45 protein-coding genes and 1 tRNA gene (2 of these 46 running past the window's edge) are annotated in these 57,671 nt (G+C 47.8%); 28 read left to right on the forward strand and 18 right to left on the reverse strand.

From position 1 onward, the window contains the following. Positions 1-245 carry the 3' portion of a phosphoribosylpyrophosphate synthetase gene (locus CWM47_RS15980; protein ID WP_100989188.1) on the forward strand. 64 nt of this gene lie to the left of the window's left edge, so 245 of the gene's 309 nt are visible here — the last part of the coding sequence; its start codon lies beyond the left edge, outside the window; the stop codon is at positions 243-245. A gap of 54 nt (positions 246-299) precedes the next feature. Then, complete coding sequence (gene ytxJ / locus CWM47_RS15985) at positions 300-629, forward strand: bacillithiol system redox-active protein YtxJ (RefSeq protein ID WP_100993904.1); 330 nt, start codon at positions 300-302, stop codon at positions 627-629. 94 nt (positions 630-723) lie between these two features. Here the strand turns inward: ytxJ and folB are convergent, their stop codons facing one another. From folB to CWM47_RS16000, 3 genes are all read right to left on the reverse strand, one after another. Further along, entirely contained in the window at positions 724-1,074 is a 351-nt protein-coding gene (gene folB, locus CWM47_RS15990) for a dihydroneopterin aldolase (RefSeq protein ID WP_100989190.1), read from the reverse strand. A gap of 88 nt (positions 1,075-1,162) precedes the next feature. Continuing rightward, a complete protein-coding gene (locus CWM47_RS15995; protein WP_100989192.1) occupies positions 1,163-2,083 on the reverse strand; it encodes a DivIVA domain-containing protein in 921 nt (306 codons plus the stop codon). Positions 2,084-2,204: 121 nt separating this feature from the next. Further along, positions 2,205-3,104 (reverse strand): WD40 repeat domain-containing protein, encoded by a 900-nt coding sequence (locus tag CWM47_RS16000; protein ID WP_100993905.1) that lies wholly within the window; start codon positions 3,102-3,104, stop codon positions 2,205-2,207. Between the two features lie 71 nt (positions 3,105-3,175). Between CWM47_RS16000 and CWM47_RS16005 the strand changes: the two genes are divergently transcribed. Then, the gene (locus CWM47_RS16005) at positions 3,176-3,805 is read left to right on the forward strand and encodes a 4'-phosphopantetheinyl transferase family protein (protein WP_100989194.1); all 630 of its coding nucleotides are present in this window, start codon (positions 3,176-3,178) and stop codon (positions 3,803-3,805) included. A gap of 86 nt (positions 3,806-3,891) precedes the next feature. On the opposite strand, the gene CWM47_RS16010 is transcribed toward CWM47_RS16005, so the two are convergent. Continuing rightward, entirely contained in the window at positions 3,892-4,767 is an 876-nt protein-coding gene (locus CWM47_RS16010; RefSeq protein WP_100989196.1) for a transglutaminase-like domain-containing protein, read from the reverse strand. Positions 4,768-4,896: 129 nt separating this feature from the next. Between CWM47_RS16010 and galE the strand changes: the two genes are divergently transcribed. The 6 genes from galE (at position 4,897) to CWM47_RS16045 (ending at position 11,237) form a co-directional block, all read left to right on the forward strand. After that, the gene (gene galE, locus CWM47_RS16015; protein ID WP_100989197.1) at positions 4,897-5,928 is read left to right on the forward strand and encodes a UDP-glucose 4-epimerase GalE; all 1,032 of its coding nucleotides are present in this window, start codon (positions 4,897-4,899) and stop codon (positions 5,926-5,928) included. Between the two features lie 91 nt (positions 5,929-6,019). After that, a complete protein-coding gene (rfbB, locus tag CWM47_RS16020; protein WP_100989199.1) occupies positions 6,020-7,081 on the forward strand; it encodes a dTDP-glucose 4,6-dehydratase in 1,062 nt (353 codons plus the stop codon). Positions 7,082-7,200: 119 nt separating this feature from the next. Next, entirely contained in the window at positions 7,201-8,061 is an 861-nt protein-coding gene (gene rfbA, locus CWM47_RS16025; RefSeq protein ID WP_100989201.1) for a glucose-1-phosphate thymidylyltransferase RfbA, read from the forward strand. A 401-nt stretch (positions 8,062-8,462) separates the two neighbouring features. After that, positions 8,463-8,867: a hypothetical protein gene (locus CWM47_RS16030; protein WP_100989203.1), complete on the forward strand. Its 405-nt coding sequence runs from the start codon at positions 8,463-8,465 to the stop codon at positions 8,865-8,867. Positions 8,868-9,700: 833 nt separating this feature from the next. Beyond that, entirely contained in the window at positions 9,701-10,513 is an 813-nt protein-coding gene (locus tag CWM47_RS16040) for a sensor histidine kinase (RefSeq protein WP_100989207.1), read from the forward strand. A gap of 64 nt (positions 10,514-10,577) precedes the next feature. Beyond that, positions 10,578-11,237, forward strand: coding sequence for a response regulator transcription factor (locus CWM47_RS16045; RefSeq protein WP_100989209.1), 660 nt, complete (start codon positions 10,578-10,580; stop codon positions 11,235-11,237). A gap of 5 nt (positions 11,238-11,242) precedes the next feature. Here CWM47_RS16045 and CWM47_RS16050 read toward each other — a convergent pair whose 3' ends face one another. Further along, positions 11,243-12,031 carry an SDR family oxidoreductase gene (locus CWM47_RS16050; RefSeq protein ID WP_100989211.1) on the reverse strand — a complete coding sequence of 263 codons (789 nt, stop codon included), beginning with the start codon at positions 12,029-12,031 and terminating at the stop codon, positions 11,243-11,245. Between the two features lie 149 nt (positions 12,032-12,180). Here CWM47_RS16050 and CWM47_RS16055 point away from each other — a divergent pair, with 149 nt between their 5' ends. From CWM47_RS16055 to CWM47_RS16070, 4 genes are all read left to right on the forward strand, one after another. Then, positions 12,181-12,762, forward strand: a complete 582-nt coding sequence (locus CWM47_RS16055; RefSeq protein WP_100989213.1) for a LemA family protein — start codon at positions 12,181-12,183, stop codon at positions 12,760-12,762. Between the two features lie 75 nt (positions 12,763-12,837). After that, on the forward strand, positions 12,838-13,266 hold the full coding sequence (locus tag CWM47_RS16060; RefSeq protein ID WP_100989215.1) for a TPM domain-containing protein: 429 nt from the start codon (positions 12,838-12,840) through the stop codon (positions 13,264-13,266). Positions 13,267-13,273: 7 nt separating this feature from the next. Then, positions 13,274-14,116: a TPM domain-containing protein gene (locus tag CWM47_RS16065; RefSeq protein WP_394342001.1), complete on the forward strand. Its 843-nt coding sequence runs from the start codon at positions 13,274-13,276 to the stop codon at positions 14,114-14,116. 214 nt (positions 14,117-14,330) lie between these two features. Further along, complete coding sequence (locus CWM47_RS16070) at positions 14,331-16,676, forward strand: carbohydrate binding family 9 domain-containing protein (RefSeq protein ID WP_100989218.1); 2,346 nt, start codon at positions 14,331-14,333, stop codon at positions 16,674-16,676. A 145-nt stretch (positions 16,677-16,821) separates the two neighbouring features. On the opposite strand, the gene lpcA is transcribed toward CWM47_RS16070, so the two are convergent. Further along, positions 16,822-17,394 carry a D-sedoheptulose 7-phosphate isomerase gene (gene lpcA, locus CWM47_RS16075; RefSeq protein WP_100989220.1) on the reverse strand — a complete coding sequence of 191 codons (573 nt, stop codon included), beginning with the start codon at positions 17,392-17,394 and terminating at the stop codon, positions 16,822-16,824. 14 nt (positions 17,395-17,408) lie between these two features. Beyond that, positions 17,409-19,196: a hypothetical protein gene (locus CWM47_RS16080; protein ID WP_100989222.1), complete on the reverse strand. Its 1,788-nt coding sequence runs from the start codon at positions 19,194-19,196 to the stop codon at positions 17,409-17,411. A gap of 135 nt (positions 19,197-19,331) precedes the next feature. On the opposite strand from CWM47_RS16080, the gene upp reads away from it, so the two are divergent. Then, the gene (gene upp / locus CWM47_RS16085; RefSeq protein ID WP_100989224.1) at positions 19,332-19,979 is read left to right on the forward strand and encodes a uracil phosphoribosyltransferase; all 648 of its coding nucleotides are present in this window, start codon (positions 19,332-19,334) and stop codon (positions 19,977-19,979) included. Positions 19,980-20,230: 251 nt separating this feature from the next. Beyond that, positions 20,231-22,882, forward strand: coding sequence for a putative Ig domain-containing protein (locus tag CWM47_RS16090; protein WP_100989226.1), 2,652 nt, complete (start codon positions 20,231-20,233; stop codon positions 22,880-22,882). Positions 22,883-22,961: 79 nt separating this feature from the next. Here the strand turns inward: CWM47_RS16090 and CWM47_RS16095 are convergent, their stop codons facing one another. The 4 genes from CWM47_RS16095 to cysM all read right to left on the reverse strand — a co-directional run bounded on the left by CWM47_RS16095 (position 22,962) and on the right by cysM (position 28,573). Beyond that, the gene (locus tag CWM47_RS16095) at positions 22,962-23,603 is read right to left on the reverse strand and encodes a LolA family protein (protein WP_100989229.1); all 642 of its coding nucleotides are present in this window, start codon (positions 23,601-23,603) and stop codon (positions 22,962-22,964) included. 138 nt (positions 23,604-23,741) lie between these two features. Next, positions 23,742-26,318, reverse strand: a complete 2,577-nt coding sequence (locus tag CWM47_RS16100) for an FtsK/SpoIIIE family DNA translocase (protein WP_100989231.1) — start codon at positions 26,316-26,318, stop codon at positions 23,742-23,744. A gap of 157 nt (positions 26,319-26,475) precedes the next feature. After that, complete coding sequence (locus tag CWM47_RS16105) at positions 26,476-27,531, reverse strand: quinone-dependent dihydroorotate dehydrogenase (RefSeq protein WP_100989233.1); 1,056 nt, start codon at positions 27,529-27,531, stop codon at positions 26,476-26,478. A gap of 169 nt (positions 27,532-27,700) precedes the next feature. Further along, positions 27,701-28,573 (reverse strand): cysteine synthase CysM, encoded by an 873-nt coding sequence (cysM, locus tag CWM47_RS16110; RefSeq protein ID WP_100989235.1) that lies wholly within the window; start codon positions 28,571-28,573, stop codon positions 27,701-27,703. A 287-nt stretch (positions 28,574-28,860) separates the two neighbouring features. Between cysM and CWM47_RS16115 the strand changes: the two genes are divergently transcribed. Beyond that, positions 28,861-29,301: a LytR/AlgR family response regulator transcription factor gene (locus CWM47_RS16115; RefSeq protein WP_100989237.1), complete on the forward strand. Its 441-nt coding sequence runs from the start codon at positions 28,861-28,863 to the stop codon at positions 29,299-29,301. A gap of 76 nt (positions 29,302-29,377) precedes the next feature. Here CWM47_RS16115 and CWM47_RS16120 read toward each other — a convergent pair whose 3' ends face one another. Further along, on the reverse strand, positions 29,378-31,081 hold the full coding sequence (locus tag CWM47_RS16120; protein WP_100989239.1) for an AMP-binding protein: 1,704 nt from the start codon (positions 31,079-31,081) through the stop codon (positions 29,378-29,380). Between the two features lie 619 nt (positions 31,082-31,700). Next, positions 31,701-31,967, reverse strand: a complete 267-nt coding sequence (locus CWM47_RS16130) for a hypothetical protein (protein ID WP_100989242.1) — start codon at positions 31,965-31,967, stop codon at positions 31,701-31,703. Positions 31,968-32,328: 361 nt separating this feature from the next. Between CWM47_RS16130 and CWM47_RS16135 the strand changes: the two genes are divergently transcribed. From CWM47_RS16135 to CWM47_RS16145, 3 genes are all read left to right on the forward strand, one after another. After that, positions 32,329-33,204 (forward strand): acyltransferase family protein, encoded by an 876-nt coding sequence (locus CWM47_RS16135; RefSeq protein WP_240625919.1) that lies wholly within the window; start codon positions 32,329-32,331, stop codon positions 33,202-33,204. A 696-nt stretch (positions 33,205-33,900) separates the two neighbouring features. After that, complete coding sequence (locus CWM47_RS16140; protein ID WP_100989244.1) at positions 33,901-37,224, forward strand: SusC/RagA family TonB-linked outer membrane protein; 3,324 nt, start codon at positions 33,901-33,903, stop codon at positions 37,222-37,224. A gap of 13 nt (positions 37,225-37,237) precedes the next feature. Then, a complete protein-coding gene (locus CWM47_RS16145; protein WP_100989246.1) occupies positions 37,238-38,842 on the forward strand; it encodes a SusD/RagB family nutrient-binding outer membrane lipoprotein in 1,605 nt (534 codons plus the stop codon). 387 nt (positions 38,843-39,229) lie between these two features. On the opposite strand, the gene CWM47_RS16150 is transcribed toward CWM47_RS16145, so the two are convergent. Then, positions 39,230-40,810 (reverse strand): FG-GAP repeat domain-containing protein, encoded by a 1,581-nt coding sequence (locus tag CWM47_RS16150; protein ID WP_100989247.1) that lies wholly within the window; start codon positions 40,808-40,810, stop codon positions 39,230-39,232. Between the two features lie 304 nt (positions 40,811-41,114). Between CWM47_RS16150 and CWM47_RS16155 the strand changes: the two genes are divergently transcribed. The 4 genes from CWM47_RS16155 to CWM47_RS16170 are packed head-to-tail and all read left to right on the forward strand — an operon-like array spanning position 41,115 to position 48,610. Then, a complete protein-coding gene (locus CWM47_RS16155; protein WP_100989249.1) occupies positions 41,115-42,197 on the forward strand; it encodes a glycoside hydrolase family 18 protein in 1,083 nt (360 codons plus the stop codon). Between the two features lie 23 nt (positions 42,198-42,220). Continuing rightward, positions 42,221-43,681, forward strand: a complete 1,461-nt coding sequence (locus CWM47_RS16160) for an alpha-L-fucosidase (RefSeq protein WP_100989251.1) — start codon at positions 42,221-42,223, stop codon at positions 43,679-43,681. A gap of 59 nt (positions 43,682-43,740) precedes the next feature. After that, positions 43,741-46,284, forward strand: coding sequence for a carboxylesterase family protein (locus tag CWM47_RS16165; RefSeq protein WP_100989253.1), 2,544 nt, complete (start codon positions 43,741-43,743; stop codon positions 46,282-46,284). Between the two features lie 49 nt (positions 46,285-46,333). Continuing rightward, the gene (locus CWM47_RS16170; RefSeq protein WP_100989255.1) at positions 46,334-48,610 is read left to right on the forward strand and encodes a GH92 family glycosyl hydrolase; all 2,277 of its coding nucleotides are present in this window, start codon (positions 46,334-46,336) and stop codon (positions 48,608-48,610) included. A gap of 92 nt (positions 48,611-48,702) precedes the next feature. Here the strand turns inward: CWM47_RS16170 and CWM47_RS16175 are convergent, their stop codons facing one another. Next, positions 48,703-49,191, reverse strand: a complete 489-nt coding sequence (locus tag CWM47_RS16175; RefSeq protein ID WP_100989257.1) for a hypothetical protein — start codon at positions 49,189-49,191, stop codon at positions 48,703-48,705. A 36-nt stretch (positions 49,192-49,227) separates the two neighbouring features. Next, positions 49,228-49,779 (reverse strand): RNA polymerase sigma factor, encoded by a 552-nt coding sequence (locus CWM47_RS16180; RefSeq protein WP_100993906.1) that lies wholly within the window; start codon positions 49,777-49,779, stop codon positions 49,228-49,230. Between the two features lie 190 nt (positions 49,780-49,969). Between CWM47_RS16180 and CWM47_RS16185 the strand changes: the two genes are divergently transcribed. The 5 genes from CWM47_RS16185 to CWM47_RS16200 all read left to right on the forward strand — a co-directional run bounded on the left by CWM47_RS16185 (position 49,970) and on the right by CWM47_RS16200 (position 57,174). Beyond that, positions 49,970-50,326 carry a DUF6249 domain-containing protein gene (locus CWM47_RS16185; protein ID WP_100989259.1) on the forward strand — a complete coding sequence of 119 codons (357 nt, stop codon included), beginning with the start codon at positions 49,970-49,972 and terminating at the stop codon, positions 50,324-50,326. Between the two features lie 334 nt (positions 50,327-50,660). Next, on the forward strand, positions 50,661-51,452 hold the full coding sequence (locus tag CWM47_RS16190) for an IS110 family transposase (RefSeq protein ID WP_262512015.1): 792 nt from the start codon (positions 50,661-50,663) through the stop codon (positions 51,450-51,452). Beyond that, positions 51,433-51,702 carry a transposase gene (locus CWM47_RS39785; protein WP_262512016.1) on the forward strand — a complete coding sequence of 90 codons (270 nt, stop codon included), beginning with the start codon at positions 51,433-51,435 and terminating at the stop codon, positions 51,700-51,702. The genes CWM47_RS16190 and CWM47_RS39785 overlap by 20 nt, the downstream gene beginning before the upstream one ends. A 240-nt stretch (positions 51,703-51,942) precedes the next feature. Beyond that, positions 51,943-54,375: an outer membrane beta-barrel family protein gene (locus CWM47_RS16195; RefSeq protein ID WP_100989262.1), complete on the forward strand. Its 2,433-nt coding sequence runs from the start codon at positions 51,943-51,945 to the stop codon at positions 54,373-54,375. A gap of 384 nt (positions 54,376-54,759) precedes the next feature. Continuing rightward, positions 54,760-57,174, forward strand: coding sequence for an ABC transporter permease (locus CWM47_RS16200; protein ID WP_100989264.1), 2,415 nt, complete (start codon positions 54,760-54,762; stop codon positions 57,172-57,174). A 137-nt stretch (positions 57,175-57,311) separates the two neighbouring features. Here the strand turns inward: CWM47_RS16200 and CWM47_RS16205 are convergent. Both CWM47_RS16205 and rnr read right to left on the reverse strand, forming a co-directional pair. Further along, positions 57,312-57,383 (reverse strand) — tRNA-Arg (locus CWM47_RS16205). A gap of 116 nt (positions 57,384-57,499) precedes the next feature. Then, on the reverse strand, positions 57,500-57,671 hold the 3' portion of the coding sequence (gene rnr / locus CWM47_RS16210; protein ID WP_100989266.1) for a ribonuclease R. 2,321 nt of this gene lie beyond the right edge of the window; 172 of the gene's 2,493 nt are visible here — the last part of the coding sequence; the start codon falls outside the window, past its right edge; its stop codon occupies positions 57,500-57,502.

Genomic DNA, 57,671 nt, shown 5'->3' on the forward strand with positions numbered 1-57,671 from the left:
ATTATAACCTTAAATCCGATTATTTGCATTGCCAACCGGACAATATCGAGTTAAAGCCTGCCGATTTTGATGTGGTTGATGTATATCGTTTTGAAGGGATGACGGACCCCGCCGATGAAGCCGTTTTGTATGCTATTGAAGCCAAAAACGGGAATAAAGGCGTGCTGGTTGATGGATATGGTGCATCGTCTGAATCGATCTCATCGGAGATGGCCGAGAAACTGAGATATACGCCCGAAAGCTGACGAACTTTTCATAACTGAAATTGATTTTACGTCAACAGAATGGATGTTGATAGAATGAACTGGAACAAACTAACGAGTGACACTCAACTTGAGACTATTAAAGCAGAGTCAGTAAGGCAGCCCGTGCTAATCTTTAAGCACAGCACAACTTGCTCGATTAGTGCTATGGCACTCAGTCGAATGGAGCGGAACTGGAACGATCAGCTAGGAGTGAAACCTTACTACCTCGATCTATTGGCTAATCGGCCTATTTCTGCCAAAATTGAAAATGAATTTGGTATAGAGCACGAGTCGCCACAGGTCTTATTAATCAAAAACGGCGCATGTATTTATGATGCCTCGCATATGGCTATTTCGTTTGCTGGTTTGCAGCAGGCGGTGTAGCCAGAAGGAGAAAAGGGAATAGGGGGAAGAAAGGGAGAAGGTATGCGCATGCATAGGCCTTTACCCTTTCTTCCCCCTATTCCCTTTTCTCTTTTTATTCCTTCAGCGTTATTTTTGCCCGATGGCAGACGCCCCCAATGGGTGGGTTGAATTTCGATACACTAACTTCAACCGCATCCAGATCCGCGTATGTCGTGCGAATTTCCTGAATGATCTGGTGCGCAATATGTTCGAGCAGCCGAGCGGGTTGCTTCATAACACCGGCTGTAATTCGGTATAAATCTTCGTAGTTAACCGTTGCGCTCAGACGGTCTCGACGAGCCGCTTCCGAGAAGTCGGCTGTTACGACGATGTCTACCGAATATTTATTGCCTATTTTCTGCTCCTCGTCGTAAAAGCCGTGATAAGAGAAAAATTCGAGACCTTCCAGGGCAATTGTTCCCATAAGATGATAAGGTGGTAATGCGATGTGTTGAGGGAAACCTGGTAAACCGGCAACGAGTTTCCTTCGGGATGCTACATCACCGCATCACTTAAATCTGATCGAAGAACGATTCACTTTTTTTAGCTACTACTTCGTCTTCCGGAGCTTCACTAGGCGCTGTCTCTGGCTCTGTTGTATTGACCTCCGCCAGTACCGATTCCGGAGCGGTTTGTTCAACAGGCTCAGTTGTCTCAGCAACGGGGTGTTCGGTTTCATGATGATCTGCGTGTAACGCTTCATCAAGTTTTTCGACAACGGTTTCGTCGACAGGAATCGCTTCTGGAATAGCCGTTTCACGTTCTGTTAACGCGGGTAGTTCAGCAACCGGCTCTGGTTGTGTATCTGCTTCCGAAGCAGCTTCTGTCGATATAGTCTCTTGGGGCTCAGCCTGTTTTAATTCATCCTGAAGCTGCGAGGAAATATCGTCCATTTTGCCTTTGAGGTTCTGTTTGGCAAATTTTTTCTCGAAACGATCTACGCTATCGACAGCATTGTTGGCCAGTGTACGAATCTGTACTGCCAGATTTTCTTTGTAGCCTTCCAGTGCCTTAAAATCGTGCTCCAGGGATTTAATATCATTGAGAATATTATCTTTCAAATAGCGAGCCTGATTTTCCGCATCCTGTACCATTAAAGCCGAGCGTTTGCGGGCATCGGCAAGTATATCATCGGCTTGCTGCCGGGCTTCGCCAACGTGTTTCTGACCTGCACTGTTTGCTTGTTCTGTAATCTGTGTACTTGTATCCTCCGCCATTTTGAGCGTGCGGAACAACGTCATCTCAACCTCTTTAAGCTTACCCAACTCTTTCTCAGCTATTTCGAGCTGCATTCGTAACATTTTATGTTCGCTGGTTAAACGTTCCCATTCCTGAGACAACGAAACCAGAAATGCATCAACATCTTCTGTTCTATAGCCGCGCAACCCCTTTTCAAACGTGTGCTGCCGGATTTCGATGGGCGTAATTTTCATTGCTGCGCTAAGGGTTTTTATGTGTTACTGAATAGCCATGTAAAGGTGAATTAACGGCCTTAATACCTATTTTACAAAAAATAGACTGAAAAATAAGGGAATCCTACTTAATCCACCTGTTTTAGCTCAATTTCCATACCGAAATCGTTCGATCGTCGCTGGCCGACAATAAAAGTTCGTTATAATCTGTCCAGAGCACCTTGTTGACCGATGTATTATGTCCTGCATGTCTGGCCCGATCAACGACTTTTATCAACTTGTATGTATCAGCATCCCAGATTTTGATTGATTTGTCCATGCTGGCGGTCGCCAGCAAGGTGCCAGACGAATTGAAGGCTAGATGATTGATGGCAAACATATGCGCTACAGTATCGTGCAGTAAAGTATAGCCTTGCTCAACATCCCATACTTTAAAATGAGCATCGCGCCCGGCCGTAATCAGATGTTGGAAATCAGGAGAGTAGGCAACGGTAAATACCGAATTGCCATGTGCCTGAATGACGTGCTTGAGCGCATAGGTCGTTAAATTAAAAATACGGACAACATTGTCGCTGTAGCCAACAGCCAGTTCCCGCTCAACAGGATTGATAGCCAGGCAACGCGCCGACTGATCCGATGCTTTGATGTGTTTTTTGACGACAAGTGGATTTGTCGATACAACGGCGACAACGCCATCTGAGAGGGCCAGAAATGCGTCATCATTGTGAAATTTAATGTCGAAAATAGCCGCAGTCGTTAGCTTTAACGACATGACTTCTTCTTTCCTGACCGGATTAATCAAATGGACGCCTTCAAAATTCTGCCCTACCCACAAGAGCCCACTGGTTGGGTGTAGCGCCAGCGCGTAAATGGAGGTAGGGACTTTGGCGATCAACTCACCTAAATCGGGCCGGTTAAGGTGCCATTGAACGACCTGACCATCGCCACCCGCCGAAAAAAACTGCTCGGCAAGAGGGCCGCGTTCAAGTGCGTAAATCGGGTCGCGGTGCCCGCCGAACGTATCTATTTTTTCTACGATCACAGTTTGGAAAAACAAGTTGGTGATCAAAGGTCGTTAATCCTTTCTTTTTCTCGAACGACTTCCGACTTTTGGTGGTGACTTTTCAAGTAGATATAAACGGCGACTGTATTGCCAGGCTCCGGGCCATTACCGAAGATGAACCGACCTTGCGGGCGGGGGTACCATTAACCGTTTCGGAGCAGGAAGATTTGGCGGGCATTAGCCACCCGTCTCAACGGATTGAATGGCTTGCCTGCCGGGTAGCTATTCGGCAGTTGGTCGAAGCGCAGGGAATGAGCTATAAGGGACTTCGGAAAGATGAATTTGGGAAACCGCACCTTATTGATTCGCCCTGGCATATTTCCCTGTCGCACACCAGTGGCTGGGCGGCAGCGGTATTGCACCGGTCAAGACCAGTTGGCATCGATATTGAACCAATTCGAGAGCAGTTTAAACGGGTAGTGCCGCGTGTATTGTCGGAGAGTGAGATCAATCATGCCGCTGGCGATCCAAACCGATTGGCGGTGTACTGGTGCGCCAAAGAAGCGCTGTATAAACTTTACGGAAAACGACAGCTTACCTTTCGGGAGCATCTGCACGTAGAACCCTTCGCCGACGGAGACTCTCATCTAGTTGGCCATGTTCGCTTACCAAACCATCAGGAGCAATTAGTGATCCGGTGTTTTCAGGCTGGCCCAGGTCTATTAGCAGTGGCCTTTTAATTGTACCCGCGGGCTTCAGCCCGTGATTTTCGGCGGTCTAATCTTATCGCTGAAAATCACGGGCTGAAGCCCGTGGGTACAGTTCATTATCGTTGTGTATAATCCGAGAGGGGCAGCCCATCGCCGTCGTCCCGAACAGTATTAAGGATTTGCTCCACTTCACGAACCCGTTCTGTATCGCCGTTTTTTTCAAAGGCGAGGGTCAGATTACGAAGTACCCGCCGAACAATATCGGCGTTGGTGCAGGGTTGATAGAAGGTTTCCAGACGTTTGATGTTCAACTGGTCAATATATTGGTCGATGTCTTTTGTGGTAAAGACCAATCCCCGGTTAAACACATTGATATAGAACTGCACCCCGCTGCTATTCTTGTAGGTCAAGACAAATAAGTTGGGCAGATTAACGCCATAAACAGGTAGGTTCAGCCGCTTGGCAATGAGCATATACAGTACACAAAGCGTAATCGGATTGCCCCGACGCGATTCGAGTACCTGATTGATCATCGAATTGGCCGGCGAGTGAAAATGCTTGGTGTTGGGCGCAAATTTCAACTTGGAGAAAAAAGCACTGTTCATCGCCTTTATCTGTTCGTCGGGGTGCATATCTATCTTAAAATCCACCCAAACGTCGTAGAAAAGTTGCTCAACGTCCTGCTTTAGCCGATCGAGCGACAGGTCGGGATATTGATAGGTGGCAACAATCCAGAGACCTTCCAGAAGATCCATTGCGCCCCCGTTTTTCCAGTCGCGCATTCGATCCAGAACGGATTCGTATTGGAGATCATGAATAATTTCTTCAATACGTTTTTGCAGATCGGGATTGAAACTCCCTTCCCACTCAGACTCTAAAAGTGGAATCATTTGACCACCCATTTGCCGAATTCGCTGTTCAACGTGTTCAACAACTTCCCGGTCTTCGTCGTCCAGGAGCGAGATAAGGGCTTTCAATTCGTTGTCGTTCATTGGTTTGTGCTTCTTTTTCAGAGTACCCTAGAATAAAAACTGTTTTCGAAACCTTTTGAATATACTACTTTTGTGTTGTTTTAGGAGTTGTAATGCTAAAATAGCAACAAAAATTTTATAAAAAACGGTTTGACTCTCACAGGCAATTCTCCCAAAATTCTGGTAACTGGTGGGGCTGGTTTTATAGGCTCACACACGGTTGTTTCATTAGTTAACGCCGGTTTCGAACCGGTTATCGTCGACGACTTTTCCAACTCCGAACGAAAGGCACTTGATGGGCTACGGGCTATTCTGGGCCACGATGTAACGTGCTATCCGGTTAACTGCAACGATGTCGTTGCTATGGAAGACATCTTTCAGAAAGAAAAACCGGTTGGCGTTATTCACTTTGCGGCCTACAAAGCCGTGGGCGAATCGGTGGCAAAACCGTTGAAATACTACCGCAACAATCTGGACTCGCTGCTTCTGCTGCTTGAGTTAATGCCTGCGTATACTGTGCAGAACTTCGTGTTTTCGTCGTCCTGCACAGTCTATGGCCAGCCAGAACAGTTGCCTGTAACAGAAGAAACCCCCCGCCTTCCGGCTCAATCGCCTTACGGCAATACCAAGGCCATTGGCGAAGATATTATTCGGGATGCTATTCATTCGAAGATACCCGTTAAGGCGTTGGCTCTCCGGTATTTTAACCCTATCGGTGCACATCCATCTGCACAAATAGGTGAGTTGCCGTTGGGTGTTCCGGCTAATCTGGTTCCCTTTATTACGCAAACAGCCGCCGGAATCCGGTCCAGCCTAACGGTGTATGGCGATGATTATAATACGCCCGATGGCACCTGCGTTCGTGATTATATTGATGTCATGGACCTGGCCGATGCGCACGTTCAGGCGTTAACGAAGCTTATTGAAGCCAAAGATTCTTACTCATACGATGTCATCAACATTGGCACCGGACGTGGAGAAACGGTCCTGAACGTGATAAAAACATTTGAAGAAGCAACAGGGGTTACCGTGAACTACAGCGTTGGCCCTCGTCGGGCTGGTGATGTTGAGCAGGTTTATGCCGATGTTAGTAAAGCAAACCGGGTACTGGACTGGTCGGCCCGTCGTTCGCTGGCTGAGTCCTTACGTGACGCATGGCAGTGGCAGCAGAAATTAAGTTAAATTGATATGTGGTTTACTGTTTATGGTTGTTTATGTATCAGCAACTCGTTTGGCAGGGACCATAAACCGTAAACTGAAAACCTAAAACATAATGAAACTTCTTATTACAGGTGGAGCCGGGTTTATTGGCTCTCATGTTGTTCGGCTATTCGTTACGAAATACCCTGAATACCAGATTTATAACCTCGATGCGCTGACGTATGCCGGTAATCTGGCTAACCTCTCAGACATTGAGCATTTACCCAATTATACCTTCATCAAAGGCGATATTACCGACGCGAAGTTTTTGGAGGATATGTTTGCTGAGCTGGAACTGGATGGCGTTATTCACCTCGCAGCCGAATCGCACGTTGACCGGTCCATAACCGATCCTATGTCATTTGTAATGACCAACGTGGTTGGTACGGTAAACTTGCTGAACGCAGCCAAAAATAGCTGGGCTTCCAGCGCGTCTGGCTTCGAAGGGAAACGATTCTATCACGTGTCGACCGACGAAGTATTTGGCTCGCTTCATAATCCTGAAGATTTCTTTACGGAAGAAACCGCTTACGATCCCCAGTCGCCTTACTCAGCCTCGAAAGCCGCTTCTGATCACTTTGTAAGGGCCTACGGTAATACCTATAAATTGCCGGTTGTGCTGTCAAACTGCTCGAATAATTACGGCCCGAATCACTTCCCCGAAAAGTTGATTCCGTTGATGATTCACAATATCCAGACCAGCAAGCCGCTGCCAGTATATGGCAAAGGCGAGAACGTTCGCGACTGGCTGTTTGTGGTTGATCATGCCCGCGCTATCGACGCGGTTTTCCACAAAGGCAAAGAAGGCGAAACCTACAACATTGGCGGCTTCAACGAGTGGAAAAACATTGACATCGTTAACCTGCTTTGTCAGATCATGGACCGTAAACTGGGCCGACCAGAGGGAACATCGGCTCAACTGATTACATATGTAACCGACCGGGCCGGTCACGATCTGCGCTACGCCATCGACGCACATAAAATAATGAATGAACTGGGCTGGGAGCCATCGCTTCAGTTCGAGGAAGGTCTCGAAAAAACTGTCGATTGGTTCCTGTCTAATCAGACATGGCTGGATAACGTCACCTCTGGTGCCTACCAGAGTTATTACCAGGGAATGTACACGAATCGGTAAATAGAGACGAAAGAGCGAAAGAGTGAAAGAGTGAAACCGGGCAACCGGTTCGAAGCGAAAAATAATTCGTCAGCTACTCTTTCACTCTTTCATTCTTTCGCTCTTTCATTCTTTAATTTATGAAAGGAATTATTCTTGCCGGAGGCTCTGGCACACGTCTTCACCCGCTTACACTGGCTGTTTCAAAGCAATTGATGCCGGTGTATGATAAACCAATGATCTACTACCCGCTGTCGATTTTGATGCTGGCGGGTATTCGCGAGATATTAATTATTTCGACACCTCATGATTTGCCGCATTTTGAAAAATTGCTTGGTGACGGTACACGTATAGGATGCACGTTCAGCTACGCCGTTCAGCCAAGCCCCGACGGTCTGGCACAGGCATTTATTATTGGCGAGGAATTCATTGGCGACGATAAGGTCGCACTTGTTTTAGGCGACAATATCTTCTATGGATCGGGTCTGTCGAAATTGCTACAGTCCAATAATGACCCCGACGGTGGTGTTGTCTATGCCTATCAGGTACATGATCCGGAACGCTACGGCGTGGTTGAATTCGATGCGGATTTCAATGTCTTATCTATTGAGGAAAAGCCAGAAAAGCCCAAGTCAAACTACGCAGTGCCGGGTTTGTATTTCTATGATAACGACGTTGTCAATATAGCTAAGAATATTAAACCATCCCCCCGTGGCGAACTGGAAATTACGGATATAAACCGGGTATATCTGGAGCAAGGTAAGCTCAAAGTAGGTGTTCTTGACCGGGGCACGGCCTGGCTCGATACAGGCACATTTGAGTCTTTGATGCAGGCCGGGCAGTTTGTTCATGTAATTGAGGAGCGTCAGGGATTAAAAATTGGTTGCATCGAAGAAATCGCCTACCGCATGAAGTTCATCAACGCCAACGAGCTAACGACCATTGCGCGACCGCTGGTCAAGAGTGGTTATGGGGCTTATCTCCTGAACTTGCTGAAGTAATTTCTTTAGTACACATAAAAAACGCCAGGGCAATAAGCTCCGGCGTTTTTTTATGATCTAACCTAACCTATGAGAAATATCTTTACTGGTATCTGTTCAAGCAGTGTGTTCAGAAGCTTCGATACAAAGATAAATGATAAGCCACCGGTTATCTGAGCGCATAAACACCGGTTTTGAGAAAGGACTATTAAACAGGCAAAAGCCCGCAGTTTAGTACGTAGAACTACGTATTGGTAAATATTTTATACGGAGTAATGTGCTTGTAGTTAAGAAATTACGTCTTGTTCGTAAAAATATGTAAAATTGGTGTACAAACACAGGTGTCGTAATTTAGATGCGCTTTCCGATTTTATCCATCCCGGAGTAACCAAACGTCACATTAATTTCAATCTCCATTCATTATGAGTGTATTTACTAAAGATGCGGGCCGCATACTTGACCCCTTCGAAACAAAAGCCATGACAGGTGCCTACCAGGAACGTAAGTTAGCGGTTGGCCTGGCTAAAGATGAATATGTTCGTTCAGAATATTTCGGCATCAACCAAGTTCAGTATTTACTTGATCAACCCGGCTGTATAGGATTACGTATACATCATGCCAAGCGATGGGAGGACGCAGACGGTAAACCAACAGAACCCGGCAAGGGCCAACTTATACCACGTGTATTACTAACGGGTGTAGATGAAAAGGGACAGGACATGCCTATTTACGCTGATAAAGCCGGTATGAAAGATATGGCCGGAGACGGTGGAGGAAATGGGACTGCCGTGGGAGATGGCCTGCCTTGCCCAAGACACTGCGCTTAAACTTATTAAAATTATTCGAAATAATGTTAGATAGAATACTGCTATTGTTTGATAAATATCCATTAGATTTTATCTCCCAGCTTAGCAGTATTCTCCCTATTGTCGTTGGGTTATTCACGTTCAAACACTTAAATAAAAACATTAAGATTATCCTGTTACTTTTTTGTATGTATTTCATTGGCGATACATATATGATCTGGTTAGGGATTTTTCAAAAAAATAACCTTTTTATATTAAATATTTATCCAATAGGTATCATAATATTATTGACCGCTGCCTATGTTCCTATTTTTATAAGCCTCTCCGCTAAACGCCTTGTTGTAAGTGTAGCTATAGTTTTTTTACTTACGTGCATAGCTAACTTCAAGATTTTTGAAATATCATCTGTTGACTTGTTCTTATGTAGAATATATACAATTGCATTGATGCTACTATATTTTAACAATACATTGTCTGATATGAGGGTAAAAAATATATTAATACATAGTCAGTTCTGGATAAGCTCAGGTTTGATTATTTATGCCACGGGTACATTTTTTATCTCCATTTTTAGTGAATTTATTTTCAATCCAAATCTAGTTGATGATACTACATTCAATGCTTACTGGAACCTCAATAATGTATTGTTTTTGATCTTAGTAGCTTTCTCCTCGATTGGTATATGGCTTAGTAAATACGATCAGGAAAATTTACTCTAAAAACCCTTTAAATTATTTAAACAACTCCTGATACTGATTTTATATTTTCCACTCGCTCAATTGTTATAGACGTACATTGACATTTATGCGTAGATTCTAGAACTTTACTTAATGCGTTTTTCTTAGATAGCTATCATGTCGATAGATTCCGGTTTTGTAATTGCAATAGGTACGGCGGTCTTGTTGATAATGGCAGTTTTCATTATCATCTTCGTCGCCTATTACCAGCAAAAACAGGCAAAACAACAACTGGCCTACAAGGAATTGCAGGCACAGCACCGGCGTGATCTGATGGCAGCGACCTTTCGGGGGCAGGAGGAAGAGCGAAAACGATTGGCCGAAGATATGCACGACGGGATCGGGACTATGCTATCGGTAACGAAAATGAGCCTTAATCAGCTGGAACGTCAGGTTGGGGGCGATGTGCAGACAGGGTTTCTGTTTCAGAAAACCCGCTCCATGATCGACGAAACCATGACCAATGTTCGGCGAATCAGTCGGAATCTCGTACCCACAACACTTGAGCGTTTTGGATTGCTGGCGGCACTTGAAGAACTGGCCGACCGCGCCACCGATAATGATGTCGAAATACAGTTAACCTATCCCGAATCGGTCATTCCGTTTCCACCGGCTCTGGACCTGATGCTCTATAGAATAGCGCAGGAACTGGTTAATAATGCTATCCGGCACGCCCGTGCCCGAAGGATCACCATTCAGGTGTACAATGTTGAGAATGAGGCACGGTTGTCTGTTATTGATGATGGTGTAGGCTTCGATTTCGATGTTGTCACGGAGAATAGACAGGGTGGCTTGGGACTCCGAAATATTGAAAGCCGTTTGAGCGTGGTGAACGGACATGTAACATTCGATGTTGCGCCCGGTCGTGGGTCGCAGATTCATATACAGGTTCGCCTGCACGACACCCAACCTGTTGATTTATTGAGTTAATTTGTTTGCTGAACTGTCTCTCTTTACGACTAATGCAGCATCAGTTCTTAACTCCTCTTCCTCTATGCGAAAAATTAAGCTGGCTCTTTGCGATGACCATACCCTTTTTCGGGTTGGGATGGCCACTATTCTCGGACAGATTCACGACTTCGAATTGGTTTTAGAGGCTGGCAACGGCCAGGAATTAATCGATCGGATTCCCCGCAAGTTACCTGATGTTGTGCTGCTCGACCTTCAGATGCCGGTCATGGATGGCACTGCCACCGCCGATTATCTGCGGGAAAATTACCCGCTCATAAAAATTGTTGTATTAACCATGCACGATGAAGATCGAATGGTGTTGCATTTGCTTGAGAAAGGGGTAAGCGGTTATCTTCTGAAAGATGCCGAAGCCGGTGAGGTTGAAAAAGCCGTTCGGAAGGTGATGGATGAAGGCGTTTACCTGAACGAATTTGTATCAAAAGCGATGCTTCGTAAAATGACAAACAAAACAGCCGTGTCGAAGCCTATCAATGCCTTTTATAATAGCAAAATCCTCCTTTCCGAGCGCGAAAAGGAAGTGCTGATGCTTATCTGCGAAGGACTCTCGACGTTGGAAATCAGCGAAAAAATATTTCTTAGCCCCCGAACTGTTGAGGGCCACCGCCTGCGCATTCTCGAAAAAACCGGTACCAAAAATACCGCTGGCATGGTAGCCTATGCGTTTAAGAATAGCCTTGTTTGAGATGGTTAAAGGCTTCCCGTTTTGCCTCCATCTACCGGAAGATTGACACCATTAATAGAAGCGGCAGCAGGTGTGCATAAAAAAGCAGCAGCGGCTGCCACTTCCTCGGCTGTAACGAATCGCCCTGTTGGGATTTCGGCTTCTAGTTGCTGAGCCGTTTCTTCTTCTGTTTTGCCCGATGTTTTCGATCGCATGGTTAGCACAGCCGCCAGACGAGCGGTTTGGGTATAACCCGGCAGCACATTGTTGACCGTAATCCCATAGCGGGCAATCTCCAGTGAAAGCGTTTTAGCCCACTGGGCAACTGCCCCACGAATCGTATTCGACACACCGAGCCCTACAATCGGCTGTTTGACAGACGTTGAGATAATATTGACAATGCGCCCATAACCAGCCTCTTTCATCGCCGGAAAAACCGCCTGAACCAACGCTTGATTATTGAGCAGATGATTGTGGAATGTCCTCACAAACTCATCGGCATTTGCATCAATCAGTGGGCCTCCGGCCGGGCCACCCGTATTATTGATCAAAATGTGCAACGCTGGAAATTGAGCCAAATGCCGGGCAATAGCCGTCTGCACTTCGCCCGGTTGGCTAAAATCGGCCACCAGGTACCGGTGCGTTTGTCCCTGACGTGTGTCCAGTTCCAGCAATGTTGTTTTAAGCGTTTCTTCATTACGAGCCATCAGCACAATAGTTGCCCCTAACAAAGCCAGTTCAATAGCCGTGGCGCGACCAATTCCCTGCGTACTGCCGCAAACGAGGGCCGTTCTTCCTGTTAATGTAAGATTCATGTGGAAATGTGTTTTATTAATAACGCCGATCATCAATACAAAGGCCGGACAAAATAGGGAAAAAGACCATTGGCGTAGTTTTACATCTACAAATGGTTAGTTTTGGGCAACTTTGTATCCAATATTAATCATTTGCATTTCAACAGACCATGTCAAAGACATTAATTATCGTGGTGGTTATTGCCCTGTTTCTGGGTATGTACGGCTGTAGTTCCTATAATGGGTTAGTTCAAACAGATACGAACGTACAGGAAAAATGGGCGCAGGTTCAAACCCAGTACCAACGTCGGGCCGATTTAATTCCAAACTTAGTTCGCACTGTTCAGGGTGCTGCCAATTTTGAGAAGAGCACGTTGACGGCCGTTATTCAGGCACGGGCCAGTGCTACGCAGGTGAAATTCACCGCTGATCAGTTGACCCCTGAGAACGTTCAGAAATTTCAGGCGGCTCAGGATCAGTTGAGCGGCTCCCTGTCGCGCTTACTGGCGGTTGCAGAAAGTTACCCGAACCTGAAAGCCAATCAGAACTTTTCAGAACTACAGGCTCAGTTGGAAGGAACTGAAAATCGTATTGCTGTTTCTCGTAACGATTTCAACGGCGCGGTGAAATCGTATAACCAATCGGTACGGTCGTTCCCGAACAATATCTTCGCCGGTATTTTTGGATTCCCTGTGAAAGGCTTCTTTGAGGCTTCGCAAGCGGCTCAAAACGCTCCAACAGTACAGTTTTAATATACAATGAACAATGTATAATGAATAGTGGACGCAATAGCCATTATTCATTATACATTATACATTATCTAGTTCATGAATCCCTTCACTCCCGACGAACAACAGCGTATTGTGGAATCCATTCGTCAGGCTGAAAAGTCTACGTCGGGCGAAATTCGGGTGCATGTTGAACCGCACTGTGCAAATGCCGACCCTGTACAACGGGCCATTGAGGTATTTACTAATTTGGGTATGCACCAGACGAAAGAACAGAATGGTGTATTGTTCTATCTCGCCCATACCGACCGGAAGTTCGCTGTATTGGGTGATAAAGGGATTGATGCAAAAGTACCTGCCAATTTCTGGGAAAGCACGAAAGACCTGCTTCGTAGCCATTTCGCTGCCGGACACTACGCCGAAGGGCTAAGTGTGGGCATTGAACGAGCCGGGCAACAATTAAAACAGTACTTCCCTTACGCCAGCGACGACACTAACGAACTCGCCGACGATATTTCGTTTGACTGACACTGCCGTGAACGTACTCTCTTTTTTTACCTATACAACCCGACTGCTACGCCTTGGGTTGATGTTCGTTCTGTTAATTTTAGTGCCCGCCACCCTACAGGCGCAGGATACCGCTACCGACAATGGATCGTCGGCCGATACAGCTATCCCCAATAAACCGAGCCCGCCCCGCCTTGTAAATGACTTTGTGGGCATTCTGAGCAGTACTGAACGTGCTCAACTCGAACAGAAGCTTAAAGCTTACAACGATTCTACCTCAACGCAGATCACAATCGTTATCGTCAAAACGACCGAGCCCTACCCCATCGGCGATTTTGCCTTTCAGGTAGGCCGGAAGTGGGGCGTAGGGCAGGCAGGTAAGAATAATGGTCTTGTACTCGCCTGGGCTACTCAAACGCGTAAGATCTTTATCGCTCCGGGCTATGGCATGGAAGGTGCAATTCCTGATGCCATTGCCAAACGAATTATTACCAACACGATTGCTCCGGCCTTTAAACAGGAACAGTACTTCCAGGGTCTTGATGACGCAACGACCGAGATCATCCGGCGGGCTAGTGGCGAATATAAAGCAGAGCCGGATACGAATACGGATGGGGGCTCCAGCACATTTGTTATTGCCCTGATTATCATCATTGTTATCGTGTTCATCATCTCACGGAGAAACCGGGGGGGCGGTAGCAGTGGCAACCGTGGTGGCGGCTTCGGCCCAGTCTTTTTTCCCACGTCAACGTTCTCTGGTTGGGGTGGCTCCAGTGGTGGTGGTAGCTTCGGCGGAGGTAGTAGTGGCGGTGGTTTTGGTGGTTTTGGTGGCGGTAGCTTTGGTGGGGGCGGTGCCGGGGGCGATTATTAGTAAGGTTGCCGGAAGCACGATAAGTAAATGAAGAATGTAAAATGCATAATGAAGAATGACTACGGTTGCCATTCTTCATTATGCATTTTACATTCTTCATTATCCATTTACTTACTACTCTGCCAATGAATGCGCTTAACGAGCCGTTCAACGAAAATATAGCTTAGGATTGGGTAATGACGCCTATTTTTGGCAGTTCAGTTAGTCACATTCTATGTCGCCCGTTATTGCCCGATACGCTCTACTTTCCTTTTTTCTCCCACTTTATGCATTGGCTCAAACGAACCCGGTTGCGCCAAATACGGCCCAGTCGGATGTTGTTCGACCCGATACAACGCGGGATGACTTGTCCGATAAAGAGTTAAATAGCCCTAGCGGTCAGTCGGTTATATTTAAGCCTTCGTTAAAGCGCAGAGCTATACAGGCTATTGAAATTAAGGACAGACTAAAAATAGACGGTCATCTGGACGAGGCCCAATGGAAAGAGGCCAAGCCTGCGAGACGATTTTTGCAGATTGATCCCCAGCAAGGCCAACCTGCTACCTTTGGTACCGATGTTCGGGTGCTCTACAATCGCCACTATTTGTATATCGCGGCTATCAATCACGATTCTCTAGGTCGAAAAGCACTGCGGGTTCCCAACTTCAAACGCGATTTCAGTAGTCGGGCGCACGATTTGTTTGGCGTGTCTATTGACGGATTTAATGATCGACGCAACGCAATGACCTTCATTACAAATCCGCATAGCACGCAGCGCGATTTGCTTTCATTTGACGATTTACTCTACGATGAAGATTGGGACGGTTTCTGGAAAGTTCGCACCAGCCGCACCGATTCGGGTTGGGTAGCCGAAATGCAGATACCCTGGCAAACGTTACGTTATGCCCGCTCAGCCGACTCGGCACAGTCGTGGGGTATCAACTTCTTCCGTAATCGCCGATATTCCAACGAGTTGTCGGCATGGTCGCCTTTTCCAAGGGCCTTCACATCGAGCCGGATGGAGTATGCTGGTCTAATTACCGGCTTGAAACCGCCCCCACCTTCTCCGAATATCCGTATCCAGCCGTATGTACTAATAAGCGATGACCGGTATACTGGTACGGAAGTTGGCTATGGACAACGTGCCAAACTCAAATTTGGCGGTGATCTTAAATGGGCGCTCAACCCCAATACCGTTCTCGATCTTACGCTAAACACTGATTTTGCGCAGGCAGACGTAGATCGGCAGGTCAATAATTTAACTCGGTTCTCCGTTCTATTTCCCGAACGACGGGCATTCTTTCTGGAAAATGCCAGCTTGTTTGGGGCTGGTTTGCTGGGTAACAGGAATACGGGCGAAGGCGGCAGCATGGTTATTCAGCCATTCTTCAGCCGGACAATAGGTCTGGCAACACTTCCCGATGGCACCAGTACACCCGTACCCATTGATGCCGGGGCCAGGCTAGTGTATCGATCTCTCAACCGGAATTATGGCGGCATGGTTATCCGACAACGCGGCATTCCGGGCAGCCCCACAACCGATTTTGTTGTTGGGCGATACGTTGAGAATGTGGGTCGGCAGAACCGGATTGGGATGCTGTTTACGCTGAAAAATGTACACAGAACCGATAGCCTTCCTGGCCGCCAAAATGGAACAATTGCCCTGGATGGTTTTTTTCGGTTGAGTCAGAAGTGGACGTACAATGCTATGCTTATCGGTAGCCTGAGTTCAGGTAATGCCGAGAAGGGTATGTCGGCATACAGCCAGCTTATATACCGCACCAATCAATTGGTAGGCTGGTGGACGCAGTCGGTTGTAACGAAGAGTTTTAACCCCGAGATGGGCTTTGTTTCTCGGGGTGATGTGATTGCTACCACACCGGGCCTGTATTTAGTGAACCGTGCTAAATGGTTGCCCAAATGGGTTCGGAATTTCGAGCCCGGTGTGTTTCTGGAGCTTTATCATAAAGCCTCAACGGGTTATTTGCAGGAATCTCAATTAAATTTTAACCCAATCTGGCTGACGTTTCAGAACGGGGGCAACTTAGGTCTATTTGTCAATTCGACCTTTCAGCGACTCGATGAGGGTGATTATCGACCGCTTGGCCTGGACATTGCCTCTAACAGATACCGTTATGTTCGTTATAGCGTTATGTTCAGCACCGATCCATCGAAGAAAGTTTCGTTTCAGCTTAACAGCGAAACCGGTCGCTATTACGATGGGAGCTTGAATTATGCACGGGCTACCCTTTTGTTAGCACCTGTTCCGCATGCGGCTTTCACCCTCAACGCCGAAGCAAATGCCTTCAAGAATGTAGGGGGCTATACGGGCACAATCTCACTCTATAGTGTGGAGAGCCGGATGGCAGTGAACCCGCGCTTGCAGTTAATCAGCTTTTTTCAGCGGAACACCTACACGGATAAAAATGCCTGGAATATCCGGCTAGCCTGGGAGTTCCAGCCGCTTTCATTTCTGTACATCGTGTACAATTACGGCACCTACGCAGGTTCTGTTCGCGCAATCGACCGTCAGCAGGAGCAGCATATTATTGGCAAACTGTCGTATTTGAAGCAGTTCTGAACCGGGATTTTAAGGAGATTTAAAAGATTAAACAAGATTATCCAATAACTATGCTGCGATGTTTTGGTAACTCGAAGAGTTACATTGGATAATCTTGTTTAATCTTTTAAATCTCCTTAAAATCCCGCGGGGCCGCCCGTGCGGTCTAGATAACCTGTTTTTCAATCAGCAGAATAAATAAGTGAATCACTTTGATGTGAATCTCCTGAATGCGGTCGGCGTAACCGAAATGGGGAACCCGCACCTCAACATCGGCCTGACCAGCGAGCTTGCCGCCATCTTTGCCAGTTAATAATACAACCTTCATTCCTTTTTGCCGGGCAGTCTCAACGGCGCGAATCACATTGGCCGAATTACCGCTTGTGCTAAGTCCCAGCAAAACATCACCCTCATTGCCTAAACCCTCAACAAAACGGGAGAATACAAATTCATAGCCGTAATCATTGCTTACACACGAGAGATGGCTAACATCCGAAATTGCAATGGCAGCCAGTGCCCGGCGGTTATCCCGATACCGTCCGGAAAGCTCTTCGGCAAAGTGCATTGCATCGCAATGGGAGCCACCATTACCGCAGGAAATAATTTTACGGCCATTTTTGAGCGCATCGGCCATAAGCGTTGCGGCTTGCTCAATGGCTAAAAGGTTGTCAGGGTTACTAAGGAATGTATCTAAAACAGACTGAGCTTCGGTCAGTTCCTGGCGGATAATATCAAGCATAAAAACGCGACTAATTAAAATACCCAATTTTTGTAAGGCAGATTCCAGCGCAGGGCAAAGCTGGCAGTCTGATCGGTGTAGCTATCGGGCCGATACTGGCTATCCTGATAGCGGTACAGGTATCGGCCTTCCAGAAATATATTGTGGCGGATCATGTAAGACGCCCGGACATCGGCATACGTAACGACCGTTTTACGACCCTGACCAATAAAGTTGCCTTCGTTACGAATTCGGGAGTTGTAGTCTTTCAGAATATTACCGCCGTAATTAATTTCTGCAGTTTGGTCGGTACCGTACATCATTACGCCAAAGATACCGTTAACGGACAGTTTTTTCCGTTGAAACCGCACAATACCCAGTCCTTCCATAAAGTTGCCGCCCAGCGGATGAGCCAACGGCTGGCTGTAGTGGGCGTAGTTGGTTTGGCCTGACGTTACGGTTGGCGATGCTTCGTGCGAATAAGTGTATGGCCGGGCCAGATTGAATTCGGCCTGTAAATCAAGATTCGGTACCGTAAAGGCATCAATGTATTTAGCACCGACTTGCAGAGCAAACTTATTCGTCCAGTCGCCCTTACCAGCCAGGAGTGGTTTCAACCGGAATTCATCCAGCATAAATTGGGTATAGACCAAAAAATGCGAGAGGAAGTTAGCCTTGAAGTCAATCCCGATAAACGCATTGTCGCTACTGCCAAGGCTGGATTCAACATAGCGGTATAGGATAATCGGGTTCAGGTAGCTAAGGTCCAGGCGGTCGCGACTAAATACTTCGGCCTCAAACACGCCCAGATTCATGTGGTCGCCCAGATTTATGCTTAAGTGGTGCATGGCAGCAAACTTGGGCGGGATGAGTTTATCATCCTGAGCACGAGGTGCCTGCGTATTTTGCAACGAGGTAAACAGATTCGTATATTGAATTCGCCGTCCCAGCTTTGTTGATAACTTCAGGAATAGATAGGCCGGACTGTTGTCCGACAAAAACAGCGACCGGAAGCCATTGCCGAAGAAATTACGGTCATGGCCAAACTGCACATTGATGACTTTCAGGGTATTAAACGTAATATATCCCCGAGCGGTTAGAAAGTCGGCACCCGTGGTGCGATAAGGTTTCACAAATCCTTCGCCCGGAGCCGTAACCTGGGGTTGTGTATTGTTACCCTGCCCGTAGGTCAGTCCATATCGTTGAATGTATTCGGGATAGATTGCCTGATTGTCGGCGAAGAAGGTATAAAAGCCTAATTTTCGACCAATAGAGCCTCTGACTTCCAATCCTCGCGTGTTTACAAACAGAGCCTGATTGCCATTATCTATTGTACCTGTAGGACTGGATGCGTTTTCTGCACCAAAACCCAGATACACGACAGGGTTGACATGAAGGTCTATATCGGGTGTCTGTAAATTGTAGAAATCAGCCTTCTTCTTATAAAAGTGCGTCAGAAAAGGCTTCTGACTATCACCCGGTGATGTGGGTGGTTTCAGATGACTGGTAAACGGATCCGGTTTAAGTGAATCGCGTGGTGCTACCCATTCCCAGCTGTCATTCCGCAAATAATCGAAATTGAAATAATCCGTATCAGAAAAGTCACGGTTGGGGTGGGCCGCTACACTATCGGTCAATTGAATGATACTCTGGCGATTATAGGGCTTTACCGAACTATGAAACCCCTCTGCCCATTTGTTTTGGCGAATTTCCAGTCGGTCGATGAGGTGGTAATAATCGGCGTTGAGCGGCACAAAAGGACTCTGCGCCCGAACTGACAACGAAAGCAAAAGAAAACAGAAAAGGTAAACGTTGATACGCATGTAACTTACTGACTGGCGGTGCTATTTGGCTTATTTATACGGTCTGTTACGTACTATAAGCCGGTTAAATTAGGGAATTGGTTTGGATATACGCCAACCTTGCGGCTAATTTACGGCGAAAGAAGCCCTCATACTATGTTTGTTTTTGCACAACAGCCCTCCCTGGCCAATCAATACATGGCCGAACTCCGTGATGTTTCCATTCAAACAGACCGACTCCGGTTTCGTCGAAACCTGGAAAGACTCGGTGAATTGATGGCGTATGAAATCTCGAAAACACTGTCTTATCAGACGGTTCTGGTCCAAACGCCTTTGGGTACTGCCGATACGCAAGTTCTTCGGAGACAGCCTGTTCTGGCTACCATTATGCGGGCAGGGCTACCATTTCATCAGGGATTTATCAACTATTTCGATCAGGCAGATAATGCCTTTGCAGGTGCTTACAGAGGGTATAGTGCTGATGGTGACGATGCATTTGAGATTGCCATGGACTACATTGTTAGCCCCGATCTAAGCGGCAGAACGCTTATCCTTTGCGACCCAATGCTGGCCACGGGCCGTTCGCTCGAAAAAGTGTATCACGCCTTATTGCGCTACGGAATTCCTGCTCAAACCCATATCGCGGCTATTATTGCCAGCCCCGAAGGTGTCAATTATGTACAGCAACAGTTACCACAATGTCATTTATGGCTTGGTGCAATCGACGATCACCTCAACGAACATGCCTATATTGTTCCCGGTCTGGGTGATTCCGGTGACTTGTCTTACGGTTCGAAAATGTAGAATAAAGTTAAGAAAAGATAAAATTATAGTTAGTCTATGAATATACTAATAAAATTGTACGTATAATAAATATAATATAACAATTATCTGTCTGTCACGTAGTTAACACTTTCTTTATCTCATATTTGATTCACCTGACGCTTGGGCACTGTAAGGGCTGAGCAACAGGCATTTGCTATGTACTTGTGTAGTACTTGCGGCTGTCTAGTTGCTTTGGTTTGCCTGCCATACACCTCTAACCACATATACTCATGTTCAAAAGTCTACTAAAATGCAGTGCATTTGCCATTGCTGTGCTTGTACTGCTGTATCTGCCTATTCTGAGCTGGGCGCAAACAACAATAAAAGAAGAAGCAAAGGCAGCAAAAGTTACGCCTGATTTACTAGCTCTTATTGCCAATCAATCCAATACGGTAGCGCCAGTCAACGGGCTTCAAAAAGTTGATTTGTTTCAACGAAATGGAAACGCAATTGCTATTGAAGCGTTTACGGCACCAGGCCAGGATAGCCAGACATTATTACAGGCATTACAGGCACTGGGGCTGCAAAACGGAATAGTTTATCGGCAAACTATTGTTGGGTATCTACCAGTCAATAAGCTAGTGGAATTGAAGAACATTAGCGCCTTGAAACTGGCACGACCGTCATACAAACCGACTCGAAACACAGGCGCCGTAACCTCGCAGGGCGATGTGGCCATGCGGGCAAACATTGCTCGTTCAACGTATAGCGTAAGTGGGGCGGGCGTAAAGGTGGGTATATTATCAGACTCCTATAATGCCTTGAATGGGGCCGCTGCCGGGGTGGCATCGGGCGACTTGCCAGCAGGCGTACAGGTATTGACCGACTTTCTTAGCCCGGATGCTACCGACGAAGGGCGAGCGATGGCCGAAATTGTTCATGATGTAGCACCGGGATCGGCAATTGCGTTTAGTACTGCTTTTGTAGGCGGAGAAGCTGGATTTGCTCAAAACATTCGAGGTCTCGCCACAGCAGGTTGTAAAATCATTACCGATGATGTGAGCTATTTTGCCGAGCCATTTTTTCAGGATGGGCTTGTTGCTCAGGCTATTGACGATGTCGTGACAAACAACAATGTGTCGTATTTCACTGCTGCGGGCAATTCGGGCCGGTCGTCTTATCAAAGTCCATACAGTAGCGTCTCTTTTAGCGATCCTGCCTATGCCGCCGGAACATTCTCTGCTCATGATTTTGGGGGCGGAGACAAACGTCAGTCAATAACTATTCCGGGGGGAGCGCAGATACTTATTAGTTTCCAGTGGGATGATCCCTTCTTTACGGTTAGTGGTGGAGCCGGTGCTCGAACGGATATGGATTTACTGGTTTACGTCAATAATGTATATCAGCCTACCCTTTCTTCCGTAGGGAATAATATTGGCGATGATCCCGTGGAGATCATTGCCATTACTAACAGGGGAGGATCTCCTGCTACTCTTGAACTAGTGCTGGTTAAACGTGCCGGTCCGGATCCTACACTTGTAAAATGGGTCAATTTTGCGAATACTGTAACTATAGAATACGATACCAGAAGCTCAACGGCTGTAGGGCATGGAAATACCCGTTTGGGCGCAAGTGTAGGTGCTGCTGCCTGGTATAATACGCCTGCCTTCAACGGCGGACTTACGACAGCTGTTATTGAAACATTTTCATCTGCCGGAGGAACGCCCGTTCTTTTCAATACAGCCGGGCAGCGCATTACGACAGTTGTTCGTCAAAAGCCTGATCTCACAGCCGCCGATGGTGGTAATACCACCTTCTTCTTTGCCGATTCGCCATCGGATGCCGATGCATTCCCTAACTTCTTTGGGACATCGGCGGCTGCTCCCCATGCTGCAGCCGTGGCAGCTCTGATGCAGGAGAAATCGGGTAATACACTTTCTCCGGCTACGATTTTGTCGATTCTGAAGCAAACGGCGCTGGATATGGACGACCCGCTCACCCCAGGGTTCGATACTGGATTTGATTTCCGTACCGGCTCGGGCTTTGTTCAGGCCGACGCGGCTGTTCAGGCTGTAGGCGGAACCCCGAACACACCACCAACGGTAGCGAATATAATTGGGCCAAAGAGTGCAACCGTGGGCCAGGCATTTACCTACACTATTCCCGCCAACACGTTCACGGACGCGCAAACACCGAATAGTTTAACAATAACCGTGAGTGGTTTGCCGCCAAACCTTACCTTCTCTGGCGGTACTATCAGCGGAACACCTTCAGTGAGCGGGGTGAGTACCATTACAGTAAGGGCAACCGATCCTGGTGGTCTTTTCGTAACGACAACTTTTACGCTAACCGTAAACCCGGCCGAAACGGTTACCGCGCCTTTCTCTATTACGGGTGTAACAACGATAAGTTGTAGAACGCTAAACGTAAGCCAGGTGGCAGTGACGTTTACGCCCCTGTATGCCGGATTAACGGGTCAGCCTATCAGTTTCTCGGTTGTTAGCTTTTTGCAGCCCACCACCGCTCCCGGCCCCTATACGGTTAATTTCGTTTTCAAAAGTCCCAGTGTCACGCTTCGGGCCAGACAAGCGGGTACGCCTGGTGAAGCTAGTTTCACCTACAACTGGCAGGCGGCCTGTAATGCGCTCCGGGCAAGGCTAGCCGCTGCAACCCCTGAAGAAGGTCCGGCTCAACTGAAGGTGCTGCTCTATCCAAATCCTGTTGGCGACGAGTTTGCTATTCGTATTCAGGGTGCTCAGGGGCAGCCGGTGAAAATCGCTCTAACCGATGTGAGTGGCTATGCCATCTCAACTAGCGCCGTTGACGTAAAAACCTCAGATCATAAGGAACAGCTACGGTTTGGCCAGCAACGAGCCGGTCTATATTTGCTGCGGGTAAGCACACCCGAACAGGCGGTTATTCTGAAGGTAATAAAGCAATAGAAGCTGATTCTCCTCTTGTTACACAAAAAAAGCTCACGATCAGGTGAGCTTTTTTTGTGTCTGGTATAACTGGAAACAGTTACCGAAGGTCAACGACTTCAACGCCTGGATACTTTGATTTGTCGAAGACGAAGAAAGTATCAGGGGCATTTACGTTGGGCGTAAATTTGGTGATGGTATAAGACGTCTGTTTGCCATCTTTGTTGATGATAACCCAGTTGCGAATCGACTTGTCGGCTTTATCAACCGAAATCTGCACCGTTTTAATCGTGCTCTTCGGCCGGTTTGAGGTCAACTCAATCACTTCGAGCGTGCGGCCGCCCTGCTTTTGTTCTTTCAGAAAACGGTAATCGAAGCCGCGTTTATAGATCGTGTAGATCTGCGTTGGGTTCAGGTCGCCGTTGCCACTGGCATCGTAATCCTGTACGTTTACTTCGTTTGATTCTTTAATGTAAGTAGACATCGTTTTCCCATCAGTGAGCACTTCCTGTCCACCCAGCAGCAATCGAAATTTTTCGTTTTTTACGGTCAAATCGCCTTTATAGGATTCTTTCGCACCGGCACCCGCGCTGGCAAACGTAAAGATGGCCTGATACGATTTAAGGGATTTGTATTTCTTACTCATCGAATCCAGAATATCCTGTGCCCGTTTATCTTTTTGAGCAATAGCAGGTAGCGTCATCACAAACGCCAAACTTAGCATCAACGCAATTTTCTTCATTATTTATTAGTGTTACCCGTCAATTAAACTTCTTGGATCAGGCTATAACCTGTCATACTGTAATTAGACGAGAAAGTAAGGGTAAAAGTTTAATATTCATTGGTACGCTTAATCGCCAAGGTAGTAAAACATGGCTATTTACTCGCCTTTTAACCGTTTCAGAATTTCTTCCAGTGTTTGCAGGTCCTGTACCAGAACGTCGCGGGCTTTGCTTCCTTCAAACGATCCCACAATTCGGGCTGCTTCCAACTGGTCAACCAAACGACCGGCACGGTTATAGCCCAATTTGAGCTTCCGCTGAATCAGGGATGTGCTGCCTTGTTGATGAATCACAATAAGGCGTGCCGCTTCGTCAAACATCGGGTCACGATTGGCCATATCCACATCTTTATCATCACCCTGGCCGCCATCATCGCCTACAAATTCCGGTAATGCGTAGGCATCGTCATACCCACGCTGATTGCCCACAAATTCGCAGATGTCCTCAATTTCGTTGGTGTCAACAAAGGGGCATTGCAAGCGAATAATATCGGAATTTGACGAAAGCAACATATCACCCATACCCACCAGTTGTTCGGCACCACCCGCATCCAGAATGGTGCGGGAGTCAATTTTAGAGGTGACCTTAAACGACAGTCGGGCGGGAAAGTTAGCCTTGATCAGACCCGTAATAACATTGACAGATGGTCGTTGGGTGGCCACCACCAGGTGAATACCAATAGCACGTGCCAACTGTGCCAGGCGGGCAATAGGCTGTTCCACTTCTTTCCCTGCGGTCATCATCAGATCGGCCAGCTCGTCGATAATCAGGACGATATAAGGCAGGAAACGGTGGCCCTTTTCGGGGTTGAGACGGCGCTTTACAAATTTAGCATTGTATTCTTTCAGGTTCCGGCAGCCAGCATCTTTAAGCAGGTTATACCGGTTATCCATCTCAATGCATAACGAGTTGAGGGTGTTAACAACCTTCTTGGTATCTGTGATGATGGGCTCTTCGGAATCGGGCAGCTTTGCCAGAAAATGCCGTTCCAGCTTGTTAAACAGGGTTAATTCAACCTTTTTCGGGTCAACCAGCACAAGCTTGAGCTGCGAAGGGTGCTTCTTGTAAATAAGCGATGTCAGCAATACGTTTAAGCCTACCGACTTTCCTTGCCCGGTAGCACCGGCCATGAGCAAGTGTGGCATCTTGGCTAGATCAGCCACATAGATTTCGTTCGAAATGGTTTTGCCTAACACGATAGGCAGATCGAACTTACTATTGTTGAACACATCGCTCGTAATAACCGACCGCATCGATACCATCTCGCGGTTTTTATTCGGCACCTCGATCCCGATAGTCCCCATGCCCGGCATCGGTGCAATGATGCGGATACCTAGTGCCGACAAGCTTAGTGCAATGTCATCTTCCAGGCTCTTGATCTTCGAAATCCGAACACCTTTGGCCGGAATAATTTCGTATAGCGTAACCGTTGGGCCGATAGAGGCTTGTATGGAGTCAATCTCAATACCGAAGTTGCGCAGGGTATTTTCAATCTTCTCCTTATTGACCGTCAGTTCATCGTCAGAAACCTGCGCCTTACGGCTATTGGGGTAGTCGGTAAGGAGATCGAAAACGGGGTACTGATATTGGGGTAAATCGAGAGTTGAGTCATACAAGCCATGCGTGGCCACAAGATCATCTTCTTCGAACGGATCGGGTTCGAATGTGGGGGCAGGTGTTGCACTAAGTTCGCCGGTGTCGTCTGCTAGATCAGGTAGCACCTCGCGATTTTTAATCGTCAGGACAACCCCCGTTGTTTGGGCTATAACATCGGGCAGGGGTTTTTCTGGTTCAGCAACAGGCGTGGGGATGTCTGCAACGAACGAGTTGATCGGTTGATTATGATCGGCAGAAAGCTCCGTATCTTCTGAATCAACCGGCGCCATGTCCTCTTCTTCGTCAAGCTCTGCCTCGCTGTCTTCGTAGGTTTGCAGCGAATCATCCGAGCGTTTGCGGGTTCTTGGCTGAACGGGGTTTGAGAAGTTCGGTAGCTTAATGGACTGAACATTAAAGAAGTAAACGACGAAGAAAAACAGTAAGAAGCCGATAAATGCCAGATTCCCCCACCCAAACAAACTATAGAGGGCAAGATTGACTTCGTAGCCAATGCCACCACACCAGACACTTGCGGTTTCTGCAGAGTCGGTAACGAGTACGAAGTACCCAAGTATAAGGCTGCACCAGACAGCGGCAAATAACAGGCCTTTTGTTGCCCGGCTCAGGGGCAGCAATTCACTCCCGAAGGTGAGTTTATAGCCAGATAAAAAGACGATAATCGGAAAGGCGAGCGCCCCTATGCCAAACCAGCGGAAAACGAATGCCTGAGCTACGTAAGCACCAACCAGCCCGACCCAGTTGCGGGTTTCTGTACCGGCTTCGGCCAGCGGTTCGGTGAAAGCGGCTCCTACGACACTCTGGTCGGCAGAGCCGTTGATGAGGTAGGATATAAACGCGACCATCAAGCCAAGGGCCAACCCCATCAACAGCACGCCCAGTGTCAAGGCTGAGCGTTGATCGGTAAGCCAGCGATCAAGCGCGGCTCCCCAGTTGAACGAAGGAGTTTTGGGACGGATGGGCGATGAACTGCCCTCGCGATTTACGCGCGGACGGGGTTCGTTGCGTTCACCTGGTCGCCGAAGGGTATTCTGACGGGGTGATGTGGTTGGTTGTGCCATTCGATGGGTTAGGGCGGTAGCGACAGGTAAATTTGCCACTTTTTAACGAGAAACCACGACAAGAAGAGGTGTAGAAAGTCAAAAAACTACCCGTACGGTATGTTTAGTTGACTAAGCGATAAATTGAACTATCAAGTAGAGCCAGACAGCCAGATAACTAGGCTGACAGTTCGCTCAACAACCCCTCATTAATTCGCCTGGCCAGGCCGGGGCCTTCATAAATAAAACTGGTATATACCTGCACCAAACTGGCTCCCGCCCGAAGTTTCTCTTTGGCATCGTCGACCGTGGCAATACCGCCAACGCCAATAATTGGGAACGCACCACTGGATTGCTGATGTAAATAGCGAATCACTTCAGTAGCACGTTCGCGCAATGGACGACCGCTAACACCACCCGCTCCCAGTTGAGCAACAATGGTTGAGTCGGTTGCCAGTCCGTCGCGGCTAATGGTTGTATTGGTAGCAATAACACCCGCAATTCCTGTTTCGGCCACAATGGCAATAATATCGTCGAGCTGCCCATTGGTGAGGTCAGGCGCAATTTTCAGAAGAATAGGTTTGGGAGCTGGTTTCTGCTTGTTCTCCTGTTGCAGCGCGGTTAGTAAATGCATCAGGGGTTCTTTTTCCTGTAAATCGCGCAGGCCGGGGGTATTGGGCGAGCTGACATTAACAACAAAGTAATCGACCGCATCGAACAACTCCCGAAAACTGAGCAGGTAGTCGTTCAGGGCGTTTTCGTTCGGTGTGTCTTTGTTCTTGCCAATATTACCGCCAACGATCACCTTGCGATCACCCCGATTTTTAGCAAAATGCCGAAGCCGTTCAGCCGCAGGACCTGCCCCTTTATTATTGAATCCCATCCGGTTGATGAGCCCGCCATCGGCTTTCAGCCGGAACAGACGCGGACGTGGGTTGCCCGGTTGGGGGCGGGGCGTAACCGTACCAATTTCCACAAAACCAAACCCTAAATCGCTCAGTTCGCTGATTAACTCGGCGTTTTTGTCGAATCCGGCGGCCATGCCTACTGGATTTGGGAACGTCAGGCCAAATACGGTGCGGGCTAAACGGGTATCGTCAACAACATAAAGCTTGCGGCAAATGGCCGATACGCCCGGAATAGATAGCGCGAGTTGTAGTAGACGTGTAACGGTGTGGTGAATTGTTTCGGCGTCGAAACGGAACAGTAAGGGCAGAATAATGTGCTTGTACATACCCGCAAAGATAAGGCAGCGCCGACCGCCCCGGTCGGGTTACCTAAATCTTTTTAATCTAGCGTGAATAATGGAACTAAGCTGATATAAAAGGCCGGTTTTTGTCATCCCGGCGGCCCGGTCCTGACGTCGGGGTGACAAAAATCCAATCTAAGCCGTCGACACTATACTAACCGAACAATTCGGATGAAAGATAGCGGTCGCCCCGGTCGCAAATAATACAAACGATAACACCGGATTCCAGCTCCTGCGCCAGCTTGATGGCGGTATGAACAGACCCGCCACTGCTCATACCCGCAAAGACACCTTCAACTCTGGCCAGTTTACGCGTCATAAGGGTTGCTTCCTCCGCCGATACTTCCATGACGCGATCTACGCGACTAGGGTCAAAAATCTTGGGCAGGTATTCAACAGGCCATTTTCGAATACCCGGAATCGAGGAGCCATCGGTAGGCTGACAGCCAACGATCTGTATAGCCGGATTTTGTTCTTTCAGATAGCGCGACGTGCCCATAATTGTGCCCGTGGTTCCCATTGACGAGACAAAGTGGGTAATTTTTTCGTTGGTATCCCGCCAGATTTCGGGGCCGGTAGTCCGGTAATGCGCGAGGTAATTATCAGGATTGGCAAACTGATTAAGCATCAAAAAGCCGCCTTTCTGTACCTGTTCATCGGCGTAGTCGCGGGCGCTTTCGATGGTTTCGGTCAGCGTTACTTTAGCGCCGAACGCTTCCATAGTCAGGACCCGCTCGCGGGTGGAGTTTTCGGGCATGACCAACTCAATGGGAATATCGTAAAGCCGTGCAATCATAGCCAGAGCAATACCCGTGTTGCCACTTGTGGCTTCAACGAGGGTCATGCCCGGCTTAAGTTCACCACGAGACAGAGCACCCTGAATCATGCTGACGGCGGCACGGTCTTTTACACTTCCGCCAGGATTATTGCCTTCGAGTTTACCGTAGAGGGTAACGTTGGGATTTGGATTTAGACGGTTCAACTCAACCAATGGGGTATTGCCGACTAAATCGAGCAGGGTTGCCATGCTGATTAATAAGAGAATTATCGTTTAGCTCTCAAGCAGAAAGACGGTCAATAAGTTCGCGATTGGACTTGTTTTCGCAGGAATGAGACAGATAGAAATAAGTCAATTTAGTAGCCTCTTCTGTTCTTATTCAGGCATTTTGGCAACTATAAAATAAATTTTTTTATTAGCTAAAGGCTTGATAATTAAAATTTTGTAATTTGCTTTTGCTGGAATGACAGAAAAATAGCGCTCTAAGGGCTTCTTCCTGTCTTTCAGTTATTCACACCTTTTAATCACGCAAGTTCATGAGAGGAACTATTGTTACTCAGCCTCTGTCCAAGGGGCATGTTGAAAAACTGGCCCGTCAGTTGGCTATGTCAGACCTCACACTTCCATTTTGGGGTTGCCGAAAAAAAATGCCCATGCACCGTATCGTACGTTTGGAAGGTGAAGGAAATTATACACTGTTTCACTTTGCCGATGGTAGCCAGTTAATTGTATCACTGACACTGAAAAAAATGGAGAGTCGGCTATCTTCCAAAGTGTTTGTTCGCCCTCACAAAAAAAACATCATTAACCTTCTGTATTTAGATGGTATTCACCCCGACCAGCAGCAATTGAGCGTGAGTCTCATTAATGGCGACCGTATAGAGGTTTCGCGTCGGAAAGCGAGTCGGTTTATAAAACAGGTGAAGGGATTTCAGGAAGATCTTTTAACGCTGGACACGCTGGAGCCAATGGCATAATTCGTAATTATCTTTCATTAAAAAAGGCGTTTCTCCATATGGAGAAACGCCTTTTTTAATGAAAGATAATTACGCGTTACTTTTTCAGTTTTGCCAGTTCTTCATCCCGTAATGGTTTACGAAGAATTTTGCCAACATTAGACTTCGGTAACTCGGTACGAAATTCAATAATACGCGGCACTTTATAGGGCGTCAGATTCTCGCGGCAAAATGCCTTGATGGTATCCTCGGTGAGCGCAGGATCTTTTTTTACGACAAAGATTTTTACGACCTCCGTTGACTTCTCATCGGGAATGCCAATACAGGCGACTTCCATAACGCCCGGGCACTGCGCCACTACATCCTCAATCTCATTGGGGTAGACGTTAAAACCAGACACCAGGATCATGTCTTTTTTACGGTCAACGATTTTGAAGAAACCGTCTTCGTTCATGACACCAACATCGCCGGTTTTGAACCAGTCGCCCATCATTGACTGAGCCGTTTCTTCAGGCCGTTTATAATAACCACTGAATACCTGTGGGCCACGGGCTACAATTTCGCCCGCTTCGCCAAGGGGGGCATCGCTGCCATCTTCACGAATGATTTTCATATCGGTACTGGGCCATGGGATACCAATTGAGCCAACCCGTACACCGCCATCAATCGGGTTAGAGCAAAGCACCGGTGATGTTTCGGTGAGACCGTAGCCCTCGCAGGGGGTGTTGCCGGTGAGTTTGGCCCAGCGTTCCGCCACTGCTGTTTGCAGTGCCATTCCCCCCGCCGAGGTAACTCTGAGGTGGCTAAAGTCCACCTCGCCAATGCGGGGGTGATTCAGCAGGCCGTTATAAAGGGTATTTACCCCCGTGAAGGCCGTGATTTTATACTTTTTCAGGTCGTCGATAAAGGCGTTCAGGTCGCGGGGGTTCGTGATCAGCAAGTTCATGGCACCACTTTTCAGGGCGGCCAATGCGTTGGTCGTTAAGGCGTATACGTGATAAAGCGGTAAAGCGGCCACGATTGTGCCTTCACCATTGGGTATATTGCCGGGTTTCATCCAGACATCCTGCCCTTCTACGTTGGCTATAATGTTTCGGTGGGTAAGCACTGCCCCCTTCGAAACGCCTGTTGTGCCTCCCGTATATTGCACAAAAGCCATATCCGTATTATTGATCGTTACGGGCTTAAATGGCTGGCTGCTCCCCCGGCTCAACGCATCGTTGAACGAGATAGCATCGGGCAGATTGTAGGCAGGAACTAACTTCTTGACATATTTGACAACAGCATTGACAAGCTGCTTCTTAGGAAAACCGAGCAGGTCGCCAAGCTGCGTAACGACAACATGCTGTATGTCTGTCCGATCCAGAATCTTTTCCAGATTGCTGGCGAAATTGCTGAGAATGATAACGGCTTTTGCCCCGGAGTCTTTAAACTGATGCTGCATTTCACGGGGTGTATACAGCGGGTTCGTATTGACCACTGCTAATCCGGCCCGGAGTGCCCCAAACATTGCCACGGGATATTGCAGGCAATTGGGCATCTGAATGGCGATGCGGTCATCCTTCTGAAGTTTCAGCTCATTTTGCAGGAAAGAGGCAAACTGTTCCGACAGTTTATTCAACTCCCCAAAGGTGATCTGTTTTCCCATGCAGGCATAGGCGGGCCGATCCGTAAACCGCCGACACCCTTCTTCCAGCAAAGCGGCCAGCGATGTATAGGCATCTGGATTTATCTCATTGGGTACTCCTTTGGGGTAGAAGCGACGCCAGGGATATGGATTTATTGTTGATTTTGTGTTCATGCAGTGTGTAGGTTTGGACAAGTCAATGAATGCGTTTGCAGGCCTCAGGTTCTTGATAGCTCACTGATATACTGCTATCACAACGCACGAAATCATTGATGCGTACAACAAAACTAAGGAAATTGTTCAATTCTTTATGGGTATGTGAAAAACGTTTCCGGAATGGGTTATACGAAAATGCCGGGGCTTTTAAGTCCCGGCATTTTCGTATAACCCATTGATACAGCTATTGGGCCGTTTATACCGAAGTGGTCATCGTCCTGCAACGTTACATCAACGTTTTACGTCATTAATCTGACGCTTAACCAGCGTTTAAGTTAAGAAAAGGGTGCAGAAACGCCGGGCCTTTGATGAGTTCGGCGTTTTTTGGTTTGTGCACTATATGCAAGGTAAGTAATGATTTTGGAAAATGTATTTGTCGGAGCATCAATAGAAAAGATTTTGTAACCTGTATTGACTTTATCACGGCAATGAACATTTCGTGAGTCCTACTTATCATTCAAACGTGTTTATAGCTGTAACGAATAGTCGAATTGACTTAAGTTACCAGTAACAAAAAAGCCTCGGTAGAGGCTTTTTTGTTACTGGTGTAGCGTATGGTAGGTGTGCATATTGGTTTTCACTGCCTGGGTGGCAGGGGTTGTGGATTAAGCGAAGCGGCAACCCCTGCGCCAATACGTCCACCGGCATAGGCCGCAATAGACTTAGCGACTGTGCCTTTACCAAAAATTACGGCGGCCCCCAGCCCAGCGGCCAGTGTAAGGCCAGCCGTCAAAAAACGATCTTGTCTACGATCGGGTGCGGGATCGCCCAACCCTGGACCTTTGGTCCACCACCAGGATGGAAGTGCCGAGATGGCGACGAAAATAGGAAGTATCCGGTTCATTAGTTTGTCTGTTAAAGTCAGGAATCAAAATGTTAGTCGCTATCCTTGGCATCAGCGCAAACATGGATTCACTGCAAAGGTGATTTTCGTTGGGGGAAACGTATTTTTTTATAAGGTCTCATAAAAGAAAAAAAGATAATCAGTTGACTTTTAGACTAGTGGATCTAATCCTGATTAGCTTTTTTCCATGATTTAGTAAGCGATAGCCATTCATCTATTACCGGGTCAGCTAGTCATTGTAGCATTGTACTTTTGTCGTCAAACAGGCGGCTAACGGTTTGGGTTATCGATTTCGCTGTGCCAACTCAGGAAATATGACAAAATTTGCGCCGGGTTTAAGTAAAGAAGAAACCGCACACGCATGGGAGAACTAAATTCGGCTGCTATAGGCACAAAGCCCCACTTTGCCATTCTTGATGGATTACGTGGGGTGGCAGCTCTGGCCATCGTGCTCTTTCATTTCATGGAGTGGGTGTATACTGATCCCAGTGGGAATTTCATCGCCCACGGCTTTTTGGCCGTCGATTTTTTCTTTTGCTTATCGGGCTTTGTTATCGGCTATGCGTATGACGACCGAATCCGTCAATTGGGACTTGCATCGTTTTTTAGACTACGATTGATCCGATTGCATCCTTTAGTAATCTTAGGATCGGTAATAGGTTTGTTGGGGTTTCTATTTGATCCCTTTGCGGCCCAGCCCGAATTATCGGCAAGGGCAAATCTGTTGCTGACCTTTGTTTGCTCAATATGCCTCATCCCGCTACCCATCATGAAAGAGCGGGCCTTCAACCTTTTCAGCTTGAATGCGCCAGCGTGGTCATTATTCTGGGAATACATGGCCAACATCATCTATGCCTTTGTCTTATACAGGATCAGCCGTCGGTATCTATCCTTGCTGGTCGTGCTAGCGGCAGCTGTACTCTGTTGGATTAGCTATCGGACAGGTAATTTGTTGGGCGGTTGGGCCGGGTCTAACTTCTGGGATGGTGGTGCCCGGATAGCCTACTCATTTCTGGCCGGTTTATTCATTTATCGGGCCAACTGGATAGTAACCAGTCGCCTTGGCTTCATAGGTATGACCGGGTTGCTCATACTGGCTTTCCTCATGCCTTTTACCTCGTGGAATTGGTTAACCGAGCCAATTATTGTGCTAGTTTATTTTCCAGTCCTGATTGTGGCTGGAGCAGGGGCTACCCTATCGTCTGAACTCAAAAAATTGTGCGTGTTTCTGGGCTGACTTTCCTATCCGCTTTATATGACTCACTACGGGGTTATGTGGATATTCGGCAGCTATCTAGCTAGTCATAAACCGGATACTCTGCATCTGTCATTGATTATAGGTACCGGGATGATTTTTCTTAGTGCGTTCGCCTATCTGGTGTTGGTCGTATATGACGAACCTATTCGACGTTATTTAGGCAGGCTAGGTTAAATTGATAGTGTAAGCAGCCACTGAGCCAGGTTTTCCCTTCGACGAAGGAAGGGGCCGCGTAAATTCCACATGTTTTGTAAGCTGTGCCACCGGTCCTGTTAAATGACAAACCTGCTTTTGGTCTTTCCTGCTCATTGAGAAGGTGGGTGAATGATACAACCAGTAAAGGCACTTCATACTCCGCCTGTTAGTTCCGGATTGGCGTCCGCTTCCTGCACGAGCCAGCCTTGTTTCATTTTGTGTGTTCTGAGGCTTCTTTACTTATCCGGTTAGACCGCGAGAATACATTTATGTAGAAACAATCGACCCTTATTTGCTTGCTGTTACTAAGTATTTATTCCTTGAGTAAAGGAATAGTTATGAGGTTAATGTACGTCAGGCAACTTTAAAAAGCTAGAAAATATGCATCTTTTTAAAAAATTTTATTTTGTAATGTCGTGTTAGAGAAAATTATTAATATTGTATTAAATTTCTTCTTTTCAAGCTCAATCAGACTATTATATGGCAAAAGATTTACTAAGGCTTATTATCATGATGTTGATAGTAAGTACACCCGCATTGGCCCAGACAATCTCGGGTCGGGTTACGGCAAGTACTGATGGCCAGTCGTTACCTGGCGTATCAATTCTGGTGAAGGGAACCAGCTCGGGTACCATCACAGACACGGAGGGCAAATACACGATTGCCGCGGCCAAAAACAGAGTATTAGTCTTCTCATTCATTGGCTACAAGACCAAAGAGGTTGCTGTTGAAAACAGAGCTTCTTTAGACGTTGTGCTGGACGAAGACGCTTCCATGATCAACGAAGTTGTTGTTACAGCTTTTGGTATGACTCAGGAAAAACGGGCGTTGGGCTATGCCACCGCAATCGTTAACAACGAGTCGCTGATTAAAACGGCGTCGCCAAACTTTGCCACTGCCCTGTACGGAAAAGCGCCGGGTGTTACGATCAATGCTACGCCGGGTGGTGCAACAAGTGGTGTAAGCATCAGCATCCGGGGGTTGGCTTCCATCACCGGTAATACCCAGCCATTGATCGTCATGGATGGTATCCCCATTCGTAACGGCGAAGCCCGCAACACCGACTATTGGGGTGATCAGCGCATCCGGGGTAACGGTCTTCTGGACTTGAATCCTGCCGATATTGAAAATATCTCTATCCTGAAAGGTGCTTCGGCAGCTGCGCTTTACGGTTCGGAAGCGGTGAATGGTGTTGTGCTGGTTACCACCAAAACCGGTAAAGGGAAAAAAGGATTAGGCGTAGATTTCAGCGCAAGCTATAGTGTTGATAAAATTGCTTACCTGCCGCGGTATCAAAACGTTAGAGGTCCCGGCTATTTTAAGAACTATGCCGACGGCGGTCAGGATGCCAATGGCTTTATTTCCTATGATACGAATGGCGATGGCGTGGGCGACACCAGAGGTCTGCTCAATGCTACGGTTAACTTCGGCCCAAAATTCGATGGACAGCCCGTTATGGCATTTGATGGCGTCGTTCGGCCTTATGTAGCCTCCGGTAACAGTTATGCGAACCTGTTCCAGAATGCCCATACATCGAACATCAACCTGGCAATCTCTAAAGTAACGGATAATTCGACCATGCGTTTTTCATATACCCGGCAGGACAACGGAATGATCAGCTACGGCGCGAAAAACGAAAAGAATATCATGAACCTGAACGCTAGCTTTAGCGTCAACAAAAAGCTGCGTACGGATCTGATGGTCAACTATGTGAACCAGTATACGCACAATCGTCCATTCAAAGTAGATCGCATGATCAACAACTTTACGGGGATGATGAACCGGTTCGAATCGGCCGATTGGTACTTCAACAAATACCAGACCAGCCAGGGCTATAAGTTCGTAACCGGTACCAACCAAAGTCTGACGCCTAACGAGAACATTATCCGCAATGGCTTCAAACCAGATATTGGTGACTATGTATGGAGTACACGGGCCAATACCTACGACGAATATAGCAACCGTGTAATTGCCAGTGTCACCCAGCATTATGATATTCTGGACAACCTGAAGTTAAGAGGTCGGATCGCAACCGATCTTACCGCCGAACGGATTGAAGATAAGCAGCGCAGCTCTATTCCGCTCGCCTTTGGTTACTCCGGCTCTTTTGCCATGAATAATAACCTGTACAGCAATGTTTATGGCGACTTGTTCCTGACCTATACCAAAAAAATAAATGAAGATATAACGGTTTTGGCATCGGGCGGCTATACGGCCAACAAAATGCTGAACACCTATGTTAGCCGGTCGACCAATGGCGGGTTGAGCACCGAAAATTTCTTTGATGTTTCGGCCTCTGTAAACACCGCCGGTGGCTCAAACACCCGCGACCGTTCCCTCCGCGATGCTTTTGTAGGAACGTTGAATTTCGATTACAAAAATTTCTTCTTCATCGAAGGAACAATCCGTAGAGACCGTACCTCTTTGCTGGCGCCGGGTAACAACGCATTCACTTATCCGTCGGTCAACTCAAGCCTAGTTTTCAGCGATCTGTTTAGACTCCCAGCCGTTATTAATTTCGCTAAACTGAGAGCATCCTGGGGAATTGTGGGTAACTACCCACCAATCTACAGTGCAAACAATGCGTATAATCAGGGAAGCCTGAGTGTACAGCAAAGCGGTGGTAGTTCGGTTCTGTACACAAACATCAGCAGCGACTACGGCAACGACAAAATCCGGCCTGAGCAGAAGCACGAATTTGAATTTGGTCTCGAAGCCAAGTTGTTCAAAGGTCGGGTGGGTGTAGATCTGTCGTATTATAACGCACAAATCGTTGACCAGATCCTGCCTCTAACTATTGCCGCCACATCGGGTGCTAAAACGATTCTGGCCAACATCGGCACATTGAGAAACCAGGGCCTGGAACTTGCCCTGAACGTATCCCCAATCCGGAATACAGAACTGAACGGTTTGAACTGGGACTTGACCCTGAACCTGGCCAAAAACAGCAACAAAGTTGAAAAACTGACCAATAACTCGACTGAGTTGCTGCACGCTGATTATGATGGTAATGCGGCTCAGTTACGGTCGGTAGTGGGTCAGCCAATGGGCGATATCTACGTTCATGGTATCCTGAAAAACGCCGATGGCCGGAATGTAGTTGGCCCGAATGGTATCTACCAACTCGATGCCAACAACTGGATCAAGGCGGGTAATGCTATGCCGAAATTGACGGGTGGTTTGTTGAACAGCCTGAGCTATAAAGGCTTTACTCTGGATGTGGTCGTTGATTTCCGGTACGGTGGTTCCATTATGCCAACGGGCATTAACTGGTTGACATCGCGCGGTCTGACCGAAGAAAGCCTGACGGCAATGGATGCCGAACATGGTGGTCTTAGCTACTACAATGACGCGAATGGTAAAGGTATTCCAACAACGGCTTCTGCCGGACCTGGCGGAGAAGTGGTCTACCACGATGGTATGTTGATGGACGGTGTACTGCCAACGGGCGAAGCCAACACCAACATTATTTCTCAGGCTGTTTATTACAACAATACCTATAACTGGGGCGGTCCACAGTACAGCAGCTCGCGTTACGAATTGTACGTGAAAGAAAATACCTATATCAAAATGAGAGAAATCTCTTTAGGCTATCGGATTCCGGCAAACATCTCTCGTAAGATCGGCTCGCAGAACCTGACTTTGTCGGTATTTGGTCGTAACCTGTTCTTCATCTACAGAACCCTCAAGGATCTGGATGCTGAGCAAACCAACTCCAGTACCCGCTGGGCAGAAAATATCAATAATGCTGGTAATAACCCATCGTTCCGCACAATGGGGGTCATGTTACGCGCCAGCTTCTAACCTTGATTCAATCATGAAAATGAAAAAAATATCGTTCCTGTTTGTTGCAGGGCTTATGCTGGGGAGCCTGTCCTGTAAGGAGTCTGAATTTACGGAAGCCTACCCAAACCCCGCCAAGATTGCTGAAACAACCATTGAAAAGCAATTTACCGGTGTTCTCTATGCCAACAAAGATTATGTGCTGCCGGGTTACCGAAATTACTTCGTTACCCTGCGAACATCCATAAATCACTACACGCAGGCAACTGGCTGGGTTAACTCGTCGGGTCAGTACATTCCGGGATCGTCGGGGGTAGAAGATGTATGGTACAACTACTACAATATGTTGGCGCAGTATCGCGAACTGCAAAAAATTTATGCGACAAAGCCCGCCGAGCAACAGGCTGATCGGAAAATTTTCATGTTGGCGGCAGCGGTTTATGTGTATGACTACACGGCGAAGATGGTGGACTTACTGGGGCCTATTCCGTTTAGTACAGCTGGTCTGTTAAGTTCCAACGGGGGTGACTACCTGTCGTCCAGTGCAAAATTCGATTCAGCGGAAAGTATCTATACATTTTTGCTGGATGATCTGAAACGGATTTCGACCGAGTTGAATGGGATTACCTTAAACGCCGGTTACCAGAAGTCATTTCAGACGCAGGATTTCCTGAACAAAGGTGACGTAACTGCCTGGAAACGGTATACGAACTCGCTTCGGCTTCGGTTGTTGAACCGGGTTTCGGATGTGGACAGCTTCAAGTCGCGTTCGAATACCGAAATGGCTGAAATTCTGGGCAATACGACGACCTACCCAATTGTTGAGACCAACGCTCAAAATATCCAGATCAATGTCTATGACATCAACACCGATCTCAACTCGAAAGGGTTCCAGGATGGGCTAGAATCGGCTGGCTGGTATGGCAACACAGCGGGTAAAGCGATGATCGACAACATGAATACCAACAAAGATCCGCGTCTGTCAATACTTTTTGAACCAGGGGCAAATGCCGCCGGGAAATATATCGGTATTGATCCTACGGCTACGGAAGCAACACAGACCGCACTCTTTAACGCTGGTCAGGTGGCTATTTACAACCGTTTTACGTTAAGCCGTAATCAGTTCTTCCCCGGTGTTCTGATCAATGCCGCGCAAATGAATCTGATCAAAGCGGAGTATTACCTGAGAACCAGCAACGATGCTTCGGCAAAAACGGCTTACGAAACGGCAATCGCGCAGTCGGTTCAATTCTATAACGGAATTTTAGCGATCACCAACGCGACGGGTGTTACGGGTTCTGACAAGCCGACGGCGGCAACCGATGCGTCTATTGCGGCTTACATTGCCGGTACTGGCGTAAACTGGAGCAGCGCAACCACCAGCGCCGATAAGCTGAAACTGATCGCTACCCAGAAATGGCTTCACTACAACCTTGTTCAGCCTTATGAAAACTGGGCAGATCTCCGCCGTCTGGACTATCCAACGTTAAGTTTCCAGGTTGATAATGCGAACAACCAAACATTACCTCCTGCAAAATGGACGATTCCCGGCAATGAAATCACGTATAATGCGGCCAATTACGCGGCAGTGAAATCAACGGATAATCTGAAAACCAAGATTTTCTGGGACGTGAAGTAAGTCTCGATTAATTATAGATTAGGTAAATAAAAGTGGAATGGGCAAGCCGATTGGTTTGCCCATTTTTGTTGGTTGGCGGTCAGATTTACGCTATTACGTAAAAGCTAATCTTGTAAAGGTTAAAGACAACGTGGTGAATTAGTCGCGTGGCGACGAGATGTTTGTAGCAAAAGTGGCCCGCTGAGCCAACCTGCGTGCCGTAGGTACGCAACCTTTATCAATTGTTGCGTACCTACGGCACGCGGGGAAGCTGAAAGAATCTAGTTCTACAAACATCTCGTCGCCACGCGACGGATTTGCTACCTTAATGAGCTGATAAGGCCGATTTTGATCTAGTCAATTCAGTCCCAAAAAAATCTACAAGATTAGGTTGTAAGATAGGGGTTACTATTTACCCTGATTCTCCAGCACCAGCAGTTGCGGAAACGATGTAATGCCCTTAAAGAGCAACTGGGTCATTTCGCCAACGGTGTGAAAATAGGAGCCCAAAACAATATCGATATCACCATCCTGATCGAAGTCCGCTGCTTCCATAGTCAACCATTTGCCATAGGCGGCTTCTGGCGTGCTGAACGGTTTAAAGGTCAGTTTGCCTTCGTTGACTAAATAAATAAACCCCTGCTCTGGCTGGGCAAGACTGGAGTAAAAAGACGTAGCCGCAATGTCGAGGTCGCCATCATTGTCGAAGTCTCGTGCAACGGCTTTACTCGCCCCATACATTGGGTAAAACCAGGCTTCCTTGAAGTTATTTTTCCTGTCATTCAGGTAGATACGTACCCCATGGTAGTTTTTATTGATGGCCGAATAATCCCAGTTATCGCCATTGGCTAACAGAATATCCGGAAACCCATCTTTATTAAAGTCGGCTAGTTCGAAGTAGCTTGACCCAAACAGTGGCGAGAAACGCAACACCGTTTTTTCGTTGAATTTGCCGTTTCCCTGGTTATAAAAAATAGAAATTTCTTCCCGTGCCTGGGCCATCAGGACCATAATATCGAGCTTTTTATCCCCGTTGAAATCGGCAATTTCCACTTTGCGGGCACCCGGAAACGCTTTTAAAACATGCTCTTTGGCTGGCTCAAAACCGTCGTACCAGAATAGCTTTCCGGCATTGTTGCCAAACCCGCAGATAACCACATCTTCTTTCCCATCGGCATTCAGGTCGCCGGATGCAAACTGTACAGGACGGGGTAGCTCCCGGATATCGACCGGTACAGAACCAGCTTTGGCAGATCGCTCCAATGTCATGAGTCTACCCAGTTGCTGATCTGACGGACTAAAAACGCCAACCGTAAGCACCCTCGGAGCGGCATTTTTTGGAAAATCCATATCGGTTGGTGGCGTGTCAACCAGCCAGCTGTCTTTTCGTGAAGTGCCGTCTTGCTGCAACTTCCCATCGAGCACATAGACGGTATTCCGAGCATCTCCCACGTAGAGCTGAGCCGTATTCCTGTCGTACTTCAGCATTGTTGTCTGCGGCACCGGATTGTCGCTGAGCGCAAGCTCCTTTACCTTAAATAAAGAGAGATGGTTAGTGACGGGTGAATAGGATTTTTGCGGAAGTGGCTCTTCGGGCGCGGTACGTTCGTAATAGCTTACGATTTTCTCCCAGTCGGCTTTGGATAATGCAGGCGTGTTGGGATAAATGTTCAGCTGGCTGACGGCTTTTTCTTCCTCGGGCGAGCGTGCTCTCAGCGTATCCTGTCCGGGTTGTTTGATCCCCAGCCGCATCCCCATGTTGGGTAACACACCCGTTACCCATGTTTTTCTGTCCAGTAGCTCGGGCTCAGGAAACAGGTGGCAGCTACTACAGTAACGTACGGCCAGTTGCTTGCCGGCAGCGGTTGAATCAGACGTTTCAGCCTTCTTTCTATCAGGCTTACCGATGGTGTTATTTGTTTCGATGTCGGCAAACGAAACCACACCGAGGGAAATAAAGAGCAGTAAGCCGGATTTAATGACAGCCATCAGGAACGTTGTTGTATAAGCCCCTTTCCTGTTTTAGGAGAGGGACGGTCCGACGCTTTGGCCGGGGATGTAAATTTACATTGGCATAAATAAACTTTCTATTACCAGCAAATAGCCTTTGTTCCATTTGTTAGCCTAGTTGATAAATATTTTTTCATGTGCACCCATATTTTTAAAAAAATTTAAAATATAGGTATCTTTGTCTCGTACCCTTTTTTACCGAAGAATAGTGAAGCTACGTTTGTCTTTGCTATGTATTTTATTGGCCGTTTCCGTGTCCGGCCTATTGCTACCCTACACGTCGATGGTTGCTGCTCAGACACCTCCCAAACGGTATGTGCTCATTGGGTACGTGAGTGGAAATGGGTGGACGAAGGCTAGTATTGAGGCTCGTAAACTCACACACATCAACTACGCGTTTGCCGTACCCGCCGAAAACGGAGAACTGGCGCCTATCTCCCCCAAAGACTCCGCCAATCTGGTCGCATTGACCTCGCTCCGGTCGGTTAACAAAGACCTGAAAATCCTGATCTCAGTTGGTGGCTGGGGCGGTTGCAAGTATTTCTCGGATGCCGCGCTGACCGATGCTTCGCGCCGGAAATTTGCCAACAGTGCCGTGTCGTTCCTGAAAAAACATAAGCTCGACGGCGTTGACATTGACTGGGAATACCCGGCTCAGATTGGAGCGGGCAACATCTTCCGACCCGAAGACAAGGAAAACTTTACCTTGTATCTGAAGGCCATTCGTGACCGGCTCGATGAGCAGGGGAAGGCGGATAAGCGTACTGGTTCAAATCATTACCTGCTGACGGCCGCTACCGGGGGCGACACGGCTTTTGTGAACCATACGAATCTGGGAGAAGCGCAAAAATACCTGGATTATGTCAACATCATGACATACGATCTTTACCACGGCAATGATAAAGTGACGGGGCATCACAGCCCACTGGCGCAGTCCAAAAAAGGCGATCAATCGCGCAACAGCTCGATTTCGGCAGTGGAAGGTCATATTCGGGCTGGCGTTCATGTTCGTAAAATCGTGCTGGGCATTCCGTTCTACGGTCGGGCTTGGACCGATGTACGTCCGGTTGATAATGGGTTGTACCAGCCATCAACGGGTAAGCACCTGTTCATCAGCCACGATGAGTTGGTGGATAAATACATCAGCAAAAATGGATTTGTTCGCTATTGGGATGCCGATGCAAAGGCACCTTATCTGTGGAATGCTACATCACACACGTTCGTTTCCTACGCCGATGTCGAATCGTTTGGTCCGAAGCTGGACTACGTGAAGAAGAAGGGGCTGGGTGGAATTATGTTCTGGGAGTACATCTACGATCTGAAGCATAAAGCACTCCTTGATCCTGTGGTCAATGGCCTGAACTAACCTTATACTGACGACTCCTACCCATGAAGAATACCTACTTTCGCGCACTTTACTACAGCTGTACTTTATCTTTTTTACTGGCATCCGGCGCCGTATCGGCTCAGCAGCATTCCGAACAGAACCACGCCCATTATGTAACGCCCAAAGACAGTCTGGTGCGCCAGAAACTGGCGCATTGGCAGGATATCAAGTTCGGATTGCTCATGCACTGGGGTACTTACAGCAAGTGGGGCATTGTTGAATCCTGGTCTCTTTGCCCCGAAGATGAAGGCTGGTGCGAACGCCGTGGCCCCTATGCCGCCAATTGGTATGAGTATAAAAAGGCATACGAAAACATACGCACAACCTTCAATCCAACAGAATTCAATCCCGAACGCTGGGCCACGGCGGCCAAAGATGCGGAAATGAAGTATGTGGTATTTACGACGAAACACCACGACGGATTCTGTATGTTCGACACCAAACAGACGGACTATAAAATCACCGACCCAAAAACACAGTTTTCGTCGAACCCGCGGAGCAACATCGCCAAAGAAGTGTTCAGCGCTTTTCGGGGAAAGGATTTTATGGTCGGTGCTTATTTCTCGAAACCGGACTGGAATACCCCTTCCTACTGGGACCCCTATTTCCCACCCAAAGATCGTAATGTGTCATACGCACCCAAAAAATACCCGCAGAAGTGGCAGCAATTCAAGGATTTTACCTACAACCAGATTCAGGAGTTGATGACGGATTATGGCAAGATCGATATTCTATGGCTCGATGGCGGCTGGGTCCGTCCGGCATCCACCATTGACTCCACGATTAGCTGGCAGCGCACCATTCCCTACGATCAGGATATCGACATGGCCCGGATTGCTGGCATGGGCCGCAGCAAACAGCCGGGTTTGCTGGTCGTGGATCGTACGGTAACGGGTGAATTCGAGAACTACGTGACCCCTGAGCAGTCGATTCCCGACACGTACATGCCCATTCCCTGGGAGTCGTGCATGACGATGGGGGATTCCTGGTCCTATATTCCGAAAGAAAACTTCAAGTCGTCCCGCAAATTGATTCAAACCTTGGTGGACATCGTTGCTAAAAACGGCAACCTGCTCCTGAACATTGCCCCTAGCCCCGAGGGCGACTGGCACCCCGAAGCCTATCAACGATTGCAGGAAATTGGGGCCTGGTTGCGCGTCAATGGCGAGTCGATTTACGGAACCAAGCCTGTAGCGCCTTACCGGCAGAAGCAGTGGGCTTACACGGGCAATGGCAAAACGAAGTACCAAACCTACCTGCCCGCCGAGAAAGAGACAGTGCCCACAAGTATCACCCTCAACAACGTTGCGAAAGTCAACAAGCCAACGGTGAAATTACTTGGATACGCTAAACCATTGAAAGTCAGCAAAACAACAGAGGGGCTGGTGGTGGCGTTACCTGAGCCCGCGCGACAGTGGCTGACTACCCAACCCGCCTGGGTTTTTAAACTGGAAGAGAAGTGATTAATCATTTGATTATTAATTGCTTACTAACTTGCCCTGCTCTTTACAACCGATCAACTATGTCAAACCGATTTATTCAACTTGCCTTTTCGCTACTGTCAATAAGCCAGATTCAGGCGCAGATCAAGCCTGAACCGGCCACGTATTCGTTCACGAAGGGGCTGGTTGCGCTGACGGGTAGCCGATATGGTCGGGAAGCGATTTATGCCGATCCGCTGGCCTATCAACTGTATTCCGGTACGCTCAAACAACCAACAGAAGGAGCCGTATTCGGCACTGATGAGCAGGGACGCGACATCAAATGGATGGCGGTTACGGCCGACAGCCTGAATCGATTGCGGTTTCGGGGCAGTTTTCGGGGAAATGGTGGAGCGCCAGCCGGTCCCTGTGTCGTAGCGGGTAGCCTTCGGGGCGGTATCGGTGGGGGTGGAGGGTACACCTACCTGACCTACTCATCGGCTCGCGAACAAGTTGCATTACTAAATATAAAGGGGAACAGCAACGTCTACGTAAACGGCGAACTGCACATGGGCGATGCCTACAGCATGGGTTATCTGCACATTCCGGTGAAGCTTAAAAAAGGACTGAATGAGTTCTATGTGCGGGGTGTTATGATAACGGCCAATCTGAACTTCCCGGACAAAACCGCTTTAGTACGCACCGATGATCCTACATTACCCAGTATTAGGTTAGGCGAATCAAATGCCTCACTTCAGGGAGCCGTGGTCGTGGTCAATACATCGACGACACCATTAGCTGGCCTGCAACTAACCAGTAAACTGACGGGCAAAACGCAAACAACCAGTCTACCCGTTATACCGGCCTTATCGAGCCGAAAAATAGCGTTTACGTTCGACGGTAGCGGTATCGACACGAAAGGTCCGCAACCCTGTGCGCTGACCCTTCTTCAGAAAGGAAAAGTGCTGGACGCAGGCACGATTTCGGTGGAGGCCGTTCCCGCTGGCGCATCTTACAGCCAGACCTTCGTTAGCCATATCGACGGTAGTTTGCAATATTATGCGGTAACCCCTCAATCGTCGGCTACAACGGCTCCCTCGGCCTTGTTCTTGTCGGTACACGGCGCGGGTGTGGAAGCCAGTGGACAGGCCAGAGCTTACAAATCCAAAGACTGGGGAAACCTGGTGGCAGCCACTAACCGTCGGCCACGCGGTTTTAACTGGGAAGACTGGGGGCGGCTGGATGCGTTGGAAGTACTGGCGATTGCTAAAAATCAATTCAATCCTGATCCACAGCACATTTATCTGACCGGCCACTCGATGGGCGGGCACGGCACCTGGTTTCTGGGCGCTACCTATCCCGATAAATGGGCCGCTATTGCCCCCTGCGCCGGTTACCCAACCCTGAAAGAATACGGTTCCGCCGACGGCGTGATTCCAGACAGCAGTAGCAATCCACTGGAACAGATGCTGTTACGTTCTGGCAATCAGAGCGATGTGCTGAAACTGACGAGTAATTACAAACCGCTGGGCGTTTACGTTCTTCATGGCGATGCAGACCGGACAGTGCCGGTTACCTACGCTCGCCAGATGCGTAAACTGCTGGGCGAATCGCAGCCCGACATGAGCTACTACGAATATCCCGGCGGCAGCCACTGGTTTGGCGATGAGAGCGTTGACTGGAAACCGTTGTTCGATTTCTTCAAATGGCACAGGATTCCGGCTGACTCTACGGTAAACACCATTGATTTCATGACAGCTAATCCCGGCATTTCGTCTGCCTATCGCTGGGCGTCTATTGAGCAGCAGACCCAGCCACTGCTTTACAGCCGGATACAGTTAGGCCGGAAAGGGCAGTCTATCACAGGGACGACATCAAACGTAGCCCTTCTGAAATTGGCACTGAATGAATTTGCGGCTAAAACACCCCTGACGATTACGCTGGACGCAAACCCGGCGCTGGCCTATACGACCACGAGTGCCCATGATACCTTGTTCGTTCGTCGCGAAAATGGGCAATGGAAGCTGGCGCAACGGCCCGATGCCGCTCAGAAAGGGCCTCATCGAAATGGTACCTTTAAAGACGCATTCAATAACCGGATGGTGTTTGTATACGGAACGAAAGGCACGAAAGAAGAAAACGACTGGAACTGGCAAAAGGCCCGCTACGACGCTGAAACCTGGTATTATCGGGGTAATGGGGCCATCGACATTGTAGCCGATACGGATTTTTCGCTGGCCAGCTATGCCGACCGGGGGGTTGTTCTTTTTGGCAATGCAACGAATAATGCCGCCTGGAAACAGCTGCTGGCTGACTGTCCAATCCAATTGGAACGTAATCGCGTACAGGCGGGTACTCAGCAGTGGCAAGGCGATGACCTGGCAGCCTATTTCGTCTGGCCAATCAAAGGGTCGAAAACGGCCTCGGTAGCCGTTGTTGGTGGAACAGGGCTTAAAGGCATGCGGGCGGCTTCGGCTAACCAATATTTTGCCGGAGCCAGCGGATTCCCTGACTTCATGATCTTTGGGCTGGACATGGTTCGGGACGGTAGCAAAGGCGTTCGAATGGCGGGCTTCTTCGATAACAACTGGAAACTGATGCCGGAAAAATACGCCGTCAATGGCCAGAAAAACGGCGCTGAATAAGCTCATTTGCTGTAGCCCGACTCCTTTACTTAATTCGCTTACGAGCCTAATGATTCGATTCCATTCCCTGTTGCTGGTTCTGTTCGTCACCTTGTCCAGTCAGGCACAGGACATGGCGCAGCGGTCCCCACATATTTCCTATTCAACCGGACTAACCCGCTACGTCGATCCATTTATTGGAACAGGTTTTCATGGGCACGTTTTTATGGGGGCAAATGTGCCGTTTGGCGCTGTTCAGCTTGGCCCTACACAAATGTCTCAGGGATGGGACTGGTGCTCGGGCTACCATTATTCGGATTCGTTGATTGTCGGCTTTGCGCATACGCACCTTAACGGGACCGGTATTGGCGATTTGGGGGATGTGCTGCTCATGCCGACAATTGGTCCGGTCAAACTAACGCGAGGTACGACGAAAGATAGCCGGAGCGGCTACGCATCCCGGTTTTCGCACGCACAGGAAACGGCACGACCTGGCTACTACGCGGTGAAATTGCAACGCTACAACATCGACGTTGCCCTGACCGCTACTGAGCGGGTTGGTCTGCACCAGTACAAATTTCCCAAAGCCAGCGACGCGCATATTGTGCTTGACCTGGGCGAAGGGGTGGGCGATCGACCAACGGAAACGTACCTGGAAAAGCTGAACGACTCTACGCTGGTTGGCTACCGTTTTTCGAAGGGATGGGCATCCGATCAGCGGTTGTATTTCGCCGTTCGTCTCGCCAAACCAATTCATCAACTAACCCTGTACAATGACCAAACAGTGGTAACAGACCCGTCGGTCAAAGGCATTCGGGTAAAGGGTGTGTTAAGTTTTGCCACGCAGACGAACGAAACGATTCTGGTGAAAGTCGGCATCTCGCCCGTGAGTTCACTGAATGCGCTGGCGAACATTCGGGCCGAATTACCTCACTGGAATTTTGCCGGTGTCGCTGCGGCCGCCGACGCTGCCTGGAATAAAGAGCTTGGCAAGATTGTGGTGAAAACGAACGATCAAAACCGGCTCAAAATATTCTATACGGCCCTGTTTCACACGCAGGTGGCCCCCTCTCTGTTCAACGATCACAACGGCGATTATCGCGGTGCTGACAAGCAGGTTTACCCGAAGGCGACCTTCGCCAACATGACTACGTTTTCCTTGTGGGACACCTACCGGAGCGCCCATCCGCTATTCACACTAACACAGCCCCGGCGCGTTTCTGACATGGTGAATTCCATGCTGGCGATTTACGATCAGCAGGGAAAGCTGCCAGTCTGGCATTTGGTTGGTAACGAAACCAATACCATGCCCGGCAATAGCGCCATGCCCGTTATTGCCGATGCCTGTCTTAAAGGGATAAGCGGATTTGACGTAAACCGAGCGTTTGAGGCTATGAAGAAAAGCGCCATGCTGGATGAGCGGGGCTTGAAATTCGTCAAATCAAAAGGATACATACCCGCCGACAGTCTGGTTGAAAGTGTTGCCAGGGGACTTGAATACGCTATTGATGACTGGGCCATTGCGCAAGTTGCAAAGAAGTTGGGAAAGCAGGATGACTACGCTTATTTCAGCAAGCGGGCTAAAGCCTATCAACAGTATTTCGATCCGGAAACACGGTTTATGCGCGGACGCGTATCGGACAGCGACCGACGAACGCCGTTTAGTCCGGTAGTATCCCGGCACATGAAAGATGATTTTGCCGAAGGAAACGTCTGGCAGTATACCTGGCTGGTACCTCAGGATGTAGAAGGATTGATTGCGTTGTTCAAGGGCGAAGAGGAGTTTACCCGGAAGCTTGATTCGCTGTTCGTCATGAAGGGCGATATGGGTAGTGAAGCCTCGAACGATATTACAGGACTGATTGGACAATACGCTCACGGAAATGAACCAAGCCACCACATTACGTACCTATACGGTTATGTTGGTCAGCCCTGGAAAACCGCTGATAAAGTGCGCTATATTCTAGACAGTCTGTACACAACCCGTCCCGACGGTCTGATTGGCAACGAAGACGTCGGGCAGATGTCGGCCTGGTACGTCCTGTCATCATTGGGTTTTTATCCGGTCAATCCCGCCAACGGAGCCTATGTATTTGGCAGTCCCGTGTTTGATGAAGTAATCCTCAATCTGGAAAGCGGCAAAACATTTCAGCTACGTATCGTAAACAATAGTGCCGCCAATCGCTACATCAAACGCGTACTGTTAAACGGTAAGCCTTACACGAAGTCTTATCTGCTGCATCAGACAATCATGAACGGCGGAACGCTTACGATCGACATGGACAGCAAACCCAGCCTCACCTGGGGAGTCCCGCCCGCCGACCGACCACGATCCGTTTCAAATTGATTACGGAAAGCAATTGACGGGTTTCGTGAATGATGGAAGAGCAGTCATAAATCGTGCTAAACAGTTCTTTTTTCTGCGTCCAGTACAACTAACTAGTAATTTGCAATCAGGTTTCGCCTAAGAATATAATCTACTACTACTAGAATACTTACCGCGAAAATGGTCAATGGGTAACTAATCGGAAGGGCGTCAAGGGTTCCTGCTAGGCCGGAAAGAAAATGATCCAGGCCGGACGATGCAGGTTGAACTGGACCGGAAGGAAGGAGAAGCACACAGGAAAGAATGATAAATAGCACTGATGCAGCCATCATATACCATACTCCGGGGCGAATGATGGGGGCCAACGGTTTTGGTGGCGAAACCGTTAGCTGATTCATTACCCGGCGACTGAAATCCGTCGATGGTTTCTCGGCCAGGGTATGCGCTTGTAAAAGCTGGATCAGCGCTGCTTCTTTCGCCGGGTCCAGCTCCGATTCAACTTGTACCCGTTTCATAATGGCATTGACAAAGTCAGCACCCGGTTTGTCAGGTTCGACTCTTTGCATCAGCTTTTTGAAACTATCTTCCTGTTTGTTCTCCATACAGTAATGGACGGTTCAACTCGATATCCTGTTCATTTACAATAAAAAACGCAACTGCTCTTCCAGCACTCTTCTGGCCCGGAATAATTTTACCTTGATGTTCGATTCCGATAAACCGGTAATCGCTTCGATCTCCCTGATTGACTTCTCGTCAAGGTAATACAACGTGATTACTAATCCTTCTGTTGCCGGTAATCGTCCGATAGCGGCCTTGATATAGTTCTGCTGCTCGGATACCTGTAGTTGCTCCAACTGAGGAGTCTGGTAATGATGCAGATGGGTCTCGGTGATTTCTTCATGAATTGGCACCGTTGCCACTCGCTGCTGTTCTAACTTAGTAATGGCTACCCGGTAGACAATGGTGTAGAGCCAGGTGGAGAACTTCGATTTTCCCTCAAACCGGTGCAGTTGCTGATACGCTTTGACAAACCCTTCCTGTGCAGCGTCCTCAGCATCTTCCGCATTTCGCATAATCCGTAGCGCAATCGTATAGGCCATGTGCTTATACCGATCAACAAGGAAAGCATAGGAAGCCGAGTCGCCCTGTTTAATTTTATCGATATAGACCTGATCTTCCGTTTGCTTCACGAGCCTGCTGGTTAGGTTGAACATCCGTCCGTGCCCCTTGCCCGATTAGACCTTCGTTTTCAAAAGGAGGTTACAGCTTTACCCCTTTTTATTTTATGCGTAAATTTTTGTCAAAATCTGTAACCCGGTTCTTGTTTCACCTGTCATATGGGCGAAAATGGGTCAATAAAACTAATAAACGAAAAGCTATATGAGCGGTGACGACTTAAAACATATATTGATATTCCTTGGCGCATTTGCCAGTATTTTCGGCATCGTGTACGTATTCCTGATGACACGTTCCCGGGAGCGGATGGCCATGATCGAACGGGGAGTCGATGCGTCGATATTTTCGGGCAATGGCTCGATTTCACCTACCCTGAAATTCGGGATGCTATTCGTCGGGATCGCCATCGGAATGATCGTTGCGGATGTTGTTGCGAATGTTATGTACACCTATTATGGATTCAGTAAAGGTATCTCTTTCCCAGCCATGATATTTTTATTCGGGGGGATTAGCTTAATCCTCAACTTCGTTATTGAGCGAAAATTGTCTAAGAAAAAGTGATCCTGTCTGGACTGTCTCCTGATTTTTAATTACTGAAGTTGTTTAAACGTTCTCTTTTGGTGAAGTCTGGGGTGTTTTTTGTCATCCCGACGATAGGAGCGGGCCGCCCTTTAGGTTTGTGGGCTAGTAATTTTCCAGGATTTGGTAAGTTGCCAGTAGTCAACCAGAGTGGGGTAACCTAACGGGTCGCCAAGGATCCAGACCTATGCTCCGATTCAGGACCCCACTCTGTTTCCAATGCCTAAGACTCGGATAGAAATTAGGGTTTGCAGGCCCACAAAAGGGTTCGAGTAAAAGCAAGGAGTTAGCTACCATTTCAAAACTAAACCTTCTTATGGACTTTTGCTACTTCATTGGGATTGACATTGCCAAAGACACTTTAGACTGGGCCGTTTATCATACTCAGCAGGGAATCGTGCTGAGTGTTCACGCCGACAACACGCTCAAAAGCATCAAGCAGACCTTAGACCAGCTAAAGCGCCTTCCAGGCTGGAATTCAGCAAACGCTGTGTTCTGTATGGAACATACAGGCATCTATAATTCACACCTACTAGAGCTACTCTACAAGTTGAAACTTGCCATCTGGTTAGAGTCTTCCTTACAGATCAAGCAAGCGGGAGGCATGCAACGGGGTAAGAACGATAAGGTAGATGCCCAGCGTATCGCTCAATATGCCTTTCGTTTTCGCGACCAGATGCGCTTATGGACACCACCCCGCGAAGTTATCCAGAAATTAGCGTTCCTGAGTGCCACTCGTCAGCGCCTTAATCAAGCCGGTCCGCCGGTGCGGTATAATCTATTGGCTGTTCCTGTCGCCGAGCAAGACACATTTATTGACAAGAAGCTCCAAAAGACCTTAAAAGGTAATGTCAAAAAATCCCTGGCTGCCCTTCGAGGAGAACAAAAAGCTATCGACCAACAAATTCATGAGCTCATTCAATCAGACCAACACTTAAAAGAGCTGTTTGACTTAATGATCTCTGTACCTGGTATTGGCCCGGTGATTGCGACCGAGTTGTTAATTGCTACCAACGAGATGCAGACCATCAATGACCCTAAAAAACTGGCTTGCCATGCCGGGGTGGCTCCTTTTGACAGGGCCGCCTGTGCGGTACCGTTCCGGTAGTAGCATCCGCGGTCGAACGAAAGTAAGCCACCAAGCACGCAAACGCCTGAAAGCTCTGGTTCATCTGGGTACTATGTCGGCCATTCAGGTGGCCGGTGACTTTCAGGAGTACTACGCTCGTAAACTCAAAGAAGGAAAGCCCAAGATGTTGGTCATCAATGCCGCTCGCAACAAGCTGATTCACCGTGTCTGCGCCGTAGTGCGCCGGGGCGAAAAATATGACAAAAATTATAGGCCAGCACTTGTTTAAGCCATAGAAATCGGAGCGGGGATCTTCGGTGAGCTGAAGAGTTCCTTCTCTACCGAAGATCCCCGCTCCTATCGTCGGGATGACAAAAAATACTCAATGAGGGCTTGATTACAAAAGTTTAAACAGCTTCACTGATAAAGCCCAATAATCCTTTTCTGTTTCTGTGATTTCTTCCCAAAAAGAGCCTGAATCTCTTCCTGGGATCGCCATGCCTTTTTCAATCAATTAGCCCTTAACGCTATGAAAATCATAACTATACTTTCGATATCGATACTCCTGCTTTGTGTACAGATAGGGGTTGCCCAAAAACAATCGACAGGCTATTCAATTCGCGGAACCATCGCTGATTCGGCAAGCCATCAAGCGTTGACATTCATAACGGTTAACTTGATGAAGAGCCCCAACACCGTTCTGAAAGCAGACTACTCCCAAGCGGATGGCTCATTTTCGTTTGCGGGGCTGGACGCGGGAAGCTACTCGCTGGCTATAGTGGGCGTGAGTTACAGAAGCAAACGGATTTCGGTTGAGTTGGCGGATTCGGGTGAGAAAATAAAAGAATTAGGCATCATACCGCTTAGTCCTGACATCGTGGGCCTGAACGAAGTGGTCGTAACGGCTATAAAACAGATTGTGAAGCAGGAAATAGACCGGATTACCTACGACCTTCAGGCTGATCCTGAAAGTAAAGTATTTAGTGTATTGGAGATGATGCGAAAGGTGCCGCTGCTTTCGCTGGATGGAGATAATAATATCCTGATGAAGGGAAATGGTGATTTTAAGATCCTGATCAATGGAAAACCGTCGAGTATGATGGAGCGAAACTATAAGGATATTCTTCGAAGTATGCCCGCATCCTCCATCGAGCGCATTGAAGTGATCACGTCGCCCCCGGCCAAATATGATGCCGAAGGGTTGGCAGGAATCATTAACATTATCACCACGAAAAAGCTGGATAATGGCTACAACGGTTCTTTTAATCTCAGCGAACGTTTCCCGTCTGGCGGGCCAGGTTTGGGAGGAACGATCTCGGCCAAACTGGGCAAATTCGGTATCTCAGCATTCGGCGGTGCCAATATGCAGACTAATCTCCCAATTCGGGGGGGTGTTCAGCGAATTACGACAGGAGAAGAACCGACTACTCTTTTGCAGGAAAGCACGATAGGATCAAAAAGTCGAACGGCGTACCTGGGCTATGAAATGAGTTATGAAATTGATACGCTAAACCTGATCGCTGTCCAACTTAACCTGAACGGCAACAAGTCAGACGTTAACTCGATACAAACCAGCACTTTGATGCGTTCGGATGTTCGTTTGCAGGGGTATAACCTGTCAACTAATCGTATGGGAAATGGAAATGGCCTAGATGCATCCCTGAATTACCAACACAGTTTTCGGGCGGATAAAAACCGGTTGCTGACCTTCTCGTACCGGTATTTAATGTATGGGGACCAACAGGCGAGTGAGTTGAGCCTTACCAACCGGGTAAATTATGCCATGCCCAACTATAGGCAGGTGAATGACCAGCATTTTGCGGAACAGACGGTTCAGATAGATTATGTCCATCCCATCAGGAGACACCAGATCGAAGTGGGTTTAAAAGGCATTTTACGGGATAACCGAAGCGATTTTCAGTATGCTATTGCGGATTCCATAACAGGCCAGTTCGTGACTCAACCGACGATCAGTAACCGATTCAGGAATACGCAGAATGTTTTTGGCGGCTATGCAACCTATCAGTATGCATGGAAAAGCTGGGGTTTAAAATCAGGGCTACGTATAGAAGAAACCGTTATCGACGCCGACTTTATTTCGGTCGATTCCAGAGTGAAAAGGATGTACTTTAACCTTATCCCTTCTGTGTCTGTAAATCGGAAATTCAAGAATAATAGTGGCCTTACGCTGGGCTACACACAGCGAATCCAGCGGCCGGGGATTTATCAGTTAAATCCCTTCGTGGATCGTTCTAATCCGAATTTCGAGCGAACCGGCAATCCTGATCTTCGGCCCGCTCTTGTCAATGACATCCAGCTAACGTTCAGCGGAACAGGAAAAGCCCAACTGAATATGGGTTTGGGATTCACTTTTCTTCGGAACATGGTTTTCCCCGTTTCAGTATATGATTCAACGACAAATATTACGCGGACATCCTATGGAAACACAGGCACGGCGAAGCTCCCAAACGTGTTCGTGAACCTCAATTATCCAATTACCAAACGGTGGAATGTAAGCATAAACAGCCGGTTCGCATATGGAATGGTACAGGGTTTAGTAAACAGCGTATTGATTAAGAATGAAGGATTGATGTACAACGTCGCGGTATCGACCAATTACAGACTCCCAAAAGACTGGCGGCTGACCGCTAATCTGCAATTGAATGGGCGAGGGGTTAATCTACAGGGTAAGACAAATAGCCTTGTAAGCTCTTCATTCAGTATTAATAAAGACCTGATTAAGGACAAATTTGCCATTGCGGGTTCGATCAACAACCCGTTCCGTACCTATAGAGAAAACAGTGCCACTACGTTAGGTCCTGATTTTCAGCAGACTAATTTTCGTTGGGACTACTTCCGGTCATTTACTGTTAGTTTGAACTATAAATTTGGCAAGCTCAAGGAGTCGATTAAAAAGAGCAAACGCGGCATTCGTAATGATGATATTCAGAGTGGAAGTTAGCCTGAGTAGAAAGAGACTATTACCATAAATGGCAAACATTTTTGCTATCTATTTTATTCCATATATGCAGGCTGGCAACCGTAAATGGTCAGGCACCATCATGAACCAGGCAGTAGTTCCGGTCAGGGAGCCATATTCAGTATCTGTTTGTCGGCCTAGCCTAACCAGATTAGTTGGGTAAACGTGGTGTGTAACCGTTTATGAGTAGACAGATAGTGACACATTCGCAAATTCGATTCAGGCTTAAATCGGACATTCTAGTGTCCGATTTCGTACAGAGCCCTGACGTGTACTAGTGCTCGAAGCCCTAGAGAGGACCCTGAGTGCGCTGGTATGATAGTTGAGAGATGATCAGCGAAGAACGTACCCTAAAGCCTAACTCCCATGCTCTACACGTATGTCAAGATTGTCTGGCGCAACATGGTTTATCAGAAACTATACAGCCTGATCAACGTTAGCAGCTTAGCCATTGCGATCACCGCTGTGCTGCTGATAATGACATGGGTACAAAATGAACTTCGATTTGATGTCGACCAACCCGAATCCGAACGAATCTATCTGGTTACAAATCGTGAACAAACCGACATCAAGCAAAATACCCTCTGGGAGCATAGTCCTTATCCACTAGCCAATGTCATGACCAGGCAGTTTCCCGAAGTGGAATTGGTTGCTCAGATGACCCGATCTCAACATGAAGAAGTCAATTTGCACGTCAATGATCAGGTCTTTACGGAGGCCTATACCGCCTACGTCGATGATAACTGGTTGAAACTCTTTCACTACGAAGTCCTGGAAGGGTCTATCGACGCGTTTTCAGCTCATCCCTACAGCTTGATTCTAACTGAGTCGAAGGCCAAAACCTTATTCGGGTTGAGTCACGTTACAGGTCATCGTGTGCGCATCGATTCAACCGACTACATCGTTAGGGCCGTTGTCAAAGACAACGCGGTCAATTCCAGCTTTCAGTTCGATGTCATTCTACCCCTTGCCTCCCAACTGAACACTAAACTCAGGCAAGAGGAAGCAAACAATTGGGTCTATGCCACCCACCGTACCTTCGTCCGACTGCGACCCACGGCAGATCCGGCCCAAACTGCACAGAAAATTACCCGCTTGTATGTTCGCCATCGAGACAAAAAAAACTTGACCGCTAGTCTGCTGCCTTTACAGGAATTACATGTTGAAAACGGATTCAAAGTGTCTGCTTTTCTTCATGGTGATCCAACGACGGTGAAGATTTTTACGTTGCTGGCCATCATGCTATTACTGGCTGCCTGTATAAATTATGTGAATCTAACGGTAGCCCGAACGAGTGTCCGTTCAAAGGAAATTGGCGTCAGAAAAATGGTAGGCGCCAGCCGGATTCAGTTATTCTGGCAAATCATTGCTGAATGTGTAATGACCAGTGGCGTGGCCCTGGGATTGGCCCTGATGTTGGTATCGGCCAGCTTGCCTACATTCAACGAATTTGTGGATCGGACTTTTGAATTAAACCTGCTGGAATGGCCTACGATCTGGATGGTACTCAGTTGCTGGGTAGCGACATTACTGCTAATCAGCATTTATCCAGCCCTGCTGCTTTCTTCGATCAACCCCATTCATCTTTTTCAGGGTATGGTTTTTTTTCGGGTCGACCGATCCCTACTCCGTCAGATTCTGAGCTCCATCCAGTTTGGTCTGACTGTGGTAATGATCCTGGGAGCTATCGTCGTATATCGGCAGTTCTCGTTCATGCAAAGTCAACATAAAGGATATGGGCACAGCCAGTTGTTTACCGTCCAGGTTCCCAGAGAACATGTTACCATTTCCAGTTTCGAGGAATCCCAGGCTTATCAAAAACAGTTAGAATCCCGCCTGCAGGCCTTGAAACAACATCTTCAGGCGCAGACATCTGTTAAAGAAGTAGTTCGTCTAAATATGTCATCCGTGGTAAATAACGGTTATACAATTTCGGGCGGTATCGACTGGGAAGGTCGTCCGTCAAATTTCCAGCCAGCGTACATTCCCTATTCAGCCGATGAAGATCTGGATAAGGTAATGAAGTTCCAATTCGTGGAGGGACGCTGGTTTGACCCTCATCTGAGTTCGGATCAAGGGAATGTTGTACTAAATGAAACCGCCGTTAAGCAGTTTGGGCTAACCCCGCCCATTATTGGCAAACAGTTTAACAGGGGGAAGATCATTGGGGTGATAAAGGATTTTTATCACCAGAGTCTGCACGCGAAAATTGACCCGGTGGTCATTCAAACCAATCTGCCAAACAGGGTATCTTTTTTGATCGAAAGCCATCCAGGGCAGGTTACAAAAGCTTTAGAGACGGTACTGACTAGCTTTCAGAAGCAGTTCCCTGGTGAGCCGCAACAGTATACATTCGTGGATCAGGAGTTTGATCAGCTTTACAGGGCAGATAAGAAAGCCCTACAGTTTACTCTATGGTCTTGTGGTTTGAGCATTCTGATTGCCTGTATGGGTCTTCTGGGCATGATGATATTTGCCACTGAGCAACGTCGAAAAGAAATCGGAGTACGCAAAGTCCTGGGCGCATCTGTGCAAAGTATTGTGAGGTTACTGTCAAAAGATTTTCTAAAGCAGATGGTCATTGCCTTCATAGTTGCATCACCCATTGCTCTGTATTGTGTGAATCGGTGGCTACAAAGTTTTGCTTACAAAGTGACCCTGGAGCTATGGATGTTTATCGTAGCAGGTGTACTGGCAATAGGCATTGCCTTGGTAACGATTTCGATTCAAGCTATAAAAGCAGCTATGGCCAACCCGGTCAATACGTTGCGAAGGGACTGACTGGGTAGATGGCCCTGCGAAATTTGTAGTAACCTAACTGCTTCATGGAAATGTCTATAATGGGTTAAAAGCAAAAAAGCTAATCAGTTGATTTCGAGCTTGAGGGCTCCAATCCTGATTAGCTTTTTCTTTTGTTGTGCTCCCGAAGGGATTCGAACCCCTATCGTCGGTACCGGAAACCGAAATTCTATCCATTGAACTACGGAAGCGGGCAATTTCCCTGTTTGGGCCTGCAAATATAGCAGATTACACGACTAAAACGCAAGCCGATAGTAAACAAGATTTGAGTTTGGGCTGGTCGACCAGCCCAAACTCCAGGATTCATCTACTTCCGTCCGCGGCCTCCGCGCCGGTTTTCGCCTTTTGCGGCAGTACCTTCCTTGCTTTTCGATCCACCACTGTTGCGTGATGATGTCGACCCGCGCGAACTGCCTCCGGAGCGACGATTATCATCACTCCGACCTGAACGATGACTGGTAGTCAGGTCGGTAGCCCGA

The sequence above is a fragment of the Spirosoma pollinicola genome (genome assembly GCF_002831565.1).
Classification (GTDB): Bacteria; Bacteroidota; Bacteroidia; order Cytophagales; family Spirosomataceae; genus Spirosoma; species Spirosoma pollinicola.

Bases quoted from the DNA above. Each gene is read 5' to 3' on its own strand.
- ytxJ (WP_100993904.1), top strand. From the start codon at position 300: ATGAACTGGAACAAACTAACGAGTGACACTCAACTTGAGACTATTAAA.
- folB (WP_100989190.1), bottom strand. From the start codon at position 1,074: ATGGGAACAATTGCCCTGGAAGGTCTCGAATTTTTCTCTTATCACGGC.
- CWM47_RS15995 (WP_100989192.1), bottom strand. From the start codon at position 2,083: ATGAAAATTACGCCCATCGAAATCCGGCAGCACACGTTTGAAAAGGGG.
- CWM47_RS16010 (WP_100989196.1), bottom strand. From the start codon at position 4,767: ATGAACGACAACGAATTGAAAGCCCTTATCTCGCTCCTGGACGACGAA.
- rfbB (WP_100989199.1), top strand. From the start codon at position 6,020: ATGAAACTTCTTATTACAGGTGGAGCCGGGTTTATTGGCTCTCATGTT.
- rfbA (WP_100989201.1), top strand. From the start codon at position 7,201: ATGAAAGGAATTATTCTTGCCGGAGGCTCTGGCACACGTCTTCACCCG.
- CWM47_RS16030 (WP_100989203.1), top strand. From the start codon at position 8,463: ATGAGTGTATTTACTAAAGATGCGGGCCGCATACTTGACCCCTTCGAA.
- CWM47_RS16040 (WP_100989207.1), top strand. From the start codon at position 9,701: ATGTCGATAGATTCCGGTTTTGTAATTGCAATAGGTACGGCGGTCTTG.
- CWM47_RS16045 (WP_100989209.1), top strand. From the start codon at position 10,578: ATGCGAAAAATTAAGCTGGCTCTTTGCGATGACCATACCCTTTTTCGG.
- CWM47_RS16050 (WP_100989211.1), bottom strand. From the start codon at position 12,031: ATGAATCTTACATTAACAGGAAGAACGGCCCTCGTTTGCGGCAGTACG.
- CWM47_RS16055 (WP_100989213.1), top strand. From the start codon at position 12,181: ATGTCAAAGACATTAATTATCGTGGTGGTTATTGCCCTGTTTCTGGGT.
- CWM47_RS16060 (WP_100989215.1), top strand. From the start codon at position 12,838: ATGAATCCCTTCACTCCCGACGAACAACAGCGTATTGTGGAATCCATT.
- CWM47_RS16070 (WP_100989218.1), top strand. From the start codon at position 14,331: ATGTCGCCCGTTATTGCCCGATACGCTCTACTTTCCTTTTTTCTCCCA.
- lpcA (WP_100989220.1), bottom strand. From the start codon at position 17,394: ATGCTTGATATTATCCGCCAGGAACTGACCGAAGCTCAGTCTGTTTTA.
- CWM47_RS16080 (WP_100989222.1), bottom strand. From the start codon at position 19,196: ATGCGTATCAACGTTTACCTTTTCTGTTTTCTTTTGCTTTCGTTGTCA.
- upp (WP_100989224.1), top strand. From the start codon at position 19,332: ATGTTTGTTTTTGCACAACAGCCCTCCCTGGCCAATCAATACATGGCC.
- CWM47_RS16090 (WP_100989226.1), top strand. From the start codon at position 20,231: ATGTTCAAAAGTCTACTAAAATGCAGTGCATTTGCCATTGCTGTGCTT.
- CWM47_RS16095 (WP_100989229.1), bottom strand. From the start codon at position 23,603: ATGAAGAAAATTGCGTTGATGCTAAGTTTGGCGTTTGTGATGACGCTA.
- CWM47_RS16100 (WP_100989231.1), bottom strand. From the start codon at position 26,318: ATGGCACAACCAACCACATCACCCCGTCAGAATACCCTTCGGCGACCA.
- CWM47_RS16105 (WP_100989233.1), bottom strand. From the start codon at position 27,531: ATGTACAAGCACATTATTCTGCCCTTACTGTTCCGTTTCGACGCCGAA.
- cysM (WP_100989235.1), bottom strand. From the start codon at position 28,573: ATGGCAACCCTGCTCGATTTAGTCGGCAATACCCCATTGGTTGAGTTG.
- CWM47_RS16115 (WP_100989237.1), top strand. From the start codon at position 28,861: ATGAGAGGAACTATTGTTACTCAGCCTCTGTCCAAGGGGCATGTTGAA.
- CWM47_RS16120 (WP_100989239.1), bottom strand. From the start codon at position 31,081: ATGAACACAAAATCAACAATAAATCCATATCCCTGGCGTCGCTTCTAC.
- CWM47_RS16130 (WP_100989242.1), bottom strand. From the start codon at position 31,967: ATGAACCGGATACTTCCTATTTTCGTCGCCATCTCGGCACTTCCATCC.
- CWM47_RS16135 (WP_240625919.1), top strand. From the start codon at position 32,329: ATGGGAGAACTAAATTCGGCTGCTATAGGCACAAAGCCCCACTTTGCC.
- CWM47_RS16140 (WP_100989244.1), top strand. From the start codon at position 33,901: ATGGCAAAAGATTTACTAAGGCTTATTATCATGATGTTGATAGTAAGT.
- CWM47_RS16145 (WP_100989246.1), top strand. From the start codon at position 37,238: ATGAAAATGAAAAAAATATCGTTCCTGTTTGTTGCAGGGCTTATGCTG.
- CWM47_RS16150 (WP_100989247.1), bottom strand. From the start codon at position 40,810: ATGGCTGTCATTAAATCCGGCTTACTGCTCTTTATTTCCCTCGGTGTG.
- CWM47_RS16155 (WP_100989249.1), top strand. From the start codon at position 41,115: ATGGTTGCTGCTCAGACACCTCCCAAACGGTATGTGCTCATTGGGTAC.
- CWM47_RS16160 (WP_100989251.1), top strand. From the start codon at position 42,221: ATGAAGAATACCTACTTTCGCGCACTTTACTACAGCTGTACTTTATCT.
- CWM47_RS16165 (WP_100989253.1), top strand. From the start codon at position 43,741: ATGTCAAACCGATTTATTCAACTTGCCTTTTCGCTACTGTCAATAAGC.
- CWM47_RS16170 (WP_100989255.1), top strand. From the start codon at position 46,334: ATGATTCGATTCCATTCCCTGTTGCTGGTTCTGTTCGTCACCTTGTCC.
- CWM47_RS16175 (WP_100989257.1), bottom strand. From the start codon at position 49,191: ATGGAGAACAAACAGGAAGATAGTTTCAAAAAGCTGATGCAAAGAGTC.
- CWM47_RS16185 (WP_100989259.1), top strand. From the start codon at position 49,970: ATGAGCGGTGACGACTTAAAACATATATTGATATTCCTTGGCGCATTT.
- CWM47_RS16190 (WP_262512015.1), top strand. From the start codon at position 50,661: ATGGACTTTTGCTACTTCATTGGGATTGACATTGCCAAAGACACTTTA.
- CWM47_RS16195 (WP_100989262.1), top strand. From the start codon at position 51,943: ATGAAAATCATAACTATACTTTCGATATCGATACTCCTGCTTTGTGTA.
- CWM47_RS16200 (WP_100989264.1), top strand. From the start codon at position 54,760: ATGCTCTACACGTATGTCAAGATTGTCTGGCGCAACATGGTTTATCAG.